The following is a 54,315-nucleotide window of genomic DNA, read 5'->3' on the forward strand; positions in this document are numbered from 1 at the left end:
CGGAACCTGGACCTGACCGCGGGCATGCGGCTGAAGTCCGAGCGCGAGCGGCTGAGCCGGCTCGACGACGACCGCCGCGACAGCCAGGCGGTCTACCTGGGCACCGCCTTCCGCTTCTGATCGCTCCAGCAGTCGATTCCCGCGTAACCGTCGAAGCCGCGCGCCTTGAGCCGGCGGAAGCGCGTCTCGTCCATCCCGCCCAGCGCGATCCGCGCGATCGGCATTCCCCGCGCGATCCGCGCGGCGCGGCGCGCGCCCAGCGACGGCGCGCCGGGGTGCGAGCGCGTCGGGAAGACCGGCGAGACGAAAACGGCGTACGCCCCCGCGACCAGCGCGCGCCGCGCCTCGCGCCGGTCGTGCGCGGGCCAGGTGACGATCCCACCGCCGCGGCGGCCGTGCACCCCCTGCTCGCCCGGCAACCGGTCCGGTCCGGCGCGTAGCAGCACCAGATCGCGCACGCGGGTGATCTGCCGCACCCGCGCGAATAGCCGCCGGCGCTCCGCTGCGGCGGTGGCATGGTGGCGGAAGATCACCCCGCCGCCGCGCGGCAGGCGTCGGATCGCCCGCCATAGCCCCTCGCCCATTCGCTCGTCGGTCATCAGCCAGCGCGTGGGAACGGGAGGGTGGCGGGTCGGCATCCGCCTGCCTATAGCGCCGCGCATGACGCCTGCCGACCGCCTGTCCGCCGTTCGCGACCGCATCACGCGCGCCGCCAAAGTCGCGCGGCGCGACTTGGCGGGCGTGACGCTGATCGCGGTGTCGAAGACGCAGTCCGCCGACGCGATCCGGCCGCTGCTCGACCTCGGCCACCGCGACTTCGGCGAGAACCGGGTGCAGGAGGCGCAGGAGAAATGGCCTGCGCTGCGCGAGGCGTTTCCGGACGCGCGCCTGCACCTGATCGGCCAGTTGCAGTCGAACAAGGCGGCGGATGCGGTGGCGCTGGCGGATGCGGTGCACAGCGTCGACCGCCCGTCGCTGGTCGCGGCGCTGGCGCGGGCGATGGACGCGAGCGGGCGCCGCCCGGCCTGCTTCGTGCAGGTGAATATCGGCGACGAGCCGCAGAAGGGCGGCTGCCGGATCGGCGATGTGCCCGCGCTGCTGGCACAGGCGCGCGACGCCGCGCTGCCGGTGGCCGGGCTGATGTGCCTGCCGCCGCACGGGCTGGAACCCGCGCCCTATTTCGCGCTGCTGGCGAAGATCGCGCGCGAGGAAGGGGTGGCGGGGCTGAGCATGGGCATGTCGGACGACGTGGAGACCGCAGTGACGCTGGGCGCCACCCACGTGCGCGTCGGCTCCGCTTTGTTCGGTGCGCGCACATGAAGTTCGAGGCGATCCTGTTCGACTTCGACGGCGTGCTGATCGAGAGCGAGGAGAGCGGCAACCGCCACATCGCGGATTATCTGTCGCGCATCGGCCACCCGACCACAGCCGAGCAGAGCATGGCGAACTTCATGGGGCTGGCCGGTGCCGACTTCCTCGCCGCGGTCGAGCGATGGATCGGCCGCCCGCTTCCCGACGACTTCGCCGAGGAGCGCCGGATCGAGAACGATCGCTGCATCGCCGAGGGGATCGCCGAGGTGGCGGGCGCGGTCGCCTTCGTCCGCGCGCTGCCCGCCGCGCTGCCGCGCGCAGTGGTCTCGTCCAGTCGCCCGCCGTGGCTGCACGCGCATTTAGCCCACCTGGGCCTGACCGACGCGTTCGGCGCGCACGTCTATTCCGGGGCGGTCGACGTCGCGCGTGGGAAGCCCGCGCCCGACCTCTACCTCCACGCCGCAGAGCGGCTGGTCGTGCCGATCGGGCGCTGCGCCATCATCGAGGATTCACCCGTTGGCGCGACCGGGGCGGTGGCGAGCGGCGGGCACGTGATCGGGCTGGTCGCCGGCACGCATTGCGGACCCGACCACGCCGACCGGTTGCGCGCGATCGGCGTCCACGCGGTGGCGCGCGACTTCGCCGAGGTCGCGCGCGAGCTGGGGTTGTAGCCCGGGTCTCCAGCCCCGGTTTTCCGGCCCCGGCCTCCAGCCCCGGCCTCCAGCATTGCCACCGCGGGCCTCACCGCCTAGCGGAGAGGGGCCCCGCAATGGACCCTGACACGATGACCGACCCCGCCGACATTTCGAAGCACTTGCTCGCCGCGACCGAGGCGGCCGCCTCGCTCGACGCGCTGGAGGTCGTGCGTGTCGAGGCGCTGGGCAAGCAGGGCCGGGTGACCCAGCTGCTGAAGACGCTGGGCGGGATGTCGCCGGAGGAGCGGCTGGCGAACGGCCCCGCGATCCACGCGCTGCGGGAAGCGGTGACGGCGGCCATCGCCGCACGCAAGGCGCATCTCGAACAGGTCGCGCTGGACGCGCAGCTGGCGAGCGAGGCGCTGGACATGACGCTGCCCGTCGACGCGGTGGCGCCCGGCACGATCCATCCCGTCAGCCAGGTGATGGACGAGATGGCGGAGATCTTCGCCGATCTGGGCTTCGCCGTCGCGACCGGGCCGGAGATCGAGGACGACTGGCACAATTTCAGCGCGCTCAACATTCCGGAAACGCACCCCGCGCGCGCAATGCAGGACACGTTCTACCTCGAGCCGAAGGCGAAAGCGGCCGGCGACGGGCAAGGCCCGTCGTCCGACGGCGGCGGCTTCGCCGCCGACGCGGACCGGGCGAAGCCGGAGCCGCCGATGGTGCTGCGCACGCATACCAGCCCGGTACAGATCCGCACGATGCTGGCGCAGAAGCCGCCGATCCGCATCATCGCGCCGGGCCGCGTCTACCGGTCCGACTGGGACGCGACGCATACGCCGATGTTCCACCAGATCGAGGGGCTGGTCATCGACAAGGGCATCACGCTCGGCCACCTGAAATGGACGCTGGAGACGTTCCTGAAGGCGTTCTTCGAGCGCGACGACATCGTGCTGCGGCTGCGGCCCAGCTACTTCCCGTTCACCGAGCCGTCGGCGGAGGTCGACGTCGGCTGGACGATGGTGGACGGGCGCAAGCGGCTGGGCGGGAGCGAGGGATGGATGGAGCTGCTCGGCTCCGGCATGGTTCATCCCCGGGTGATCGCGGCCTGCGGGCTCGATCCCGCGGAGTGGCAGGGGTTCGCTTTCGGCGTCGGCGTGGACCGGCTGGCGATGCTGAAATACGGCATGGACGACCTGCGCCCGTTCTTCGAGGCGGATGTCCGCTGGCTGAAACACCATGGCTTCTCCGCGCTGGACGTGCCGACCCTGTCGGGCGGCGTCGGCGCATCGGCCTGACGGAACGACACTCATGAAGTTCACCCTCTCCTGGCTGAAGGACCACCTCGACACCGAGGCGTCGCTCGATGCGATCGTCGACGCGCTCACCCGCGCCGGGCTGGAAGTGGAAGGCGTCGAGGATCCCGGCGCGCGGCTGGCGGGTTTCCGCGTCGCGCGCGTGCTGAGCGCGGAGCGGCATCCGCAGGCGGACAAGTTGCAGGTGCTGTCCGTCGACGCGGGCGCCGATGTGAATGGTGGCGGCCCGGTGCAGGTCGTCTGCGGCGCGCCCAACGCGCGTGCGGGGCTGGTGGGCGTGTTCGGCCTGCCCGGCGCGACGGTGCCGGCGAACGGCATGGTCCTGCGCGTCGCGGCGATCCGCGGGGTCGAATCGAACGGCATGATGTGCTCCACGCGCGAGCTGGAGCTGGGCGACGATCACGACGGCATCATCGAGCTGGCGGCGGACGCGCCGGTGGGCGCCGCCTTCGCCGATCATGCCGGGCTGACCGACGCGGTGATCGACGTGTCGGTCCTGCCCAACCGGCCCGACTGCATGGGCGTGCGCGGCATCGCGCGCGATCTCGCCGCGCTGGGCCTCGGCACGCTGAAGCCGCTGGCGGCCGAGCCGGTCGCGGGCGAGGGCGCGGGGCCGGACGTGCGCACCGACGATCCCGCCGGCTGCCCCGCCTTCTACGCGCAGGGTGTCACGGGCGTATCCAATGGCGCCGCGCCGGACTGGATGGCGCGGCGGCTGCGCGCGATCGGACAGAAGCCGATCAGTGCGCTGGTCGACATCACCAACTATCTCACGATCGACCTCGGCCGCCCGCTGCACGTCTACGACAAGGCGAAGCTGACCGGCGGGCTGGTCGCGCGCAAGGCGACGGCGGGCGAGCAGGTGCTGGCACTGAACGGCCGCACCTATGCGCTGGCGGAGACGATGACCGTCATCGCGGACGACGCGCAGGTGCACGACATCGGCGGCATCATGGGCGGCGAGCATTCGGGCGTGTCGGACGCGACCACCGACGTCGTCATCGAATGCGCCTATTTCGATCCCGATTCGATCGCGCGCACCGGGCAGAAGCTGCAACTGACCAGCGACGCGCGCTCCCGCTTCGAGCGGGGCGTGGACCCTGCGTTCCTGGACGCGGGGCTGGCCATCGCGACGCGGATGGTGATCGAGGCGTGCGGTGGCGCCGCTACCGGCGTGACCCGCGCGGGCAAGCCCCCGCTGGCCATGCGGAGCCACGCCTACGATCCCGCGCTGGCCGAGACGCTGGGCGGGCTCGCCATTCCGGCGGCGCGGCAGCGCGCTATTCTCGAGTCGCTCGGCTTCGCGGTCGCCGACGACTGGCGCGTGACGCCGCCGACCTGGCGTCCCGACGTGGACGGACCCGCCGACCTGGTGGAGGAGGTGATCCGCATCGAGGGGATCGAGAAGGTCGCGCCGGTGCCGCTGCCGCGCGACCCCGGCGTCGCGCGGCCGACCGCCACGCCCTTGCAGAAGCTGGAGCGCCGCGCCCGCCGCGCCGCCGCCGCCCGCGGGCTGGACGAGGCGGTGACGTGGAGCTTCATCAACGCGCGCGATGCGGCGCTGATGGGCGGGGCGGCGTGGACGGTGGCGAACCCGATCAGCGAGGAGCTGAAGGTGATGCGTCCCTCGCTGCTGCCCGGCCTCCTCTCCGCCGCCGCGCGCAACCTGCGGCAGGGTGCGGACGGCGTGCGGCTGTTCGAGCTGGGCCGCCGCTACCTGGCCGAGGGCGAGCGCGTGACGCTGGGCGTGGTGCTGGCGGGCGATCGCCGGCCGCGCGACTGGCGGGAGGGCAAGTCGGCGGGCTTCGACGCCTATGACGCCAAGGCGGAGGCGCTGGCGCTGCTGGCCGCGGCAGGCGCGCCGGTGGAGAACCTGGCGGTGATGGGCGAGGCAGGCGCGGCCTTCCACCCCGGCCGCTCGGGCACGCTGCGGCTGGGACCGAAGACGGTGCTGGCCGCGTTCGGCGCGCTCCACCCCGGCATCGCCAGGGCGTTCGACCTGCCCGCGGGCGTCGCAGCGGCGGAGGTGTACCTGGACGCGATCCCCGCCCGGCGCGGGAAGGACGGCTTCGCCCGCGCGCCCTACGCGCCGCCGGCGCTGCAGCCGGTCCGGCGCGACTTCGCCTTCGTCGTGCCCACGGACGTGACCGCGGAGGCGCTGACCCGCGCGGTGAAGGGCGCGGACAAGGCCGCGATCGTGCGCGCGCGGGTGTTCGACGTGTTCACCGGCGCGGGGGTGGAAGAGGGCCGCAAGTCCGTGGCGGTGGAGGTCGTGCTCCAGCCCGGCGAGAAGAGCTTCACCGAGGCGGAGCTGAAGGCGATCGCCGACAAGGTGATCGCCGCCGCGGCGAAGCAGGGGGCGGTGCTGCGGGGGTAGGCGGAAGCTCCTTCCGTTCGTGCTGACGAGAGGCTGAGCTTTGTCGAAGCCTCGTCTCAAAGGAGCGTTGCTTCGAAACGGCGCTTCGACAGGCTCAGCGCCTCCTCAGCACGAACAGGAAGGAAAATCAGTTCGGCCCCGTCGCCGGCCCCGCCGCCGCCGATACGCTCGGCGCCACGGGGGGCGTGCCCGACCGCGCCACCGACACCGCGCGGTCGTACCAGTCGGCGAGGTCGCGCTTCATCGTCACCAGCGCGTCGGGATTGAGGTACGTCATGTGCCCGGCGGGATAATAGGTGAAGCGCAGGTTCGGGCGCTGCGCCGGCTCCAGCATCATGTGCGCCAGGTCGTTCTCCGCGCCGAAGAAGGGCGTGGCCATGTCGTACCAGCCGTTCATCGACAGCACGTGCAGATAGGGGTTCGCGCGCATCGCCGCGCCCAGGTCCACCGCGGTGTTCGGGTTGTTCTGCTGCCCGCCCATGCCGCTGCCGGGCGCGCGGTGCTTCCAGTTCCAGGTCCAGCCCTCCGCGTCGCGGGCGGACAGGCGATAGGGCATGTCCGTCTTGTAGCCGAGCGTGTGCGTCACATAATCGTGGAAGGTCGCGATGAACGCGCCCGAGATCGCGTCGGACGAGGCGTCGGTCTCCGGCCGCTCCCCCGCCGCGTCCGCGTCGACCCCGGTGTAGCGCGAATCAAAGCGGCCGATGGTGCGGCGGCTGTCGCGCAGCAGCTCCTTCTGGAAGCGCGGCAGGTCGATTCGCAGGTTCGCGCGCCGGATGAAGTCGGGCGAGACGCCGATCAGCTGCGACAGCTGCTGCGCCACCTGGTCCGCCTCCGCCGGGCTGATGTCCTGTCCCTTGGCCAGCGCCGCCATGTACGGGCCGCGCGCGTAGTCGCGCGCCTGCTGCACCACCGTCGCCACGTCCGCCGGGCGGTTGGGCAGGCGGTTGTGGTACCAGGCGGTGGCGGCGTAGCTGGGCAGATAGTTCAGATAGACCTGGTCCAGCCCCGGCTGGCGATAGCCGTAGTTCATGATCGAGCTGAGCAGCACCACGCCGTTCAGCGCCATGCCGCGGTCCTGCAACTGATAGGCGAGCGCGCCGGAGCGCAGCGTCCCGTAGCTCTCGCCGAAGATGAACTTGGGGCTGTTCCAGCGGCCGTATTTCGTGGCGTAGCGGATGATCGCCTTGGCGAAGGCGTCGGCATCCTCGTCCGTCCCGTAGAAGCTGGACGGCTTGGCATCACCCAGCGGCCGCGAGTAGCCCGCGCCGATCGCGTCGAGGAAGACCATGTCGGTCTTGTCGAGCAACGTGTGCGGGTTGGGACCGAAATCGTAGGGCGCGGGTCGGATCGTCTCCGGATTGCCCGTCTTCAACCGCACCGGCGCGAACGATCCCATGTGCAACCAGAACGTCGGGCTGCCCGGCCCGCCGTTGAAGAAGAAGGTGACGGGGCGTTTCGTCCCCGGCTTCGTGCCGTCGAGCGTATAGGCGGTGTAGAACATCGACGCCTGCGGTTTCCCCTCCAGGTCGCGGATCGTCAGCGTGCCGGCGGTGGCGGTGTAGGCGAGACGCCGGCCGTCGACGATCACCTGGCCCTTCGACCGCTCCTCGCGCTCTTCGACCGGGGCATTGGCATAGGCGGCCTCCACCGCCTCCTTCTGCGCCTCGGCATTGCTCTTCACCGGTTTCCTGTCCTGCGCGGCGGCGGCGGAGAGGGGAAGAGCGGCGATCAGGCAGGCCGCGAGGCGTGATGACATTTCCAGTCCTTGCAAGGATGTAGGGCGCAGGACCTTAGCCCGGGGCGGACCACGCGCAAGCCGCTCGCCCGCGCTGCGTTAACGGGTAAGCAGGCGATCGGCGCTAGGACGGGCGCCATGGACGGCAACTTCACCTTCGCGGTCGAGCCCGACCGCGATCTCATCCGCACCCGCATGGCGGGCTTCTTCGACGACGACGCCTTCGTGCGCTACGTCGCGGCGCGGGCGGCGGCGTTCCGGCAGCTGCGATGCGGCGCGAACCAGCACCTGTGGCTGGTCGACCTGCGCGAGATGAAGATCCAGTCGCAGGAGATGGTCACCGCCTTCTCGACGATCCTGTCCGATCCGGCCTATCGGTCGAAGCGGCTGGGGTTCGTCGTGGCGACGTCGCTGGCGCGGATGCAGCTGCGGCGGGCGCTGGGCGACCGGTGCGGCAACGGCGTGCAGCTGTTCGTCGACGCGAACGAGGCGGAGGCCTGGGTGCTGACGGGTTCGCTGCGCGCCGCGGCCTGACGCGACGTCAGTCGTCCTCGTCCTCGAACCCCGCCAGCGCCAGCGCGCGCGCCTTGATCTGGTGCGTCATGCACCAGTGGACCAGCGCGTCGTCGCGCCCATGCGTCACCCACACCTCGCGCGGCGCGATCTCGCGCAGCGTGTCGGTCAGCTCGTCCCAGTCGGCATGGTCGGACAGGATCAGCGGCAGCTCCACGTTCTTCTGCCGCGCGCGCTGGCGCACCCGCATCCATCCCGACGCCATGGCAGTGATCGGATCGGGCAGCCGCCGCGCCCAGCGGTCGTTGAGCGCGGACGGCGGGCACATCACGACATGCCCGGCCATGTCCGCCTTGGCCGCGCCGGTGGCGGGGCGCAGCTCGCCCAGCTCGACGCCGAGCTCCGCGTAGAGGTCGCACAGCCGTTGCAGCGCGCCGTGGATGTAGATCGGCGCGGCGTGGCCGCGCGCGCGCAGCTCGGCGATGACGCGCTGCGCCTTGCCCAGCGCATAGGCGCCGACGACGACGCAGCGCGCCGGATTGGCGTGGAGCGCGGCGAGCAGCTTGTCGATCTCGTCCCCCGTGTCGGGATGGCGGAAGACGGGCAGGCCGAATGTCGCCTCGGTGATGAAGACGTCGCAGGCGACCGGCTCGAACGGGGCGCAGGTGGGATCGGCGCGCCGCTTGTAGTCGCCCGAGACGACGACCCGCTCGCCGCGATGCTCCAGCACGATCTGCGCCGAGCCGAGGACGTGACCGGCGGGAACGAAGCGCACGTCCACCTCGCCCAGTCGCACGCCGCCGCCATAGGAGACCGGCTTGCCCGTCTGGGTGCCGTAGCGGCAGTCCATGATCGCCAGCGTTTCCGGCGTTGCCCACACCCGGCCGTGGCCGCCGCGCGCGTGATCGGCATGGCCGTGGGTGACGAGGGCGCGCGCCTGCGGCGTGGACGGATCGACCCAGGCGTCGGCGGGGCGGACGTACAGCCCGTGCGGATAGGGTTCCAGCCAGTCGCCGAGCGTCGCCATCGCCGCGTCAACCCGCACCCCGCCGTGCGCGTTCCCGGATCGAACCGGCCGCCCCCTCGTTCACGGGCGGTATCGCAGAGGAGAACGAGATGCTGGGTGACAGTCTGTGGGCGATCGTGGTCGTGCTCGGGTTCGTGATCCTGGCCGGCGCGCTGCTCTTCGCCAAGCTGGGCAACAAGCGCTCGCCGCAGGAAGAGGCCCGCACCGAGGCCGCCACGCGGGACCTGTATCGCGACGGCGCGGCGGAGGATCCCGCCAACCGGCATTGACGCGGACCGGCGCCGGTCTGATCTAGCCGGGGTGCTGCCCGACAAGCTGGAGACGTGGTTCGACGCACGCGGCTGGCGGCCGCGACGGCACCAGCTGGACATGCTGGCCGCCGCGCGCGCGGGCGAGCACGCGCTGCTGGTCGCCGCGACGGGCGCGGGCAAGACGCTGGCGGGCTTCCTGCCGACGCTGGCGGAGCTGATCGAGTCGCCCACGGAAGGGCTCCACACGCTCTACGTGTCGCCGCTGAAGGCGCTGGCAGTGGATATCCAGCGCAACCTCGTCACGCCGGTGGACGAAATGGGCGTCGACATTCGCGTCGAAACCCGCACCGGCGACACGCCGTCGGACCGCAAGGCACGCCAGCGCGCCAGGCCGCCGCAGATCCTGCTGACGACGCCCGAATCGCTGTCGCTGCTGCTGAGCTATCCCGACAGCCTGACGATGTTCGCCGGGCTGCGCGCGATCGTGATCGATGAGGTCCACGCCTTCGCCACGGGAAAGCGCGGCGACCTTCTCTCGCTGTGCATGGCGCGGTTGCAGGCGATCGCGCCCGGGATGCGCCGCGTGGCGCTGTCTGCCACCGTCGCCGACGCGGACGGCTATCGCGCGTGGCTGGCGCCCGACGGCGACATCGACACGGTGACGCTGGTCACGGGCGAGCCCGGCGCCGATCCCGACATCGCCATCCTGTTGCCCGAGGACCGCGTCCCCTGGGCGGGCCATTCCGGCCGCTACGCCGCGGCGCAGGTGATGGCGGAGATCGAGACGCACCGCACCTCCATCGTCTTCTGCAATACGCGCAGCCTGGCCGAGCTGATCTTCCAGGACCTGTGGAAAGCCAATGCCATGCAGCTGCCGATCGGCATCCACCATGGCAGCCTGGAGAAGGAGGCGCGGCGCAAGGTGGAGGGGGCGATGGCGGCGGGGAAGCTGCGCGCTTTGGTCGCCACCGCCAGCCTGGACCTGGGCGTGGACTGGGGCGACGTCGACTGCGTCATCCAGATGGGCGCGCCGAAGGGGTCGTCGCGGCTGCTCCAGCGGATCGGGCGATCGAACCATCGGCTGGACGAGGTGTCGGAGGCGATCCTCGTGCCCGGCAACCGCTTCGAATATCTCGAGGCGCGCGCCGCGCTGGATGCGGTGGAGGCGGGCGAGCTGGACGCCGACGTGTTTCGCATGGGCGCGCTCGACGTGCTGGCGCAGCACCTCGTCGCCTGCGCCTGCGCCGCGCCGTTCGACCAGGCGGCGATGCTGGACGAGGTGCGATCCGCGCTCCCCTATTCCGCGTTGACCGGCGAGCTGTTCGAGCAGGTGCTCGGCTTCATTAGGGACGGCGGCTACGCGCTGAAGGCGTACGACCGGTTCAAGCGGCTGACGCAGGACGCCGATGGCAAGTGGCGCGTCAGCCACCCGCGCTTCGTCGCGCAGCATCGGCTCAACGCCGGGATCATCGTCGAGGCAACGATGCTGAAGGTCCGCTTCCGCAACGGCCGCGCGCTGGGCAAGGTGGAGGAGGGATTCGCCGCCACGCTGAGCCACGGCGACACCTTCTTCTTCGCTGGCATGAGCCTGGAGGTGGAGAAGATCGACACCGAGGACCTGATCGTGCGCGCGACCAGCCGGCCGGCACGCATCCCGACCTATGGCGGCAGCCGAATGCCGCTGTCCACCAACCTGGCCGACCGCGTCCGCGGCTTTCTGGCGACGCCGTCCGAGTGGCACCGCTTTCCCGACGACGTGCGCGAGTGGCTGGAGATCCAGCAGCGCCGCTCCACGCTGCCCCGACCAGAGCAACTGCTGGTCGAGACCTTCCCGCGGGAGGGGCGGCACTACATGGTCGCCTACAGCTTCGAGGGGTGGAACGCGCACCAGTCGCTGGGCATGCTGGTGACGAAGCGCATGGAGACGCAGGGGCTGAAGCCGCTCGGCTTCGTGGCCAACGACTATGCCATCGCCTGCTACGGGCTGGAGCCGGTGCGCGACCCCGCCTCGCTCTTCTCCGCCGACATCCTGGAGCACGAGTTCGTCGAGTGGGTCGAGCGCTCGCACCTGCTGAAGCGCGCGTTCCGCGAGGTGGCGGTGATCGGTGGGCTGGTCGAGCGGCAGGTCCCCGGCAAGCGCAAGACCGGGCGGCAGGTCACCTTCTCCACCGACCTCATCTACGACGTGCTGCGCGAGTACGAGCCGGGGCACGTCCTGCTCCAGGCCGCCTGGGCCGATGCGCGCGCGCGCATGACCGACGTCGGACGCCTCGCCGGGCTGCTCGACCGCGCGGCGGACACGATGGTCCACGTCGACCTGCCGCGCGTGTCGCCGCTGGCCGTGCCCGTTCTGGTGCTGATCGGGCGCGAGAAGGTGGCGACGGGCAGCGCGGACGACGCGCTGCTGGTGGAGGCGGAGGCGCTGGCGCGCGAGGCGATGGCACCGGACTGATCCGGCGCGCAAAATCGCTTGGGAAAAGACCGGAACGGGCGTAGCTTCGCGGCATGGAGAGATGGGCCGTCCTCGCCGTGGCGCTGGGGCTGGCCGCGGCACCCGTCGCGGCGCAAGTGACGCCCGCGCCCTTCGGCACCTCCGACGCGGCGGCGACGGACGAGGCGGGAGAGGACCTCGCCTTCCTCGACGCGGAACAGCGCATGACGGTGCCGGTCGCGATCGCCGGGGCCGGGCCCTATCCCTTCGTGGTCGATACCGGGGCGCAGCGCAGCGTGATCTCGCGCCAGCTGGCGCGGCGGCTGGGCCTGCCCGCGGGGCGGCGGCTGCGTCTGACCGCCATGTCGGGCATCAGCGACGTGGAATCTGTGCTGATCCCGTCGCTTTCCGTCAGTACGCTGGGCGCGGCACGGATCGAGGCGCCCGCGCTGGAAGCGCGCCACCTGGGCGCACCGGGCATGCTGGGCATCGACACATTGCAGGGCCACGCGCTGTCGATCGACTTCGACCGGCAGACGATGACGGTGATCCCGTCGGCGAAGCGCGACCGCCGCGCGCGGCGCAGCGGCGACGAGATCGTGATCCAGGCGCGCAGCCTGTTCGGCCAGCTGGTCGTCACCGACGCGAAGGTGATGGGCAAGCGCGTGCGTGTCGTGCTCGACACCGGCACTTCGGTCAGCGTCGGCAATCTGGCGCTGAAGCGGCTCATCACGCGGCGCACGAAGGGACTGGCGCAGGCCACCTTCACCAGCGTGACGGGCGGCGAGCTGGCCGCGGACTATGTGGTGGTGCCGGCGATGGAGATCGGCAGCGCGGGGATCAACAACCTGCCCATCGCCTTCGCCGACGCCGCGCCGTTCCGCGCCTTCGGCCTGGAGGACCGGCCGGCGATGCTGCTGGGCATGGACGCGCTGAAGCTGTTCCGCCGCGTCAACATCGACTTCGCCAACCGCGAGCTGCGCCTGCTGCTGCCGCGCGACGTGCAGCGCCGCGACCTCTTGAAGACCGGGGTGTAGAGACGACGGATCGTCCCGTGCGCCGGGCTGAACGGAAAGCGCCGCCGGCGCCCCCGTCACATCACTGGTGCGGTCGAGAAGACTCGAACTTCCACGTCCTTTCGGACACAACGACCTCAACGTTGCGCGTCTACCAATTCCGCCACGACCGCACGTGATGTCCACCGGGCGAGGCCGGCGGTTGGCAGGGACGCGCCGGTAGCAAAGCGGATCGCGGCTGGCAACCGGCAAGTCGCCCACGCAACAGCGTCAGCCCGCCGTGTCGCGGTCCTCGCCGACGAAGCTCAGGTCCAGCCGCTTCGAGGTGGCGGGCACGTCCACCTGCGCCGAGTTGAAGTCGATCGCGGCATTGGGCGCCAGCGAGCGCTGCGGCGGCGTGATCGTCCAGCTGAACACGATCTTGCCCTGCGCGTCGCGCAGGTCGGCACGGATGTCGGGGACGCGCTGGCGCTGCGAGGAGGGGTTGGTCACCTGCCCGCTGACGGCGAACAGCTCCGACCCGTTCGCCATCTTGCGCCGCTCGATCGGGTTGTCGACGATGCGCAGCGGCAGCTCCGCCGGGCCGATCGACAGGCCGATCTTCTCCGCCAGCCCCGGCGCCGTCGTCCACAGGATCACCGCCACCGCCGCCAGCATCAGCAGCCCCGCCGCGATCGAGGCGATGGTGCGGATGCGGTTGGTGTTGCGCGTCGGGCGGAAGGGCGCGCGATGCGCGAAGGCGTCGTAGGGGGCTGGATCCGGCTCCTCGATCACCATGGCGGGGTGAGGCGACGGTGACGGCGGGGGCGGAGCAGGGGCGGGGGGAGGAGCTGGGGGCGGAGCGCCCGCAATGGCCTCCTCCGGCGTATCGACCGACGGCGATGTGACCTCGGCGGGCGGCGTCCGCTCCGGCAGGGGGGGCGCATCCTGGTACCAGCTGTGGCGGCAGTTGGCGCAGCGCACGGTCCGCCCCGTGGTGCCGATCGCGCTGTCGGGAACGAGGTAGCGGGCGCGGCATTCCGGGCATTCGAGGATCATGGAAAGACGCGCCCACCCCTGGTTGATTCCGCAAGCTAAACACCGCCCTTGCCGCCGTGGCAAGCGGCCCCATGCGTCAAATATGGCCGCGGCGGCTTGAAGCCACCGTCGCGGGCGTGCCATGGCTGCCGCGGGGGCGCCGGTATCGGAGCGGCACGGGATAAAGAAGCGCGCGCGTGGGCACCATCGTCCAGTTCGAGAACGTCGGCCTGCGCTACGGCCATGGCGACGAGGTGCTGACCGACCTCAGCTTCTCGCTGACAGCGGGCGAGTTCTACTTCCTCACCGGGGCCAGTGGCGCGGGCAAGACGTCGCTGCTGAAGCTGCTGTACCTGGCGCAGCGCCCCAGCCGCGGCGTCATCCGCCTGTTCGGCACCGACGTGGTGACGATGCCGCGCCAGCGGATGCCCGGCTTCCGCCGCCGCATCGGCGTCGTCTACCAGGATTTCCGGCTGGTGCCGCACCTGTCGATCGCCGACAATGTCGCGCTGCCGCTGCGCATCGCCGGCGTGCACGAGGAGGAGGTGCAGGACGCGGTGGCGGAGATGCTGGCGTGGGTGGGCCTGGCGCACCGCGCCGGCGCGCGCCCGCCGACGCTGTCGGGCGGCGAGCAGCAGCGCGTCGCCATCGCGCGCGCGGTGATCGGACGGCCCGAGCTGCTGGTGGCGGACGAGCCCACCGGCAACGTCGACGAGGCCATGGCCGATCGGCTGATGCAGCTGTTCGCCTCGCTCAACGGGCTGGGCACCACCATGGTCATCGCCACGCACGACATGCACGTCATCGCCCGCATCCGCGCTGCGCACCTGCTGCGGATCGAGGGCGGCCGGCTGTCCGACCCCACCGGCGCGCTGCGCTTCCCGCCCCGGCGCGAGCCGGCATGAGCGCGGATCCCACCCGCATCCTGGACGCCGCGCGCGGCGGGCGCGCGATGGCCTGGGTGCTCGCGATCATGCTGTTCCTGACCGTTCTGGCGGCCGCCGCGGGCATCGGCACGGCGCGCGCCGCGGGCGCGCTCGCCTCCTCGCTGGAGGGCCGCGCCACCATCGTCGTGGCCACCGCCGACCCGCTCCGCCGCGACCGCGAGGCCGCGGCGGCGCTGGCGGCGGTGGCGGCACTGCCGGGCGTCGCGCGCGCCGCGCCGGTACCGCGCGCGGAGCTGGCGCGGCTGCTCGGCCCTTGGCTGGGCGCGGAGGCGGGGAACGCCGACCTGCCGATCCCGGCGCTGATCGACGTCGACCTTGCCGACGATGCCGCGGCGGCGCGGGTGGCGGCGGCGGTGCGGCGGGCGGCGCCCGGCGCCAGGATCGACCGCCACGGCGACGCGCTGGCGGGGGTGGCGACGCTGCTGACCAGCCTGACGGTGGTGGCGGCGGCGGTGGTGGCGCTGATGCTGGCCGCCACCTCGGCCGTCGTGCTGCTGTCGGCCCGCGCGGGGCTGGACGCGCATCGCGCCACGATCGACGTCATGCATGGCCTGGGCGCCACCGACGTGCAGGTGGCGCGGCTGTTCCAGCGGCGGCTGGCGCGCGACGCCATCCTGGGCGCGGTGATCGGCGCCTTTCCGGCACTGGCCGTGGTGGCGCTGCTGGGCGCGCAGGTCGGCGGCATGGGCTCGGCGCTGCTGGAGCAGGTGACGCTGGGATCGGCGGGCTGGGTGGCGATCACCGCGCTGCCCTTCGTCTTCGTCGCGCTGGCGGCGTGGGTGGCGCGGCGCGCGATCGTGACCATGCTGGGCGGCACCTTGTGAGCATCATCCCGTGATCGGCCGCTTCGTCGCGCTGGTGCTGCTCGGCTGGGCGCTGGGCTTCGCCGCCTTCATGCTGACGCTGCCGGGGCCGGCGGGCGACGCGCGCACCGACGCCATCGTCGTGCCCACCGGCGCGCCGGGGCGGATCGACCGCGGGCTGGCGCTGCTGGAGGCGGGGCGGGCGCGGCGGATGCTCGTCACCGGCACCGCGCCGGGAGTGCGGCGCGTCGACCTGGCGCGGGTCTACGGCTACGCGGGCACCATCGCCTGCTGCGTCGACCTGGGCGGGGAGGCGGTGGACACGCGCGGCAACGGGGCGGAGACCGCCGCCTGGGCGCGCGACCGCGGCTACCGCAGCATCCGCCTGGTCACGTCCGACTGGCATGCCCGCCGCGCGCGGCTGGAGCTGGCGGAGGCGACCGGGCCGGGCGTCGCCATCCTGGTCGACGGCGTCGCGGGCAAGCCGACGCTGCGCCAGGCGCTGAACGAATATCACAAGCTGCTGCTGCGGCGGATGGTGCTGCTATGGGAGCGGTGGACGTGAACTGGGTGCGCACGATCGTGTTCCGCACGATCTTCTATCTCTTGTCCGTCCCGATCGTGGCGACGGTGCCGGTCAGCGCGCTGTTCGGCCAGCGCGCGGTGATCGCGCATTCGGACAGCTGGTCGCGGCTGCACCGCGTGCTGCTGCGCTGGATCCTGGGCATCACCCCGCGCGTGGAAGGGCAGGTGCCGCGCGGCCAGTATCTGTACGTCGCCAAGCACGAGGCGATGTACGAGACGCTGGAGCTGCAGCTGATCCTCGGCTCCCCCGCCATGGTGCTGAAGCGCGAGCTGATGAAGATCCCCGTCTGGGGGTGGGCGACGACGAAATACGGCGCGCTGGTGGTCGATCGCGACGCCTCGGCCAAGGCGCTGAAGCAGCTGATGCGCGAAGGCCGGGCGATGCGCGAATCGGGCCGTTCGGTGATCGTCTATGCCGAGGGCACGCGCGTGCCGCACGGCGAGCGCCCGCCGCTGCGCTCGGGCTTCGCCGGGCTGTACAAGGCGCTGGACCTGCCGGTGGTGCCGATCGCGCTCGACAGCGGGCGGCTGTTGCCGAAGAAGGGCGCCAAGCGTCCCGGCGTCGTGACGATCCGCATCGGCGAGGCGATCCCCCCCGGCCTGCCCCGCAGGGAGGCGGAGGCGCGGGTGCACGCGGCGATCAACGCGTTGAACTGATTCGTCCGGCTCACGCCGGATGGTGCCGGGAGGCGCGAAGATCAGTCGTGGCGACGGCCGAAATCGGCGGCGGCATCGTCCTGGCCCTGGTCGACGATCGAGCGGCGGATCGCGCGGGTGCGGGTGAAGCGGTCGAACAAGGCGTCGCCGTCGCCGTAGCGGATCGCGCGCTGCAGTTGCGACAGGTCCTCGCTGAAGCGGCCGAGCATCTCCAGCACCGCGTCGCGGTTCGACAGGAACACGTCGCGCCACATCGTCGGATCGGACGCGGCGATGCGGGTGAAGTCGCGGAAGCCGCCGGCGGAGAATTTGATGACCTCCGACTGCGTCACCTGTTCCAGGTCGTCCGCCGTGCCCACGATCGTATAGGCGATCAGGTGGGGCAGGTGGCTGGTGACGGCTAGGACCAGGTCGTGATGGTCGGGATCCATCGTCTCGACGTCGGCGCCCAGCCGTCGCCAGAAGTCGGCCACTCGTGTCGCCGCCACCGGATCGCCGCCCTCCAGCGGGGTGACGATGCACCAGCGGCCGCGGAAGAGCGTGGCGAAGCCCGCCTCCGGCCCGCTCTTCTCGGTGCCCGCGACGGGGTGGGCGGGGACGATCGTCGCGCCGGGCAAGGCGGCGCGCAGCGCGGCGGCGACCGACGCCTTGCAGCTGCCGACGTCACTGACCACCGCGTCGGCGGGCAGGTCCGCCGCCATGTCCGCCGCGACCGCGCCCATCGCGCCGACGGGTACGCACAGCACGACGAGGTCCGCGTCGATCACCGCCGCGCCCGGCGTGTCCGCGACGTCGTCGACGAGGTCGAGCGCGCGCACCGTCTCGCGCACGTCGGCGCTGGCATCATAGCCGGTCAGTCGCACCGTCGGCATCGCCGCCCGCACCGCGCGCGCCAGCGAGGAGCCGATCAGCCCCAGGCCGACGATCGTCACGCGCGCGAACGGCAGCATCAGCCCTGCCCGGCCAGGGCGCGCAGTGCCGCCATGACGCCGCGCGTCTCCTCCTCCGTGCCGATCGTGATGCGCAAACCCTGCGAAAGGCCCTGGCCCGGCAGCCAGCGCACGATGTAGCCCGCCGCCATCAGGCCCTTGTACGCCTCCTCGGCGGTCAGCGCGCCTTCGAAGACGACGAGGACGAAGTTCGCCTCGCTCGGCACCGCGCGCATCCCGGCGTTGCCGAGCTTGCCGATCTCGTCCGCGAACCACGCCCGCCAGCGCGCATTGTGCTCGCGCGTGTGCGCCACGAAGTCCCGGTCGCCCAGCGCGGCGATGGCGGCGCGCTGCCCGCCGATGGTGACGTTGAAGGGCAGGCGGATGCGGTGCATCGCCGCGATCACGTCGGCATGGGCATAGCCCCAGCCGATCCGCTCGCTGGCCAGGCCGTGGATCTTCGAGAAGGTGCGCGTCACCAGCACGTTCGCGGCGGTCTTCGCGAGGTCCAGCCCGCCGTCGTCGTCCGCGGCGTCGAGATATTCGGCATAGGCCTGGTCCAGCACCAGCAGGATGTCGGGCCGCAGCCCGGCGTGCAGCCGTGCGATCTCCTCGCGCGGGGCGAAGGTACCGGTCGGGTTGTTCGGATTGGCGACGTAGACGATGCGCGTGCGGTCGGTGACGCAGGCGAGGATGGCATCGACATCGGTCGCATAGTCGCGGTCGGGCGCCACCACCGGCACCGCGCCGACGCGCCGCGCCGCGATCTCGTACACGGCGAAGCCGTAGCGCACGAAGATCACCTCGTCGCCCTGGCCGGCGAAGGCGCCGGCGGCGAGGTGCAGCACCTCGTCGGACCCGTTGCCCTGGATGACGCGCGCGGCGTCCAGGCCGAAGCGCGCCGCGATCGCTTCGCGCAATTCGGGCGCGCCGGCGTCGGGATAGCGTTCCAGCACCGTCGCCGCCGCGGCATAGGCGGCGCGCGCCGCGGGGCTGGTGCCGAGCGGATTCTCGTTGGACGACAGCTTCACCGCCTTGCCGCCGTCGTCGGTGGTGGACCGACCGGGGACATAGGGGTGGATCGCCATGATCCAGGGCTTGGGCTGCGGAGCGTGGGTCATGGCCGCGCGCTTACGCATTGTGCGGGTCGCAGGGAAGTGGGGCGCAGGCCAGCGGCGAGTTGCTGGCACCCGGCACGCGCGCTAACGCCGCGGGATGATCGACGACCAGCGCTTCGGCCTCGCGCGCCGCGTGACGTTGCCGGGGCCGCTGCGGCTCGACAGCGGGGCCGCCTTCGCGCCGGTCGAGATCGCCTACGAGACCTACGGCACGCTGGCGGCCGACCGCGGCAATGCGGTGCTCGTCTGCCACGCGCTCACCGGGGACCAGCACCTCGCCAGCGCGCACCCGCGCACCGGCAAGCCCGGCTGGTGGACGCGCATGGTGGGGCCGGGACGGCCGATCGACACCGGGCGCGATTTCGTCGTGTGCGCCAACGTGCTGGGCAGCTGCATGGGATCGTCGGGGCCCGCCAGCGTCGATCCCGCGACGGGGCGGCCCTATGCCATGGCGTTCCCGGTCATCACCATCCGCGACATGGTGCGCGCGCAGGCGATGCTGCTGGACCATCTGGGCGTCGGCACCTTGCGCGCGGTGGTCGGCGGATCGATGGGCGGGATGCAGGCGCTCAGCTGGGCCGCGACCTTTCCCGATCGCGTCCGCGCCGCGGTGGTGATCGCCTCCACCGCGCGACACACCGCGCAGAACATCGCCTTCCACGAGGTCGGGCGGCAGGCGGTGATGGCCGATCCCAACTGGCGCGAAGGCGACTATTACGCCGCCTCGGCCCCCGCGGCGGGGCTGGCGGTGGCGCGGATGGCGGCGCACATCACCTATCTGTCCGAAGCGGGGCTGACCGAGAAGTTCGGCCGCCGGTTGCAGGGCCGTGATGCCAAATCGTTCGGCTTCGACGCGGATTTCCAGGTGGAAAGCTACCTGCGCCACCAGGGCATGGCCTTCACCGACCGGTTCGACGCCAACAGCTACCTCTACATCACCCGGGCGATGGACTATTTCGACCTGGCCGAGGAGCATGGCGGGCTGCTGGCCAACGCGTTCCGCGGCACGCGCACGCGCTTCGCGATCGTCAGCTTCGACACCGACTGGCTCTATCCCACCGCCGAGTCGCGCGCGGTGGTGCAGGCGCTCCACGCCGCGGGTGCGCCGGCGAGCTTCGTCGAGCTGTCCAGTCCCTTCGGCCACGACGCCTTCCTGCTCGACGTGCCGGCGCTGGACCGGATCGTGGCGGGGTTCATGGAGGCGGGGCGATGACGATCGAGCTGGACGACGACAAGGCGCGGCTGGACGTGGCGCGGGTGCACGGCTGGCTGGCGGGCAGCTACTGGGCACGCGGCATCGCGCGCGAGCAGCTGCAGCGGCAGATCGCGCACTCCCACTGTATCGGCGCTTATGATGCGGACGGACAGGTCGGCTTCGCCCGCGCGATCACCGACTACGCCTCCTTCGCGTGGATCGACGACGTGTGGGTGGCGGAGGCGGCACGGCGGCAGGGGATCGCGCGTCGCATGGTGCGCTGGTTCTTCGATCATCCCGAGTTCACCGCCGTGCGTCGCTACGCTCTGGTGACTGCCGACGCCCACGGCGTCTACGAGGACATCGGCTTCCACGCGCCGCTGCGGCCGGCGCGCTGGATGGAACGGCTGACGCCCGAGTTCGAGGCGCGCGTGAGAGCCTCGACGTGACGCAGCTGCGACCCGACCTCGCGCTGATCGCCGCCCACGTCGCGCCGGGATCGCGCGTGCTGGACGTGGGCTGTGGCGACGGGGCGCTGATGGCGGCGCTGCGCGACGACCGCGGGTGCGATGCGCGGGGGCTGGAGATCGACGGCGGCAACGTCGCCGCGGCGATGGCGCGCGGGCTGTCGGTGGCGCAGGGTGACGCCGACGTCGACCTCGCCGGCTATCCCGACGCCAGCTTCGACTACGCCATCCTGTCGCAGACGTTGCAGACCGCGCGCGCGCCGCACGTGGTGTTGGACGAGCTGCTGCGGATCGGCCGCCGCGCCTTCGTCAGCTTCCCCAATTTCGCGCACTGGCGCGTGCGGCTGTCGCTGCTGCTGGGCGGGCGGATGCCGGTGACGCGGCTGCTGCCGGAACGTTGGTACGACACGCCGAACATCCACCACGTCACCGTTGACGATTTCCGCGCGCACGTGGCGGAACGCGGCCTGGCGGTGGAGCGGGCGTGGTTCCTGCGCGGCGACCGGCAGACCGGCGGAGGCGCCGCGAACCTGCTGGCCGAGCACGCCGTGTTCCTGCTGGCGCGGAACCATCATCACTAATTGGTGTTAGCCCGTTCCATAACGGATTCACGAGCCCCATGAGCAAGACCGCACTCATCGTCGAGGACGAGATCTTCGTCGCGCTGGACCTGGAGCGCATCCTGACGGATGCGGGCTACCAGGTCGTGGCGATCGCGGCCGACAGCGACACCGCGCTGGAGGCGGCGCCCGGCTGCGCGGTCGCCTTCGTCGACGTGAACCTGCGCGACGGCGCCACGGGGCCGCAGATCGCGCAGCGCATCGCACGCGACCACGGCGTGAAGGTGGTGTTCGTCACCGCCAACCCGGGGCAGATCGGCCATGTGCGCGACGCCCTGGGCTATATCAGGAAACCGTTCAGCGAGGCGGCGATCCTGGCGGCGGCGGCGGTCGCCACCGACGGGGCGGAGGCGGGCGACGTCGAGTTCGTCAGGCTGGCCGCGAACGACTGAACGCCGCGACCGGCGTCTCGCACACCAGGGTCAGCCCCGCGGGATCCCAGCGCCGCTCCACCGTGCCGCCCAGCTGGCGCACCGCGCTCATCTCCACCAGCTGCGTGCCGAAACCGGTGCGGTCGTGCGCCCCGGACACCGGCGGCCCGCCGCGCTCCTGCCAGGTGAGCGTCACCACGTCGCCGTGCGGCGCGACCGTCAGCGCCACGTGGCCGCCATCCGCCGACAGCGCGCCGTACTTGCTCGCGTTGGTCGCCAGCTCGTGGAACAGCAGCGCCAGCGGGGTGGCGGCGCGATCGTCGATCGGCACGTCGGGACCGGACACGGTGATCCGTTCCCCCGGCGTGGACTGATATGGCGCGAACAGCTCCTCCAGCAGGCCGTGCAGGCTGTCCTGCCGCGCGTGCGGGCGGGAGTTGGGGCTGTGGGGACGGACGAAATCGTGCGCGCGGCCCAGCGCCATGATGCGCTGGCGCAGGTCGGTGGCGATGGGCGCGAAGGGGGGATGCGAGCGCGCGGCGAACTGGATCAGTCCGGCCACCACGGAGAAGATGTTCTTGATGCGGTGCGACAGCTCCTGGCTGATGACCTCGCGCTCCTCCATCGCCAGCTTCTGCTCGTGGATATCGGTGCAGGTGCCGAACCAGCGCGTGATCCGCCCCGCCGCGTCGCGCATCGGCAGCGCGCGTCCCAGCACCCAGCGGTACGTGCCGTCGGCGTGGCGCAGGCGATACTCGATCTCATAGGGTGCGCCCGTCTCCAGGCTGCGCCGCCACACCGTCCAGGCGCGGTCCTGGTCGTCGGCGTGGAACATGCCGGCCCAGCCCTCCCCATCGGTGGAACCCGCCGGAACGCCGGTGAACTCGTACCAGCGCGCGTTGTAATAGTCATGGTAGCCGTCGGGCAGCGTCGACCACACCATCTGCGGCATGGAATCGGCGAGCACGCGGAAGCGCGCCTCGCTGTCGTGCGCCGCGCGCCGCGCATCGTGTTCCGCCGCGCGCCGCGCCGCGCCCTCGCGCGAGTCGCGCAGTCGCGCCATCACGTTGGCGGCCAGCACCTCCAGCCCCTGGCGCTGGAGCGCCGTCAGGCCCGCGCGCGGCGCCGTGTCGATGACGCACAGCGCGCCCAGCGGAATGCCGTCGTCGGAGACGAGCGGCGCGCCGGCGTAGAAGCGGACGTGCGTCTCGCCCAGCACCAGCGGATTGTCGGCGAAGCGCGGGTCCTGCGTCGCATCCGGCACGACGGTGATGTCGTGCTCCATCATGGCGTGCGCGCAGAAGCTGTCGCAGCGCGCCGTATCCTCGCGCGGAAAGTTGGTGCGCGCGAGGAAGGACTGGCGCGTCTCCTCCACCAGCGAGATCAGCGCGGTGGGCGCCTCGCACAGGGCGGCGGCGAAGTCGGTCATCTGGCGCAGCGCGGCCGAATCGCGCAGCGCATCCAGTTCGTAGGCGTCGATCGTCGCGCGGCGGCGCGCGGCCGTCGCCTCGGCTCGCGCCTCTGTCCGTGCCTCTGTCCGTGCCTCTGTCCGTGCCGCTGGGGGCGCGCCGTCCGCCACCTAGAAGGGCACGTCGTCGTCGAGATCGTCGGCGAAGCCGCCGCCGTAGCCGCCACCGCCGCGGTTGCCGCCACCGGACGCTCCGCCGCGGCCACCGCCGCCGCCGCCCCCGCTGCCGCCGCCGCCGAAATCGCCGCCGCCGCCACCCCAGTCGTCACGGCCGCCCCCGCCCCCGCCGCCGGCACCGCCGCCACCACCGGGCGCGCCGTCCAGCATCGTCAGGACCGAGTTGAAGCCCTGCAGCACGATCTCCGTCGAATATTTGTCGTTGCCCTGCTGGTCCTGCCACTTCCGCGTCTGCAGCTGGCCCTCGATATAGACCTTGGACCCCTTGCGCAGGTACCGCTCGGCCACGTTGGCCAGCCCTTCGTTGAAGATCGCGACCGAATGCCACTCGGTCTTCTCCTTGCGCTCTCCGCTGTTGCGGTCCTTCCAGCTCTCCGACGTGGCGATGCGCAGGTTCACCACCTTGCCGCCGTTCTGGAAGGAGCGCGATTCGGGGTCGCGACCCAGGTTGCCGACGAGTATGACCTTGTTGACGCTGCCTGCCATCTTCCAGCCTCTAGAGCCCCGCGGCGACCGCGAGCCAGTAAGTGATACCGGCCATCACGTACGCGGTGGCGAACAGATAGCCAACCATGAACAGCGGCCATCTCCACCCGTTCGTCTCCCGCCGGGTAACCGCGATGGTACTGATGCATTGCGGGGCGAAGACGAACCACATCAGGAAGGCGAGCGCGGTGGGCAGCGTCCAGCGGCGTTGCAGGTTCTCCACGATCGTGCGCTCGCCCTGTTCCGGATCGTCGACGGCGTAGACGGTGCCGATCGCCGCCACCGCCACCTCGCGCGCGGCCATGGCGGGGATCAGCGCCAGCGCGATGTCGCGGTTGAACCCGATCGGCGCCACGACCACCTCGATCCCGCCGGCGATCCGGCCGGCGACTGAGTGGTCGACCTGGCTCTGCCCCGCGGGCGCGCGCGGGAAGCTGAGCAGCAGCCACAGCACCACCGTCGTCAGCGCGATGATCGTACCCGCCCGTTTCAGGAAGATCTCCGTGCGCGACCAGAGGCCCAGGCCGACATCGCGCAGCCGCGGCATCTGGTACTTCGGCATCTCCATCATGAAGCCCGACGATTCGCCCTTCGTCACCGTGCGCCGCAGCGCCAGCGCGGCGACGAAGGCGCCGGCGATACCCATCAGATAAAGGCCGAGCAGCACCAGCCCCTGCAAGCCCACGCCGGGCAGCACCTGCCGCGCCGGAATGAAGGCGCCGATGATGATCGTATAGACCGGCAGCCGTGCCGAGCAGGTCATCAGCGGCGCGATCAGGATCGTGGTCAGCCGGTCCTTCTCGTCGTCGATCGTGCGCGTCGCCATGATGCCGGGCACCGCGCAGGCGAAGGAGGAGAGCAACGGGATGAAGGCGCGTCCCGACAGGCCCACGCCCGCCATCATCCGGTCCATCAGGAAGGCGGCGCGGACCATGTAGCCCGACGCCTCAAGCACCAGGATGAAGAGGAACAGGATCAGGATCTGCGGCAGGAAGACGATGACCGCGCCCACGCCGGCGATGACGCCGTCGGTGATGGCCGAGCGCAGGATCGAATCGGGCATCACGGCGCGAACGCCATCGTCGATCCAGGCGATGCCGCCCTCGATCCAGCCAATCGGCGCCTCCGACCAGCTGAACACCGCCTGGAACATGACGAACAGCAGCGCGACCAGCAGCACCGGGCCGAACACCGGGTGCAGCGCCACCGCGTCCAGCGCGTGGTTCCAGCGGCGCACCGGCGTCTCGCTGACGGTCGCGGCGGCGGAGATCTGCCGCGCGCGCCGCTGCAAGGTGACGATATCGTCCTCGATGCTGCCGTCGGAGGTCGTCAGCCGCCGCACCTTCTCGCCCGTGACGGTACGGGTCAGCCGCTCGCGCAGTTCATCCAGCCCGCGACGGCGCACCGCCACGGTGGCGACGACCGGCACGCCCAGCTCGCGCTCCAGCGCGGCGGGATCGAGCACCAGGCCGTCGCGCTCCGCCAGGTCGACCATGTTGAGCGCCACAACCACGGGCAGGCCGAGCGCGATCAGCTGAAGCGCGAAGCGCAGGTGGTTGTCGAGATTGGAGGCGTCCACCACGACGACCAGCGCGTCGGGCAGCCGCTCCCCCGCCTGCGCCCCCGTCACCACGTCGCGCGTGACGCGCTCATCGGGCGAGGAGGGATCGAGGCTGTAGGCGCCGGGCAGGTCGACCAGCTCCACCGGGCGCCCGTCGTCCAGCGCGATGCGGCCGGAATGGCGCTCCACGGTGACGCCGGGATAGTTGCCCACCTTCTGCCGGGCGCCGGTCAGCGCGTTGAACAGCGCGCTCTTGCCGGCGTTGGGATTGCCGACCATCGCGACCAGCGGGGGCAGTTCCACGATTACTCGGCGGGTTCGGGCAGGGCGGAAGATTGCGGATCGAGCGAGACGGCGATCGCGACGGCGACCGCGCGGCGCAGCGCCACCGTCATGCGGCCGACCCGGCACGCGATCGGCCCGCCGCCCAGGCGAGCGCGGTGCAGCACCTCTACCGCGACCCCGCGGTCGAAGCCGAGTTCGCGCAGCCGACGCGCTTCCGGCGTGGCGAGCCGCGCCCAGTCGATCGCCTCGACCGTCGCGCGCCGGTGGCGGGGCAGGGTGCCCAGGTGAAGCGGGGAAGTCACGCCGCTCTCTGTAGAGAGGTTGCGAGCGATTATCAATAACGGATCAGACGACGGGATAGCGCAGCCGGCCGACGAAGCGCGTCAGGCTCGGCCGGTGGCGGGTGCGCGCGATCGCCCCGGCCTTGGCCTTCTCGATCCGCATGACGTCGTCGATGCGACGGCCCAGGAAGGCGCGGGTCTCCGCCTGTCCCTCGCTGTCGTCGTCGAGGAACACCGTGATCGTCGTTCCGTACACGCCCAGCAGCATCGCCCGCTTCGTGTAGTGGTTGTAGTCGGTCGCCGTGTCGCCGGCGAGCCGCCACATCGCGTCGACGCTGCGCCATCCGAGCCGGGCGGCGCGCGGCAGGTTCTGCGGCTGGGCGAGCACGGCCAGCGCGCGGCGCAGCGCCTCGCGGTCGGGTGCCAGCACCGCCAGCCGTGCCTCCACCAGCGCGGCGATGCGGGCGCGGATCTTCAGCGCGGCGAGCCGGTCGGGCGGGCAGGCCGCGGCCATCGCGCGGTCGACGTGCGCGAACCAGGCGTCGATCATCGCCACCGCTCCGCCCTCAAAGGCGAGTGCGGCAACGTCGCGGTCGATCCCCTCCGCCTCCGCCGCCATGTCGCGCGCGGCGTCGCCCCAGCCGTCGAACGCGGCATTGGCGGCGATGGCGGGCGCCAGCGCGGCGCGGATCTCGTCCAGGGTCAGGTCGGCAGGGTCGGTCATCGCGCCGTTCTAGCAGGATCGGGATCGCGACGCACCAGCACCAGCGCCGCCGCCACCATCGCCACGCCGACGAGATCCGCCGCCGCCAGCCGCTCGCCGAACACCGACCAGCCGATCGCGGCGGCCACCACCGGCTGGATCAGCAGCGCGAGCCCGATCACCAGCGGCGACAGCTTGCCCAGCGCGTAGATCATGCATCCCTGGCCGATCACCTGGCTGGCCAGCGCCAGCGCGACCAGCGGGGTCCAGTCGCCCGGCACGATCCGCTCGCCCAGCCACCACGCGAACAGCAGCAGCGGCGCCAGCCCGGCGGCGGATGACAGCGCCAGCGCGGGCAGCGGTGCGGTGGCGCGGCGTACGTCCGCCATCAGCGCGAAGTAGACCGCGTACAACACGCCCGCCAGCAGGCAGAGGAGGTCGCCCACCAGATGCCCGGGGTCGAGCTGGTACGACCGCCCCAACAGCAGTCCCGCCCCCGCCGCCGCCAGCGCCAGCGCGGCGCCCTGCGTCCGCGACGGCCAGCGCCGCGCGACGAGGAAGCCGTAGAGCGGGAAGATGAACGTCGCCGAATTGCCGAACAGCGTGGCGTTGGCGAGCGTGGTGCCCAGGATGCCGACGTGCCAGGCGCCGAGATCGCCGGCGAAGGCGACGCCCGCCGCGGCGAGCAGCCACCACGTCCGCGCGGGCAGCGCGGGCATCGTCCGCCCGCGCGTTGCCGCCACGGCCAGCAGCGCGATCAGCGGCACCGCCAGCGCCAGCCGCCAGAACGCCGCCGCCACCGGTCCCACGTCCGACAGCCGCACGAACAGCGGGCCGAAGGCGAGCGCGACGTTCGCGACCAGCAGCGCGGCGAGCGCGAGCGGCGGCGCGCTTGCGGGGCGCGAAGATTTCCTATCGGCGGCAGCGGCGTGCATGCCGCCCCGTAGCGTCCTATGTCCGCCGCGTCACATCTTCCGCCGCATCCCAATCACTGGAGGTCCGATGCCCAGTCTGTTCGATCCGATCACGATCGGCGCGATCGAAGCGCCCAACCGCATCTTCATGGCACCGCTGACGCGCACCCGCGCCACGCCGGCGCACGTGCCGACCGACCTGATGATCGAATACTACCGCCAGCGCGCGGGCGCCGGCCTCATCATTTCCGAGGCGACCGGGATCAGCCGGCAGGGCCTGGGATGGCCGAGCGCGCCCGGCCTGTGGACCGACGAGCAGGTGGAGGCGTGGAAGCCGGTGACCGAGGCGGTGCATACCGCCGGCGGCCGCATCGTCGCGCAATTGTGGCACATGGGCCGGCTGGCGCGTCCCGACGTCACGGGCTTGCAGTCGCTGTCGTCCTCCGCGACGCGCGCGCCCTATCACGATCCGGACAAGAACCCCTACGACACCGCGCGTCCGGCGACGCTGGACGACATCCGCCAGACGCTGGACGATTACGCCGCCGCCTCGCGCAACGCGATCCGCGCCGGGTTCGACGGGGTGCAGGTGCACGGCGCCAATGGTTATCTGATCGACCAGTTCCTGCGCGACGGCACCAACCTGCGCGACGACGATTACGGCGGCTCGCCGGAGAACCGCATCCGCCTGATGCGCGAGGCGGTGGAGCGCGTGATCGCCGAGGTGGGCGCGGACCGCACCTCGATCCGCCTGTCGCCCAACGGCGAGACGCAAGGGGCGGACGACAGCGACCCCGCGTCGGTCTTCATTCCCGCGGCGAAGGTGCTGAACGACCTGGGCATCGCCTTCCTGGAACTGCGCGAGCAGGCACCCGACGGCACCTTCGGCAAGACCGACGTGCCCAAGCTGAGCCCGCAGATCCGCCAGGTGTTCAAGGGCCCGCTGGTGCTGAACCAGGACTATTCGAAGGAGGCGGGGCAGGCCGACCTCGATTCGGGCGTGGCGGATGCCATCGCCTGGGGCCGGCTCTTCATCGCCAATCCGGACCTTCCCGAGCGCTTCCGTCGCGACGCGGCGCTGAACCCACCCAATCCGAAGACCTTCTACGCACCGGGACCGGAGGGATACACCGACTATCCCGCGCTCGACGGCCTGGAAGCGGCGCGGGTGTAACGCGACCGCCGTTCGTGCTGAGCGAAGTCGAAGCACATGCGCCGGCTGGAGCCTGTGCCCTTCGACGTCGCTCAGGGCGAACGGGATCTAGGACATCGGCACCAGCTTCAGCGGCAGGCCGTCCTTGGGCCGCGGGATCGGGAAGATCGCCCAGTCGGCGCCCGATCCCTCGTCCAGCTCGATGCGATAGCGGCGCAGCACGTGCGCGATCAGCAGGCGGATCTGCATGGTGGCGAAGTGCAGCCCGATGCACATGTGCGCGCCGCCGCCGAACGGCACCCAGGCGAAGCGATGGCGGCCCCTCGCGTTCTCCGGCGCGAACCGCATGGGATCGAACCGGTCGGGATCGGGCCAGTGTTCGGCCATGTGGTGCGTGTAGGCGACGTTGACGCCGACGAACGTGCCCGCCGGGATGTCGTACCCGCCAAAGGAGAAGTCGCGCATCGCCCGCCGCGGGATCGACGGCACCGGCGGCATCACGCGCAGCGCCTCCTTGAAGGCATATTCGGTCAGCACCAGCCGGTCGAGGTCGTCGTAGCCGACATGGTCGTCGTTGCGGCCGAGCGACAGCACCTCGGCGCGCAGCCGCTCCTGCCACTCGGCGTGGCGGCCGAGCAGCATGACGAGGCTGGTCGCCGACGACGTGATCGTGTCGTGCGCCGCCATCATCAGGAAGTTCATGTGGTCGATGATGGCGTCGTCGGACAGCGGCTGCCCCGCCTCGTCGGTGGCGCGGCAGAATTGCGAGAAGAAGTCGTGGCCGGTCCCGGTCCGGCGCGCAGGGATCTCGCGCCGGAAATAATCGACCAGATAGGCGCGCGCCTCCACGCCCCTGCGCATCATCGTGCCCGGCAGCGGCGAGCGAACAACCGCGACCGAGGCGCGCACCTCGTCGGTGAAGGCCTGGTTGATGCGGTCCGCCTCCTCGCCCAGCGGCACGCCCAGGAAGCTCTCCGCGGCGAGGTCCAGGCTCAGCTTCTTGATCGCGTCGTAGAAGCGGATCGGGCGGTTCTCCCACCCCGCCACCGCGGCGGCGATGCCGCGGTCCAGTTCCGCGGCATAATGGCGCATCGGCTCGGGCTTGAAGGCGACGGACAGCGCCTTGCGGTCCTGACGGTGCTTCTCAAAGTCCATCAGCATCAGGCCGCGCGGGAACAGCAGGTTCAGCACCGGGCCCCAGCCCTGCTCGCTGCTGAAGTTCTTGTCCTTGTCGAACAGCACCAGCTCGTTGGCGTCCGCGCCCAGCAGCACGACCGAGTCGCCGCCGAAGGAGTTGCTGCGATAGACCGGGCCGTAGCGCGCCACCATCTTGCGCTGGAACGCCAGCGGGTCCTTCAGCACCTCGAACGTGTTGCCGACCACCGGCCAGCCGCGCTGCCCCGGGATATGGCCGAGGGACCGGCGCGGGTTGAGCGGCAGCCAGTGCGGATTGGCCTCGATCGTGTGCGCGTGGGGCATGGCGGCGCTCTCTCCCGGTATCTTATTGACATCGGTATAAGTAAGCGCGGCGCAGGAAGCTAGCCCCGCGGTCGGCTGTGGACCAGCATCACCCCAATCGCTGCGCCAGCTCCAGCATCGCGAGCGCCGCCTTCGCCGCGCCGCCGCCCTTGTCGAGCTGCGCGGGATCGGCGCGGGCGATCGCCTGCGCCTCGTTCTCGGTCGTCAGGATGCCGTTGCCGATCGCCACGCCGTCCATCGTCAGCGCCATGATGCCGCGCGCGCTCTCGTTCGCGACGATCTCGAAATGATAGGTCTCGCCGCGGATGACCACGCCGATCGCGACATAGGCGTCGTACCGTCCGCTCTCCACCGCCAGCGCGATCGCGCCGGGCACCTCCAGCGCGCCGGGGACGGTGACGACATCGACGTCATGCCCCGCCAGCGCCGCGCGCGCGCCGGCGACGAGCATGTCGTTGAGGTGGTCGTAGAAGCGGGCTTCGACGATGAGGATGCGGGCCATGTTGATCTCCTGAGGACCACCGACCTTCGTTCGCCTGAGCGAAGTCGAAGGGTACGCGCCCGTTACCGGGCATGGGCTTCGACTACGCTCAGCCCGAAAGGATGTTGATGAGGCGGAGCGATCAATCCACCGCGCGCTCGCTGACGATCGACAGGCCGTAGCCGTCGAGACCCACCAGCGTGTGGTGCGTGTTGGTCAGCAGCACCATGTCGTGGACGCCCAGTTCCGCGAGGATCATCGCGCCGACGCCATAGTCGCGCAGTTCCTCCATCTCGACCTCCACCGGCTGCCCCGCCTTGCGCTTCACCGCGGTGGTGAAGGCATCGGCGCGCTGGCGATTGATGACGACGACGACGCCCGCGCCTTCTTCCGCGATCAGCTCCATCGATCGCGACAGCATCCGGCTGCGCTCGCCGTCCTCGCCGAAGATGTCGGCGAAGGGGGACAGCGCGTGCATCCGCACCAGCGTCGGCCGCGACGGATCGACGCGGCCCTTCACCAGCGCGATCTGCTCCGTTCCCGTCGCCTTGTTGCGATAGGCGCGCACGGTCCAGTCGCCGCCCCAGCGGCTGGTGAACGGCGCCTCGCTGACCAGCTGCACCAGATGGTCGTGGCGGCGGCGATAGGCGATGAGGTCGCGGATCGTGCCGATCTTGAGGCTGTGCAACTGCGCGAAGGAGACGAGGTCGTCGAGCCGCGCCATCGTCCCGTCCTCGTTCATGATCTCGCAGATCACGCCCGAGGGATTGAGCCCGGCGAGTCGCGACACGTCCACCGCTGCCTCGGTGTGGCCCGCGCGCACCAGCACGCCGCCGTCGCGCGCCACCAGCGGGAAGACGTGACCGGGCGTGACGATGTCCGCGCGCCCCTTGGTGGCGTCGATCGCCACCGCCACGGTGCGCGCGCGGTCCGCCGCGGAGATGCCGGTCGTCACGCCCTCCCGCGCCTCGATCGAGACGGTGAAGGCGGTCTCGTGCCGGGTGCCGTTGTTGCGGCTCATCAGCTCGAGGCCGAGCGTGTCGACGCGATCCTTCGTCATCGCCAGGCAGATGAGGCCGCGGCCGTGGCGCGCCATGAAGTTGATCTTCTCCGGCGTGGCCATCTGCGCGGGGATGACGAGGTCTCCCTCGTTCTCGCGATCCTCGTCGTCGACCAGGATGAACATCCGCCCGTTGCGCGCCTCGTCGATGATCTCCTCGGGCGAGGAGAGATAGCCGTGGCGCAGGCGCGCCAGCTCTGCGGACTTAACGGCCACGATAATGCTCCATGCGTTGGAGGTAGCGGGCGAGAACGTCGATCTCGACGTTCACCGCCTGCCCTTGCGACAGGTCGCCCAGCGTGGTGACCGACTGCGTGTGCGGGATCAGGTTGATCGTGAACGCCGTGCCCCCGTCGTCGTCGCGCACGTCGTTGACGGTCAGCGACACGCCGTCGATCGTCACCGACCCCTTGGGCGCGAGGAAGGGGGCGAGATCGCTGCTGACGCGGAAGGCGATACGTCGCGAATCGCCGTCGGCGCGCACCTCCGTCACCTCGGCCACGCCGTCGACGTGCCCGGTGACGATATGCCCGCCCAGCTCGTCGCCCAGCTTCATCGCGCGTTCCAGGTTCAGGCGGCGACCGTCGGTCCACTGGCCCTGCGCGGTGCGTGCCTGCGTCTCGCCCGACACGTCCACGGCGAACCAGCCCGCCCCCTTGTCCACCACGGTCAGGCAGACGCCCGAGCAGGCGATGGACGCCCCCATCTCCACGCCGGCGGTGTCGTAGGCGGTGTCGATGACGACGCGCAGGTCCCCGCGCGGCTCCACGGCGCGGATGGCGCCGACGTCGGTGACGATCCCGGTAAACATCACCCGCGCTCGTACACCTCGACCCGGTCCGCGCCAAGCGCGGCCGAATCGACCAGCCGCCAGCGCCCGTGCGCGTCGGCAAGATCGGCGAGGCCGATGTCGGGGAGCGTCCGCCCGCCGCCCACGATGACGGGAGCGCGATAGAGGAGGAGGCGGTCGACGAGATCGGCGGCGAGGAAGGCAGCCGCCGCCTTCGCGCCGCCCTCGACGAGGAGGTGGTCGCCGGGAAGGGTGGCGATGTCGTGGGGCGACGCGATCGCGAGCCACTCACCCTCACCCTTCCGCGGCGCAGCCGGGTGGGAAGGGTGAGGGCGAGTAGAGAGCAACACCCGCACCGGCGAGCGCGCCTCCAACCCCGACAGCCGCACGTCCAGAGACGGCGAATCGGCCTCGCCCGTCCCCCGTCCGACCAGGATCGTCTCGTGCCGGCTGCGCTCCAGATGCGCATGCGCGCGCGCCTCCGCCCCGGTCAGCCATTGCGAGCGGCCGTCCGCCAACGCCACCGCCCCGTCGAGCGACAGCGCCAGCTTCAACGTCACGTGCGGACGCCCGAGCCGACGTCGCGTCAGGAACCCGGCCATGCTGCGCGCCGCCTCCGCCGCGCGGACGCCGACCGTGGTGGCGATCCCCGCCGCCTCCAGCCGCGCCATCCCGATGCCGTTGGTGCGCGGGTCGACGTCGCGCTGCGCCGCGACCACGCGCGCGACGCCGGCGGCCACCAGCAGGTCGGCACAGGCGGGGCCGCGCTCGCTGCAATGCGCGCACGGCTCCAGCGTGACATAGGCAGTTGCGCCGGGCGACTTCTCGCCGGCCTGGCCCAGCGCCATCGCCTCGGCATGGGGACGGCCGCCCGGCCGGGTCCCACCGCGCCCGACCACGATGCCGTCGCGCACGATCACGCAGCCGACGCTGGGATTGGGGGCGGTGCGCCCGCGCCCGCGCTCCGCCAGCGCCAGCGCCGCGCCCATCCAGCGCGAGTCGCTCTCGTCGGTCAGAGGCCCATCCGCGTCAGCTGGTCGTCCAGCTTCTTGAACTGCGCCTGCGTTGCCGCCTGCCGCTTCTTCAGCTCGGCCAGGTCCTTGTCCTTCTGCACCTGGTCGACCTTCTGCTGCGCGACGATCTGCGCGTCGGTACGGTCCAGCTTCCACTGCTGCACGTAGATGATGTCGGGCTTGTACGCCTTCACCGCGTGCGAATCCTTCACGAAGGCGTAGATGAAGAACATCGTGATCGCGATCGCGGCGCCGAGGAACCAGAATTCCTGCGGCCCGCGCCCGACCATGAAGTCGCGCAGGTCGCGATAGGCACGCAGCGGGTTCATGCGGGAGAAGAAGCCGGTCATGACGTCTAGATAGGCGTTCGCGCGGCGGCATTCGAGTCCAGCCGTGCCAGTGCCCTCGCCCGGCCGATCAGCGGCAACAGCGCCGCCATGTCGGGCCCGTGGTCGCGCCCGGTCAGGGCGCGCCGCAGCGGGAGGAACAGCGCCTTGCCCTTGCGTCCGGTCTCCGCCTTCAGCCGGTCGGTCAGCGCGTGCCAGGGATCGTGCGCCCAGTCGATCGCGCGCGCCGTCGCGGCGGCCCGGGCGAGGTACTCGCGCTCTTCGCCGTCCGGCACCACCTCGCCCGCGATGACGGCCCACCAGTCCGCCGCCTCCGCCACGGTCGACAGGTTCGGGCGCACCGCCTCCCACGCGGCGGCGTCCATGCCCGCGGGCAGGCGATCCGCCACCGTCTCGAACGGCAGCTGGTGAACGATGCGCGCGTTGACCTGTGCCAGTTCCTGCGGATCGAAGCGGGCGGGCGCGCGGCCGAAGCGGGCGAGGTCGAACGCCTCGATCAGCGGGGCCGGCTCGGCGCTGGGCACCACCGGGTCGCTGGTGCCCAGCCGCGCCAGCAGCGAGACGAGGGCGGCGGGCTCGATCCCCTGGCCACGCAGCTCGGCCACGCCGATCGAGCCCTGGCGCTTCGACAACTTGCCCTCCGCGCCGGTCAGCAGCGCCTCATGCGCGAAGTCGGGGGCGCGGGCGCCGAGCGCGGCGAACATCTGCAGCTGCACCGCGGTGTTCGTCACATGGTCCTCGCCGCGCACGACGTGCGTGACCCCCATGTCCACGTCGTCGATGACGGAGGGGAGCAGGTACAGCCACGACCCATCGGCGCGACGCACCACGGGATCGCTCATCGCGCGCGGATCGAACGCCTGCGGCCCGCGGATCCGGTCCTCCCATGCCAGCGGCGTGTCGTCGTCGAGCCGGAAGCGCCAGTGCGGGCGCACCCCGTCCGCCTCCAGCCGCGCGCGGTCCGCGTCGCTCAGCGCCAGCGCGGCGCGATCGTAGATCGGCGGCAGCCCGCGCCCCAGCAGCACCTTGCGCCGGAGGTCCAGCTCCTGCTGCGTCTCATAGGCGGGGTAGAGCCGGCCGGCGTCGCGCAGCCGCGCGAACACTGCCTCGTAGCGGTCGGACCGTGCGGACTGCCGCTCCTCCCCGTCGCGGTCGAACCCGAGCCAGTCGAGGTCCGCGCGGATCGCGTCCACGAACCGCTCCTCGCTGCGCGCCGCGTCGGTATCGTCGATGCGGAGCAGGAAGCGCCCGCCGCGCTGGCGCGCCAGCATCCAGTTGTGCAGCGCGGCGCGCACGTTGCCGACGTGGAGCAGCCCGGTGGGCGAGGGGGCGAAGCGGGTGACGACCGTCATGACGAGCGGCTTAGGGCCCGGGGCTTCCGCTCGCCACCCTTTCGGTTCTAAGGCGGCGCGCGAAAGGGCCCGTTCCATGAAACTGATGACCGGCAATTCCAACCTGCCGCTGGCAAGAGCGATCTCCGACTATCTGGAGACGCCGCTGACGGAGGCGCTGGTGCGCCGCTTCGCCGACGAGGAGATCTTCGTCGAGATCATGGAGAACGTGCGCGGCGAGGACGTCTTCCTGATCCAGTCGACCAGCTACCCGGTCAACGACAATCTGATGGAGCTGCTGATCTGCATCGACGCGCTGAAGCGCGCGTCCGCGCGGCGGATCACCGCGGTGGTGCCTTATTTCGGCTATGCGCGGCAGGACCGCAAACCCGGGCCGCGCACGCCGATCTCGGCGAAGCTGGTCGCCGACCTCATCACCACCGCCGGCGCGGATCGCGTCCTGTCCGTCGATCTCCACGCCGGGCAGATCCAGGGATTCTTCGATATTCCCACCGACAATCTGTTCGGTGCGCCGGTGATGTCGGCGGACATCCGTGCGCGGTTCGGCACGCAGAACCTGACGGTGGTGTCGCCCGACGTCGGCGGCGTGGTGCGCGCCCGCGCGCTGTCGAAGCGGCTCGACAACGCCCCCCTCGCCATCGTCGACAAGCGGCGCGAGCGCGCCGGCGAATCGGAGGTGATGAACATCATCGGCGAGGTGGAAGGCCGCTTCTGCATCCTGATCGACGACATCGTCGACTCGGCCGGCACCCTGTGCAACGCCGCCGCGGCACTGCGCGAGGCGGGGGCGCAGGACGTCGTCGCCTATGTCAGCCACGGCGTGCTGTCCGGCGGCGCGGTGGCACGGGTGGAGGGATCGGTGCTGCGCGAACTGGTCGTCACCGATTCGATCGAGAACGCCGAGGCGACCGGCGGCGCGAAGAAGCTGCGCCACCTGACCATCGCGCCGCTGCTGGCGGAAGCGATCCGGCGCATCGCGGACGAGACGAGCGTGTCGTCGCTGTTCGATTGACGGGCGAAACGCTGCGGCTGTGCTCCGGCTTCGCCCAGTACGAACGGACGTGGAACCTGCCGCCGACCTCCGTTCGGCCCGATCGCAACCGTCGTTATGCCCGGGCACGACCTTCATTCGGCCTGAGCCCAACCTCCGTTCGGCCTGAGCCCAACCTCCGTTCGGTCTGAGCCCAACCTCCGTTCGGCCTGAGCCCAACCTCCGTTCGGTCTGAGCCCAACCTCCGTTCGGCCTGAGCCCAACTTCCGTTCGGCCTGAGCCCAACTTCCGTTCGGCCTGAGCATAGTCGAAGGCTACGCGCAAACATCCGAGACAAGCATGTCGCGACCGCGCCTAACGCTCGCTCAAGGCGACGATATGCTCCAGCACCGCGGGGTGGAGCGGGCGGGCGAAGGCGCAGCCGTAGCGGCTCTTGTCGCGCCATGCGACCACCGCCTCCAGCGCGGCGAGGCCGGGCAGCGTCAGCCACACCGTCGTGCCGGGCCACAGCGAGAAGCCGGTCTGCGCACGGAATCCGGTGACGGACAGGTCGACCACCTCGATCTCGAACCGGGTCGTGCCGCGGTCGCGCAACTGCGCGCGCATCGTCACCGCCTTGCGCAGCGCGTGCCGGCTGTCGTCGTGCGCGGACGGGTGCGGAAGCGGGATGGCCTTGTCCATGGCGCATCGTCATGCGCGTGGAAGGTTAATCTTCGGCAAACGCCCCGGTCTTCGCCGCGCGCGGCTCGCGCATCCCGGCGCGGCCGCGCCGCTTCAGTTCCGCCTTCAGCGCGTCGGGCCGCGGCGCGACGAGGAAGCCGAAGCTGACCGTCCCCTCCTTCGTGCCGACCGCATGGTGCAGCCGGTGCGCCTGCACGATCCGCTTCATGTAGCGGGATTTGGGCAGATATCGCGTCCGCACCCGCTCGTGCACGATCACGTCGTGAAAGCCGAAGTAGATCGCGCCATAGGCGGCGATCCCGGCGCCGATCCACGCGAACCCCGGCCACCAGCCCAGCTGCACGCCGCCGAGCAACAGCACGATGGAGGGGATCGCGAAGATCACGCCGTACAGGTCGTTCCACTCGAACCGCGCGCCGACCCCCTTTTCCGGCCGCTCGCGATGGTGGCTCTCGTGCAGGAACCAGCCGGGGCCGTGCATCACCCAGCGGTGCATGACGTACGCGAACCCCTCCATGAAGGCGACGGTCGCGAGGAACAGCAGGATGCCGGCGGGCCAGGACATGCGCTCGATATAGCCATCGCCCGGCGCCTTCGCTACGCCGCACCGCATCATGACCGACGACGCACGCCGTTCCGCCGCCCTAGAATCCAAGGCCTGGCCCTACGAGGAGGCGCGCAAGCTCATCAAGCGCTGGCCGGACGGCAAGCCTCATGACGCGCCGATGCTGTTCGAGACGGGCTACGGCCCCTCGGGCCTGCCGCATATCGGCACGTTCCAGGAAGTGCTGCGCACCACCATGGTCCGCCGCGCCTACGAGGAGATGACGGGGCGGCCGACGCGGCTGATCGCGTTCAGCGACGACATGGACGGCCTGCGCAAGGTGCCCGACAACGTGCCGCAGCGGGAGATGCTGGCGCAGCATCTGGGCAAGCCGCTGAGCCGCATTCCCGATCCGTTTGGAAAGTTCGACAGCTTCGCCGCGCACAACAACGCGATGCTGCGCGACTTCCTCGACCGGTTCGGCTTCGAGTATGAGTTCGCCTCGTCGACCGACTATTACACCTCCGGCCGGTTCGACGCGACGCTGCGCGACGTGCTGCGCCGCTACGACGACATCATGAAGGTGATGCTGCCGACGCTGCGCGCGGAGCGGCAGGCGACCTATTCGCCGGTACTGCCGGTCAGCGCGAAGACGGGCGTCGTGCTGCAGGTGCCGATCGAGGTGGTCAATGCCGAGGCCGGGATCGTGCGCTTCGTGGATGAAGGCGAAACCGTCGAACAGTCGATCTTCGGCGGGCAGGCGAAGCTGCAATGGAAGCCGGACTGGGGGATGCGCTGGGCCGCGCTGGGCGTCGACTACGAGATGTACGGCAAGGACCTGATCGATTCGGCCATCCTCAGCGGCAAGATCGCGCAGATCCTGGGCGGGCGCCGGCCGGAGGGGCTGATCGCCGAGCTGTTCCTCGACGCGCAGGGCGAGAAGATCAGCAAGTCCAAGGGCAACGGCCTCAGCATCGAGGAGTGGCTGACCTACGGACCGGACGAGAGCCTGGCCTTCTACATCTATCGGGAGCCGAAGAAGGCGAAGTCGCTGCACCTGGGCCTGGTCCCGCGCGCGGTGGATGATTACTGGCAGTTCCTCGGCAATTACGAAGGCCAGGGGTGGAAGGAGCGATTGGGCAACCCCGTCCACCACGTGCACGGCGGCGAACCGCCCGCGGCGACGCTGCCGGTCACGTTCGGCCTGCTGCTGAACCTGGTCGGCGTGATGGGCGAGGCGTCGCGCGAGCAGGTGTGGGGCTATCTCGCCAACTACCTGCCCGGTGCCACCGCGGCGGACCATCCCGAGCTCGACCGCCTGATCGGCTATGCGCTCGCCTATCACCGCGATTTCGTGGCGCCGACGCTGCACCGCCGCGCACCCGACGCGACCGAGCGCGCCGCGCTGGAGCGGCTGGACGCCGCACTCGCCGCGCTGCCGGCGGATGCCAGCGCGGAGGACGTGCAGAACGAGGTGTACGAGATCGGCAAGACGGGTGGCTTCGCCGAGCTGCGCGACTGGTTCAAGGCGCTGTACGAGACGCTGCTGGGGACCAGCCAGGGGCCGCGGATGGGCAGCTTCATCCGCCTGTACGGCATCGACAATTCGCGCCGTCTGATCGCGGAGGCACTGGCGCGGTGAGGCCGGGGCTGTTCGTGGGCAAGCAGGCACGTGTGCTGGGCGGCATCGCGCTTGCCGCATGGACGGGGGGCACCCGGCCGCCCGCCGACCTCGCCGTTCCCGGCCACCCGGCGCTGATCGACAAGGTGAGGCCGGGGGTGCCGGCGTATCGATCGCGTCCGTCCCGGCGGGGACGGCGGTGCCGGCGCGGCCGGGTGGGATGAGATGAGGAGCTTTTTTCACCCCGCGCAGGCGCATCACGCCCCAGCACGGGAGCTGCACAACGGCGGCTTCGCGGATTATGCCGAGGTGCCCGCGCGCGCCGCGGCGATCCGCGCGGCGATCGGGGCGACCCAGGTGCCGACCGATCGCGGCGAGGCGCCGATCGCGGCGGTGCACGACCCGGCCTATCTCGCCTTCCTGCGCGACGCGCCGCGGCTGTGGCGCGAGGCGGGGCGGCCGGGCGACGCCATCCCCTACGCCTTCCCGATCGTCGGCCGCCGCCCGCTGGCACCGGCGCGGATCGACGCGCTGATAGGGCTCCACAGCTTCGACGCGACGACGCCGATCACGCCCGAGGCCTGGGCGGCGAGCTACGGCAGCGCGCAGTCGGCGCTGGCGGCGACGCACGCGGTGCTGGCGGGCGAGCGCGCCGCCTTCGCGCTGTGCCGCCCGCCCGGCCACCACGCGGGGCGCGACTATTGCGGCGGCTATTGCCACCTCAACACCGCCGCCATCGCCGCGCAGGCGGCGCGCGACGCCGGGAACGCGCGGGTCGCCATCCTCGACATCGACTATCACCACGGCAACGGCACGCAGGACATCTTCTACGCGCGCGGCGACGTGTTCTACGCCTCCGTCCACGCCGATCCGGTGAGCGACTATCCGTTCTTCTGGGGCCATGCGGACGAGCGCGGCAAGGGCGCGGGAGAGGGGACGACGCTGAACCTGCCGCTGCCCCACGGCACCCGGCTGCACGCGTTCCGCCGCGCGCAGGCGACCGCGCTCGACGCCATCGCGCGGTTCGGCGCCGGGCTGCTGGTGGTCAGCTTCGGCGCCGACACGTGGGAGGGCGACCCGATCAGCCACTTCGCGCTGACGACTGCGGATTACGCGGTGCTGGCGCGCGACATCGCCGCGCTGGCGCTGCCGACCGTGGTGGTGATGGAGGGCGGCTATGCGGTGGAGGCGCTGGGCGCGAACGTGGCGAGTTTCCTGTCCGGCCTCTAGCCAGAGCTAGGACGGCGGCGGATCGCCGCCGTCGCGCGCGCGCACATCCAGCGCCAGCAGCGCCTCCACCTTCGCCTCCAGCCGCAGCACCGCGTCCTTCAGCTGCTCCTGCTCGTCGTGGGTGAAGGCGTCGCTGTCGACGATCAGCTTCGCCGCGATCTCCGCGGTCAGCAGCGGCATGACGAGGAGGGTGGTGAGGTGCATCAGCGCCACCGCCACGCCGCGCCCGACCGCGGTGGTGGGCGACAGGTCGCCGTATCCGACCGTGGTCGCGGTGACGACCGCCCACCACAGCGAGTTCCAGATATCGCGCCCCTCCGCCAGGTCGAACACCGTCGCCGCGACGATCAGCGCGGCGAGGTACAGGGCGGCGAGGGTGGCGAGGCGGCGCGTCATGATCGACAGTCTGTCGCGGCCACCGCGCGGGTCAAGCGGGGCTCGCGCGATCAGCGCAGCGCGATCTCGTACAGCGTGGGCCAGTTCTTGCCGGTGACGAACAGGCGCCGCCGCTGCGCGTCCCAGGCGATGCCGTTCGCCACCGCTTCCGGATCGGAGAGGCCCAGTTCGGCGACCAGCGCGGAAAGGTCGATCAGCGCGGTGACGCGGCCCGAGGCGAGGTCGATGCGCAGCAGGTATGGCGTGTGCCAGACGTTGGCCAGGATCGCGCCGTCGACCACCTCCAGCTCGTTGATCTGCGTGACGGGGCGGCCGTTCAGCGTCACGCGCAGCCGCCGGGTCTCCGCCAGCGTGCGCGGATCGTGGAAGGTGAGCGTGTCGCTGCCGTCCGAGCGGACGAAGCCGCGCGAGTCGCTCGCCAGGCCCCAGCCCTCGCCGCGATAGCGCAGGGTGCCGAGCGGCTTCAGCGCCCCGGTCCAGCGGTGCGCGATGCCGTCGTGCCAGGTGAGGCTGACGAGCGTGCCCTTCCACGCCGCCAGTCCCTCACCGAACTGTGTCGCGGGGATCGCCGCACGGGCGAGGACGCGACCGGTGGCGAGCTCGACGCGGCGGACGTCGGATCGCCCGGTCTGGCCGACGCTCTCGTAGAGGTGGCCATCGTGCCAGATCAGCCCCTCGGTAAAGGCGGCGCGATCGTGCGGGAAGCGGGCGACGACGCGCGGGACGATGACGGGCGCACGGGCCGTCCCGGCTCCGGCCGGTGCCGCGGCCGGCGCCTGGGCGCGAATCGGCAGCGCGGCGACGAGCGGCGCGCAGAGCGCCAGCGCGGCGAGGAGAAGACGCAGCATCGGCGTTCGACGTCCTTCGAGAACGAAGCGGCCCGCCGGGCAGGTGCCGGGCGGGCCGCTCGTTACCGGAACGACGCGAGGATCAGGCCTCGCCGGACAGGTTCACCGCGGCGTACTTGCCGCGACGATCGACCTCGATCTCGAACGACAGGCGGTCGCCCTCGTTCAGCGTCGGCATGCCGGCGCGCTCGACGGCGGAGATGTGCACGAACGCGTCGGGCTGCCCGTCGTCGCGCTGGATGAAGCCGAAGCCCTTCATCGCGTTGAAGAACTTGACCGTGCCCGTCGCCTTCTCGCCGGTCAGCTGGCGCTGCGGAGCGCCGCCGAAGCCGCCGCCCGCACCGCCACGCGGACCGCGGTCGCCGCCGCCGAAGCCGCCCTCACGCGGGGCCCGCTCCTGCACCGGCATCGGCTCGCCGTCGATCTTCAGGTCGGTGGCGGAGATGCGGCCACCGCGATCGACCAGCGTGAAGCCCAGCGGCTGGCCATCGGCCAGGCCCGACAGGCCGGCCTGCTCCACCGCGGAGATGTGAACAAACACGTCCTCACCGCCGTCGTCGCGAACCACGAAGCCGAAGCCCTTCTGCGCGTTGAAGAACTTCACCACGCCGGTGCCTTCGCCGACCACCTGCGGAGGCATCCGGTTGCCGCCGCCGAAGCCGCCGCCACCACCGCCGCCGCGGAACCCGCCGCCGCCGCCGCCGCCGAAGCCGCCACCGCCGCCACGGAACCCGCCGCCGCCGCCGAAGCCGCCGCGATCACCGCCGCCAAAGCCGCCGCCGCCGAAACCGCCGCCACCGAAGCCGCCGCCGCCGAAGCCACCCTGGTCGAAGCCGCCGCTCTCACCGCCGAAATCGTCGCGCTTGTCGCGTCCGCGCCCGCCGCGATGTCCGCGGCCGCCCTTGTCGTAACTCATACCCTGTTCGTCTTCCCGGTCCGCCCGAACGTCAATCGCAGGAGCCCGCGCGCAGGACGGCGTACGCGGTTCCCGAGACGCGATCGCACGCGCCTACCCCAGACCATAGACCATCGCGCGCGGCATCGCGACTCGTTTTCGTCACCAAGCGGCTGCTTTCGATCGACCTTGTTGCCATTCGGTCGTGCCCGCGCCACAGCTGGTCGCATGGAGGACGCCGCATGAACCTCGCCGCGCTTGCCGCCGATCCGTCGGTGTGGGCCGCGCTCGTCACGCTGATCGTGATGGAGGTGGTGCTTGGCATCGACAATCTGATCTTCATCTCCATCCTGTCGAACAAGCTGCCGGAAGCGCAGCGGCAGAAGGCGCGGCGGATCGGCATCGGCCTGGCGCTGGTGATGCGGCTGGTGCTGCTGACCGCGATCGCGTGGATCGTCGGGCTGACGCAGCCCGTGCTGGACCTCGGCATCACCGGCCCGCTCGACCGTCACGGCGCGCCGACGTTCGAGACCGCCTTCTCCTGGCGCGACCTGATCCTGATCGGCGGCGGACTGTTCCTCGTCTACAAGGCGACGAAGGAGATCCACCATTCCGTCGACGGGGAGGAGGACGCGGGCGAGAACGGCGGGGCGGCCGCCGGCGGCATCGGCTTCGGCGCGGCGATCGCGCAGATCCTGGCGCTAGACGTCGTCTTCTCGATCGATTCGATCCTGACCGCGGTGGGCATGACCGAGCATGTCGAGGTGATGTACGTCGCCGTCGTGGTCGCCGTGATCGCGATGCTGGTCGCGGCCGACCCGCTGGCGAACTTCGTCAACCGCAACCCCTCGGTGGTGATGCTGGCGCTGGGCTTCCTGCTGATGATCGGCATGGTGCTGATCGCGGAGGGGTTCGGCGCGCACGTGCCCAAGGGCTACATCTATACGGCGATGGCCTTTTCGGCCGGGGTGGAGGCGCTGAACCTGTGGTCGCGCCGCGCGCGCGCGAAGAAGGGTGCAGGCCATTGAGCGATCGGCGCGCGGCGGCTATCGCGCGGCGATGACCGTTCATTTCCACGAGGAAGACCTGCCCGCGGGCGTCTTCGCGCCCGGCGCCTCGATCGCCGTCGACACGGAGACGATGGGCCTCGTCACCCCGCGCGACCGGCTGTGCGTGGTGCAGCTGTCCGACGGCGGCGGCGACGAGCACCTCGTCCGCTTCAACCCCGGCAGCGACTATGCCGCGCCGGAACTGCGCCGCGTGCTGGGCGACCCGTCGCGGCTGAAGCTTTATCATTTCGCGCGCTTCGACCTCGCCGCGATCCGCCACTATCTCGGCACGGTCGCGGCGCCCGTGTACTGCACGAAGACGGCGTCGCGGCTGGTGCGCACCTACACCGACCGCCACGGGCTGAAGGAGCTGGTGCGCGAGCTGTTGCAGCAGGACATCTCGAAGCAGCAGCAATCGTCCGACTGGGGCGGGCCGGAGCTGTCCGAGGCGCAGCGCGACTATGCCGCCTCCGACGTGCGGTTCCTCCACCGGCTGAAGGAGGAGCTGGACCGCCGCCTGGCGCGCGAGGGGCGCACCGCGCTGGCGCAGGCGTGCTTCGACTTCCTGCCCGCGCGCGCGGATCTGGACCTCGCCGGCTGGCCCGAGGTCGACATCTTCGCGCATGTCTGACGCCGCCGTCCGCGTCCGCTCGGAGCGGCAGCGCTGGGCGCTTCCCGGCGGGCGGCACGACCGTGTCATCGCCACCGCGAACGGCCTGCTGCCGCTCTCGATCGGCGTGCTGGCCGCCTTCCTCGTCATGGCGCCGCTGACGATGGGCGGCGACGCCTCGTTCGTGCTCGACAAGGACAAGGTGGACGTCGCGCGCGAGCGACTGAAGGTGCAGAAGGCGCAGTATCGCGGCACCGACGACAAGGGACAGGCGTTCCGGCTGGACGCGGGCTCGGCGATCCAGCGCAGCTCGGCCGAGCCGGTCGTGCGCTTGCAGGACCTCGCCGCCGCGCTCCAGCTGTCCGACGGCCCGGCGCGGCTGACCGCGCCCGGCGGCCGCTACGACATGGACCGGGAGCAGGTGAACGTGGACGGGCCGATCGCGCTGCGCGCGCCCGACAATTACTCGCTCGACACCAGCGACGCGACCGTGGACCTGAAGACCAACCGGCTCCAGTCCAACGGCGACGTGCGCGGCACGGTGCGGCAGGGGCGGTTCCGTGCCGACCGGCTGGACGCCGACCTGGATGACCGCACCGTCACGCTGCGCGGCAATGCCCGCTTGCGGATCGATCCCGCTGCGACGAAATAGCGAGCCCATGCCGCGCCTTGCTCTTCTTCCGGCCCTGCTGCTGGTCTCGCTGCCCGCCGCCGCGCAAACGCGGCACGACACCAAGGCTCCGATCGATTTCGGTGCCGACCAGATCCAGTTGCAGGATCGCGCCAACCGCGCGGTGCTGAGCGGGAACGTGAGCGTGAAGCAGGCGGAGATGACGCTGGACGCCGCGCGCATGACGGTCAGCTACACCGGGCAGGTGGTCGGCGGGAATCCGCAGGTGTCGCGGCTCGACGCCGCCGGCGGCGTGACCGTGCGCCGGCCGTCGCAGACCGCGCGCGGGCAATATGCGGTGTACGATCTCAACCGCCGGGTGATCACCATGGCGGGCGACGTGCGGCTGACGCAGGGGGCGGGCAACACCGTCAACGGCGGGCGGCTGACGATCGACCTCGATTCGGGACGCGCGACGATCGACGGCTCCGCGGTGGCGGGCGGGGCGGCGCCGGGCAACGTGGTGCAGAGCCCGCGCGGGCGCGTGACCGGCACCTTCTCCGTGCCCGACCGCCGCTGACGCCACTGGGGGCTTTCCCTTCGCCGCAAGCTGATGCAGGAATCCTGCCAAGTCCGTCCGCGTTAAGGCGGCGGTAACGATGATTTGCGAGGCGCCGCGACGATGACGCAGGATACGATCGACCGCAGCGTGCTGGACCGGGCCGAGCCGATCCAGGAGGCTCCCACCGCCGACGGCCTCCAGGTCGTCTCGATCGCGAAGAGCTACGACAAGCGCGTGGTGCTGACCGACGTGTCGGTGTCGGTCGGCCACGGCGAGGTGATCGGGCTGCTCGGCCCCAACGGCGCCGGCAAGACGACCTGCTTCTACTCCGTCATGGGGCTGGTGAAGCCGGACGCGGGCCGCATCATGCTGGACGGCGACGACATCACCGGCCTGCCGATGTACCGCCGGGCGATCCTGGGGCTCGGCTATCTGCCGCAGGAGACGTCGATCTTCCGCGGGCTGACCATCGAGAAGAACATCCTCACCGTGCTGGAGCTGGCGGAGCCGGACAAGGCGGCGCGCGCGGCGAAGCTGGAGAAGCTGCTCGACGAGTTCGGCCTGACGCGGCTGCGAGACGCCCCCGCCATGGCGCTGTCGGGCGGCGAGCGACGGCGGGCGGAAATCGCGCGCGCGCTGGCGGCGGATCCCTCGATCATGCTGCTGGACGAGCCGTTCGCGGGTATCGATCCGATCTCGATCGCGGACATCCGCGACCTCGTCTGCCAGCTGAAGGAGCGCGGCATCGGCGTGCTCATCACCGACCACAACGTGCGCGAGACGCTGGACATCGTCGACCGCGCCTACATCATCTACGACGGCAAGGTGCTGTTCACCGGCAGCCCGGCGGAGCTGGTCGCGAACGAGGAGGTGCGGCGCCTGTACCTGGGCGAGAACTTCGAGCTGTAGGTCGTGGAAGCCGCCGCTTTCATGACCGTCATCCCAGGGACAGCTGGAATCTCGTGCCGCGCAAGCGCGCGGGCGCAGGAGGACGCGAGCGTTCGCTGGGGTGACGCGTCGCCATGAGCCTCGCCCCGCGCCTCGACCTGCGCCAGTCGCAGTCGCTCGTCATGACGCCGCAGCTCCAGCAGGCGATCAAGCTGCTGGCGCTCTCCAATCTCGAGATCGAGGCGGTGATCGCCGAGGAGGTGGAGAAGAACCCCTTGCTGGAGACGAGCGCCCCCGTCGAGGATGCGCCCGTCGCCGCGGCCGCGGCGGCGGAGGCGCCGCGCGAGGAACCGGCGGGCGCGGACGAGCTGGTGATGGCGGGCGAGGCGGCGGGCGAGGCGCTGGACGTCGACATCGCGACGGAGCGGTTCGACGACGGACCGTCCGACTTCGCCGGCGCGGGCGCGGGTGCGAGCGGCGAGGCGATCGACTTCGATTCGTTCGCCGACACCAGCGAGAGCCTGGCCGACGTGCTGCTGGCGCAGGCGGGAACGCTGCTGGCCGACGCCGACCTCTTCATCGCGCAGCACCTGATCGACCAGATTGACGAGGCGGGATACCTGCGCGCGGACCTGATCGACGTGGCGATGCGGCTGGGCGTGCCGCTGGCGCGGGTGGAGCGCGTGCTGGCGGTGATCCACACGTTCGAGCCGAGCGGGGTGGGCGCGCGCGATCTGGCCGAGTGCCTGGCCATCCAGGCGAAGGAGGCGGACCGCTACGACCCGTGCATGGCGCGGCTGCTCGACCACCTCGACCTCGTCGCGCGCGGCGAGCTGGCTCGGTTGAAGCGCATCTGCGGCGTGGACGACGAGGACATGGCGGACATGATCCGCGAATTGCGCCACTACGATCCCAAGCCCGGCTGCCGCTACGGCGGGGAGGCGAGCATCGCCGTCACGCCCGACCTGTACGTCACGCGAGCCGCGGCGGGCTGGAACATCGAGATCAACGGCGCGACGCTGCCCCGCGTGCTGGTGAACCGGCGCTACTACAACGAGCTGAGCCACGGTCCGCAGGACCGGTCGTCCAAGGCGTGGCTGTCCGATCGCCTGGCCAGCGCCAACTGGCTGGTGAAGGCGCTGGACCAGCGGCAGCGCACGATCGTGAAGGTCGCGACGGAGATCGTGAAGCAGCAGGAGGCGTTCTTCCTCCACGGCGTCGCGCACCTGAAGCCGCTGACGCTGGCGAAGGTGGCCGAGGCGATCGAGATGCACGAATCGACCGTCAGCCGCGTGACGAGCAACAAGTACCTCAGCTGCGCGCGCGGGCTGTTCGAGCTGAAATATTTCTTCACCTCCGCGATCCAGGCGGCGGACGGCGGCGATGCGGTGTCGGCGGAGGCGGTGAAGAGCGCGATCCGCGCGCTGATCCAGGCGGAGGGCGACCAGATCCTGTCCGACGACACGCTGGTCGAGATGCTGAACGCGAAGGGCTTCGGCATCGCGCGGCGGACCGTCGCCAAGTATCGCGAGGCGATGGGGATCGGCAGCTCGGTCCAGCGTCGTCGCGCGCGTGCGCTGGCGGGCGGGTGAACCGCGCACGTCCGTTCGCCTTGGGCCTGCCGACGGGCCGTCCTCCTGCCGCGAAGACAGGGCAGTGCTTCGACACGCTCAGCACGAACGGTGCGAGAGGCTGGCCGTCCGCATCCATCCCCGGCTAGATAGCGTGCCATGATCCACCTCCGCTCCGACGCCCTCGCCGCCACGATCGATCCGCACGGGGCGGAGCTGCACTCGCTGACCGACGCCGCGGGGTGCGAGCTGATGACCGACGCGGACCCGCGCTTCTGGTCGGGCCGCGCGCCGCTGCTGTTCCCCATCGTCGGGCGGCTGGCGGGCGACACGCTGCGCGTCGACGGCCGCGCCTATACGATGAAGCAGCACGGCTTCGCCCGCCGCCGCGACTTCGCCGTGACCGCGGCGGCGGAGGACCGCGCGGTCTTCACGCTGAGCGACGATGCGGAGACCCGCGCGGCCTTTCCCTTCGCCTTCCGGCTCGACGTCGCCTTCGCGCTGGCAGGGGCGACGCTGTCGATCGACGTGGCGGTGCACAATCCGGACGCGGCCCGCGACCTGCCGGCCAGCTTCGGCTTCCACCCCGCCTTCGCCTGGCCGCTGCCCTACGGCGAGGCGCGCGAGGATCACCGCATCGTCTTCGCGGCGGACGAGCCGGGCGCGCTCCACCCGCTGGCGGCGGACGGCACGCTGCTGTCCGGCGAGAGGCCGAGCCCGCTGGACGGGCGCACGCTGCCGCTGGCCGACGCGCTGTTCGAGGAGGATGCGCTGATCTGGTCGCCGGTCGCGTCGCAGGCGGTGCGCTACGGCGCCGGACGCGGCCCGCAGCTGGAGGTCGCCTTCGCCGACACGCCCTCGCTCGGCATCTGGACGAAGCCGGGCGCGCGCTTCGTCTGCATCGAGCCGTGGCACGGCCACGCCGATCCCCATGGCTACGACGGCGAGTTCCGCGACAAGCCCGGCGTGTTCATCGTGCCGCCGGGGGGCACGAAGCGGATCGCGATGCGGGTGACGCTCTTGGCGTAGTGCTCCTGCGCACGCGGGCGAACGCCGGTCAGTGATCGTGGTCGTGAACGGTCGCGCGCAGCGCCTCCAGCACGTCGTCCACCCGCGCCGGATCGCCGATCGCCAGCACGTGCCCTGCGCTGTCGGCGGTCAGCGGGTCGCCGTTCCAGTCGCACATCCGGCCGCTCGCGCCCTCCACCACCGGGACCAGCGCGGCGAAATCGTGCAGCATCAGTCCGCTCTCGCAGACGATGTCGAGGTGCCCGCTCGCCAGCAGCCCGTAATTGTAGCAGTCGCCGCCGTAGACCGGCCCCTGCCGCGGGTTGCCCCCGCTGGCCGCCGCGACCAGCGCCAGGAAGTGCGGCACGTCGCCTTCCGCGAACAGGTGCGGGCTGGTGGTGGCGACGATCGCGCCGTCCAGCGCGGCGCAGGCGCGGGTCCGCGCCGGCGCGCCGTTCAGCAGCGTCGGCTGCCCGGCGACGCCGATCCATCGCTCCTTCTGCACCGGCTGGTCGATGATCCCCAGCACCGGCCACCCGTCCTCGACCAGCGCGATCAGCGTGCCGAAGATCGCGCGCCCCGCGGTGAAGCTGCGCGTGCCGTCGATGGGGTCGAGCACCCAGCGGCGGCCGGTGACGCCCGCCTTCTCGCCGTGCTCCTCGCCAAGCACGCCGTCGCCGGGGCATTCGGCGTCCAGCAGCCGCCGCATCGCCGCCTCCGCCTGACGATCGGCGATGGTGACGGGCGAGCGGTCCTCCTTCAGCTCCACGTCGAAGCCGCGGCGGAAATGCTGGCGGATCACCTCGCCCGCGGCGTCGGCGAGGCGGTGGGCGAGGGCGATGTCGGCGGGGCGGACGGGCATGCGCCCCGCCTATCGCCTCGCGTGGCCCTGCGCTAGGAAGCGAATGTCCTATCGGGAGCCTTTCGATGCGCCGCACCCTTCTCGCCGTCTCCGCCCTGCTCGCCGCCGTCCCCGCGCAGGCCGCGCTGCCCGTGGGCGCGAAGGCGCCCGATTTCGCGACTCGCGGCGCGGTGGCGGGCAAGGTGGTGAACGTGCGGCTGGCGCAGGTGCTGAAGAAGGGGCCGGTCGTGCTCTACTTCTTCCCCGCCGCCTTCACCGACGGCTGCAACGCGGAGGCGCGCGCCTTCGCCGAGAAGGTGGACGCGTTCCGCGCCGCGGGGGCGACGGTGATCGGCATGTCGGCCGATTCGGTCGCCGACCTGCAGCGCTTCTCCGCCAGCGAGTGCGCGGGCCGATTCGCGGTGGCGAGCGCGGGGCCGCGGGTGATCGCCGGCTACGACGCGAAGCTGGGCGTGCAGGTGAAGGGTCGCGACGTCAGTGCGCGGGTCAGCTACGTCATCGGGCGCGACGGTCGCATCGTGCTGGCCCATGCCGGGCGCGATCCGGTGGAGCACGTGTCGGCCACTCTGGCCTCGGTGCAGCGGCTATCGCGTTGAATTCGCTAAAGGTCGTATCCTAGTCACCATATCTTAGCGCTTCCTCGCTAGCCTTTCGGCCATTCCCGCGTGGCGCGTCCACGCGACTTGAAGGGGCCGGGGATGGGGACCAGGACGATCGAGCGCGGTAGCGCGCAGGGGGCGGCGACGCCGCAGGGGCAGGAGCTGTTCGGACAGATCGGCAACTTTCTGCTGGCGCATCGTTTGACGCCCGATCCTCGCAACTACCAGATCGCGTACGAGGCGATCGCCAACCCGTCCGGCGTGGTCGGGCGGGAGGTGGCGGCGCTGACCGACGGCGGCGTGCGGCTGGCCGCGGAGGACGTGGCGCGGCTGGGCGGCGTCGCGACGAAGGGCGACGGCAAGGCGCAGGAACAGGCGCTGCTGAACCGCGCGCTGAGCCAGGTGGAGGGCTTCGCCCACACCGTGGAGATCGCAGCGGCGGAGGCGAACAATTTCGGCCGCGACCTGATGAAGAGCGCCGAGACGATGCGCGACGTCGGCCCGCACGCCGGCGTGGCGGAGATCGAGCGGCTGACCGGCGCGATGATCGAGCGGGTGCAGCGCGCCGAGCAGAAGCTGGAACATGCCCGCCGCGAGACCGACGAGCTGCGCAGCGCGCTGGAGGAGGCGCGCGGCTCCGCGCGCACCGATCCGCTGACCGAGCTGGGCAACCGCCGCGCCTTCGACGACGCCTTCTCCGCGCTGTCGCCCGACGACCGCGTCACGGTGGTGATCTGCGACGTCGACCATTTCAAGCGCGTCAACGACCATTACGGCCACGCCGTGGGCGACCGCGTGCTGCGCACCGTCGCGCGCACGCTGGAGGAGGAGTGCAAGGGCCTGGCCACGCGCTACGGCGGCGAGGAGTTCGCCGTCCTCTACACCGACACGGACGACGCGCTGGCCAAGGAGCGCATCGACGCGGTGCGCGAGAACCTGGCGAGCCGTCGATTCCGCGTGCGCGAGACGGACCAGCCGCTCGGCGTCATCAGCTTCTCCGCCGGCCTCGTCACCGGGCTGGTGGGCGAGGGCCGCGCGTCGCTGATGGCGCGGGCTGACGCGGCGCTCTACCGCGCCAAGGGCGAGGGCCGCGGGCGGACGATCATCGCCCCCTGACGGCAGGATCTCCACTTCCCCCTGCCGTTGCGCCGGGCCTGTCCCGGCATCCACCAAGCCGCACGGGCCCACCTCGCGGTGTGAGCGGCTCGGTGGACCCCTTCACGAGGCCGGGTGACGACAGTCGCCGCAATCTGGCGCGACGCGCCAGCCACGCGTGGCGGATTTCGCCAAGCGCCAACGCGCCGCTTGGTAAGAAGGGCGGAAAACCGTGGGTTCGCGCACTTGGCACGCGCCGTGCAACGTCCCTGGCATCGGTCGGATGATCCGGCCGCAAGCTAGGGAGAAACACCATGACGATCCGTTTCGAGGAACTCCGCCGCGCCGCCCTCTCGATGGTCGCCGCCTTCGCCGTCGCCGCCGTGATGGTCGCCGCCGCCGTGCCCGTCACGCCGATCGCCTGATCCGCCGCATCCATCCTCTCTCCTCAAGGAACCTCATCATGATCCGCAGCCTCTTCCTCGGCGTCGCCGGCTTCGCCACCACCGCCCTGCTGCTCTACGTCGACGCCGTCGCCGCGATCGCCTGATCGCGGCGGCACCGTCCCGCCTCGTGGGTCGTTGGGGCGCGATGCAGGATGACCTCGACCGCTTCGTCCGCGCCCAGGCGGACAGCTACGACAACGCGCTGGCCGAGCTTCGCGCCGGGACCAAGCGCTCCCACTGGATGTGGTACGTCTTTCCGCAGATCGTCGGCCTCGGGCAGAGCGCCATGGCGCGGCGATACGAGATCCGCGACCTGGACCAGGCGCGCGCCTATCTCGCGCACCCGCTCCTCGGCCCCCGCTACGCCGCCGCCGCGGAGGCGCTGCTGCCGCATCGCGACCGTTCGGCGACGTCAATCATGGGGACGATCGACGCGATGAAGCTGCGCTCCTCGCTCACCCTGTTCGACCGCGCCGGCGCGCCGCCGGTCGTCGCCGAGGCGCTGGCCGCCTTCTTCGGCACGCCCGATGCGGAGACGCTGCGGCGGCTCTAGCGGCGCACGTCCAGCCCGCCCTTGAGGAAGGCGTCGATGTCCGCCTGGCGGAAGAGCGACGCGTCGCCGGGCAGCGAGTGCTTCAGTGCCGCGAGCGCGAGGCCGGTGCGCGCCGCCGCATCGATGCCACCGCCCGATTGCAGCCCGTGCAGTACGCCGGCGGCAAAGGCGTCGCCCCCGCCGATGCGGTCGACGATCCCGGCCAGCACCGTCTCCTCGGTCTGTGCCTGATCGTCGCGCGTGTCGATCCGCACCGACAGACGGTTCAAATCGACGTGGTCGACGTGGCGCGCGGTGGAGGCGATCGTGCGTAGCCGCGGGAACCTGGCGAAGGCGGCCTCGGCGGCGGCACGGCGGCGATCCTCGCCATCGCCGCCGAAATCGTCGCGGCCGAGCAGCAGCGCGATGTCGCGATGGTTGCCGAACAGCAGGTCGGCGCAGGCGACGATCCGCGACAGGATGGCGCGCGGGTCGCCGTCCCACCGCTGCCACAGCTTGCCCCGCCAGTTGCCGTCGAAGGAGACGGCGATACCGCGCGCCGCCGCCGCCTCCGCCGCGGCGATCGCGCTCTGCGCCGGCACGGGACCGAGCGCGGGGGTGATGCCCGACAGGTGGAGCCGGTCGACCCCGGCGAGGATCGCGTCCCAGTCCCATGCCGACGCCGGCGCCTCCGCGAAGGAGGACCAGGCCCGGTCGTAGATCACCTCGGTCGCGCGCATCCCCGCGCCCGAGGTGACGAAGTAGAGCCCCATCCGCTCGCCGCCGAGCGCGATGTGCCGCACGTCGACGCCATGCCCGCGCAGCGTCGCGATCGCGGCGCGGCCCAGGTCGTTGTCGGGCACGCGGCTGGCGAAGCCCACGTCGTGGCCGAGCCGCGCGAGCTGCGTCGCGACGTTCGCCTCCGCACCGGCGACCCAGACATCGAGCTTCGGCGTCTGCATCAGCAGCTCGCGCCCGGGCGGCGACAGCCGCAGCATGATCTCGCCGAACGCCAGCAGCCGCGTCATGACCGTCCCTCCTCGTCCACCGCCGCGCGCGGGTCCGCCAGCCTGTCGTACGCCCGCGCCACCGCCTCGCGGAAGCGCGGGTCGGCGGCCAGGGCGGGGGGAAAGACCTGCTCCACGCCCAGCAGCGCGAGCGGATCGTCCCCTCTCGCCAGCGGCAGCAACCGGTCGCGCAGCGGATCGACGAGCGGATCGTCTGCCGCTCGGGACCGGCGCAGGAACCGCATCCACGCCGCGACCGGCCACGCCAGCCGCGCCACGTCCGCCCGCGCCGCCAGCCGGTCGGCCATCGTGCCCAGCAGGCGGATCGGCAGCTTCTGCGACCCGTCCCACGCGATCTGCGCCAGCAGGTGGCGCATCGCCGGGTTGCGGAAGCGCGCGAGGATCGCGGTAACGTAATCGTCGAGCGACTGCCCCTCCAGCGGGTGCAGCGTCGGCGCGATGTCCGCGCGCATCAGCCGCTCGACCAGCGCGGCGAGCGGGGCGTCGGCCATCGCGTCGGCGACCGTCTCGTGCCCGAGCAGGATTCCGAGATAGGCGAGCGTCGAGTGCGCACCGTTCAGCAGCCGCAGTTTCGCCTCCTCGAACGGCGCCACGTCCTGCACGAACTGCACCCCTGCGATACCCAGCGGCGGCCGCTCTCCGGCGAATTCGTCCTCCACCACCCATTGCGCGAACGGCTCGCGCTGGATCGGCCAGGCGTCGATCACGCCGGTCGCCTCCCGCACCGCCGCGCGCAGGCGATCGTCGGTGGCGGGGGTGATCGAATCGACCATGGAGGAGGGGAAGCGCACCTCGCGTTCGATCCAGTCGGCGAGGGCGGGATCGCGCAGGCGGGCGAAGTCGCGCACCGCGCCGCCCAGCAGCCGCCCGTTGCCGGGCAGATTGTCGCAGGAGAGGATCGTCAGCCCGCCCACGTCCGCGTCGCGCCGCGCGGAAAGGCCCGCGACCAGCCAGCCGATCAGCGTCGTCGGTCGTTCCGGCTGCGCCAGGTCCTGCACGATGCCGGGATGCTCGCGGTCCAGCGCGCCGTTCGGATCGAGGCAATAGCCCTTCTCCGTCACCGTGACGGTGACCAGCAGCGTCGTCGGGGCGGCCAGCCGGGCGAGGATCGCCGCGCCGTCGCGCTTCGCGGTCAGCAGCTCGCCCAGCGCGCCGATCACGCGGTGGCGCGGGGGCGAGGCGATCTCCGCCAGCACGTACAGCCCGTCCTGCGGCGCGAGCGCGTCCGCCACCGAGGTGGAGTGCAGCGCCACCGCCGCGATCGACCAGCGGGGATCGCGCGGCAGGATCGCGTCCACGTACGCCGCCTGGTGCGCGCGATGGAAGGCGCCGGGACCGAAATGGACGATGCCGGGGGGCCGCTCGGCGA

Annotated in this window: 59 protein-coding genes and 1 tRNA gene (2 of these 60 cut by a window edge); 32 read left to right on the forward strand and 28 right to left on the reverse strand. The window is 71.4% G+C overall.

Annotated features, from left to right (window positions below; all coding sequences use genetic code 11):
• Positions 1 to 120: the 3' portion of a hypothetical protein gene (locus HBH26_RS03245; RefSeq protein ID WP_168133171.1), read on the forward strand. 603 nt of this gene lie to the left of the window's left edge; only the last 120 of its 723 coding nucleotides appear in the window; the start codon falls outside the window, past its left edge; the stop codon is at positions 118 to 120.
• On the opposite strand, the gene HBH26_RS03250 is transcribed toward HBH26_RS03245, so the two are convergent.
• Positions 93 to 638 carry a thiamine phosphate synthase gene (locus HBH26_RS03250; protein ID WP_168133172.1) on the reverse strand — a complete coding sequence of 182 codons (546 nt, stop codon included), beginning with the start codon at positions 636 to 638 and terminating at the stop codon, positions 93 to 95. The two genes, HBH26_RS03245 and HBH26_RS03250, sit on opposite strands and share 28 nt — an antisense overlap.
• A gap of 22 nt (positions 639 to 660) precedes the next feature.
• Here HBH26_RS03250 and HBH26_RS03255 point away from each other — a divergent pair, with 22 nt between their 5' ends.
• The 4 genes from HBH26_RS03255 to pheT all read left to right on the forward strand — a co-directional run bounded on the left by HBH26_RS03255 (position 661) and on the right by pheT (position 5,645).
• A complete protein-coding gene (locus HBH26_RS03255) occupies positions 661 to 1,320 on the forward strand; it encodes a YggS family pyridoxal phosphate-dependent enzyme (RefSeq protein WP_168133173.1) in 660 nt (219 codons plus the stop codon).
• Positions 1,317 to 1,982 (forward strand): HAD family hydrolase, encoded by a 666-nt coding sequence (locus tag HBH26_RS03260; RefSeq protein WP_168133174.1) that lies wholly within the window; start codon positions 1,317 to 1,319, stop codon positions 1,980 to 1,982. The genes HBH26_RS03255 and HBH26_RS03260 overlap by 4 nt, the downstream gene beginning before the upstream one ends.
• A gap of 113 nt (positions 1,983 to 2,095) precedes the next feature.
• Complete coding sequence (gene pheS, locus HBH26_RS03265; protein ID WP_168133175.1) at positions 2,096 to 3,250, forward strand: phenylalanine--tRNA ligase subunit alpha; 1,155 nt, start codon at positions 2,096 to 2,098, stop codon at positions 3,248 to 3,250.
• Between the two features lie 13 nt (positions 3,251 to 3,263).
• Positions 3,264 to 5,645 (forward strand): phenylalanine--tRNA ligase subunit beta, encoded by a 2,382-nt coding sequence (gene pheT, locus HBH26_RS03270; RefSeq protein ID WP_168133176.1) that lies wholly within the window; start codon positions 3,264 to 3,266, stop codon positions 5,643 to 5,645.
• Between the two features lie 127 nt (positions 5,646 to 5,772).
• On the opposite strand, the gene HBH26_RS03275 is transcribed toward pheT, so the two are convergent.
• On the reverse strand, positions 5,773 to 7,404 hold the full coding sequence (locus HBH26_RS03275) for a S10 family peptidase (RefSeq protein WP_168133177.1): 1,632 nt from the start codon (positions 7,402 to 7,404) through the stop codon (positions 5,773 to 5,775).
• A gap of 117 nt (positions 7,405 to 7,521) precedes the next feature.
• Here HBH26_RS03275 and HBH26_RS03280 point away from each other — a divergent pair, with 117 nt between their 5' ends.
• On the forward strand, positions 7,522 to 7,917 hold the full coding sequence (locus tag HBH26_RS03280; protein WP_168133178.1) for a hypothetical protein: 396 nt from the start codon (positions 7,522 to 7,524) through the stop codon (positions 7,915 to 7,917).
• A 7-nt stretch (positions 7,918 to 7,924) separates the two neighbouring features.
• On the opposite strand, the gene HBH26_RS03285 is transcribed toward HBH26_RS03280, so the two are convergent.
• Entirely contained in the window at positions 7,925 to 8,923 is a 999-nt protein-coding gene (locus tag HBH26_RS03285) for a ligase-associated DNA damage response exonuclease (RefSeq protein ID WP_168133179.1), read from the reverse strand.
• 89 nt (positions 8,924 to 9,012) lie between these two features.
• On the opposite strand from HBH26_RS03285, the gene HBH26_RS03290 reads away from it, so the two are divergent.
• The 3 genes from HBH26_RS03290 to HBH26_RS03300 are packed head-to-tail and all read left to right on the forward strand — an operon-like array spanning position 9,013 to position 12,642.
• Entirely contained in the window at positions 9,013 to 9,192 is a 180-nt protein-coding gene (locus HBH26_RS03290) for a hypothetical protein (RefSeq protein WP_168133180.1), read from the forward strand.
• A 46-nt stretch (positions 9,193 to 9,238) separates the two neighbouring features.
• Complete coding sequence (locus HBH26_RS03295) at positions 9,239 to 11,626, forward strand: ligase-associated DNA damage response DEXH box helicase (RefSeq protein WP_168133485.1); 2,388 nt, start codon at positions 9,239 to 9,241, stop codon at positions 11,624 to 11,626.
• A gap of 53 nt (positions 11,627 to 11,679) precedes the next feature.
• Positions 11,680 to 12,642, forward strand: a complete 963-nt coding sequence (locus HBH26_RS03300; protein WP_168133181.1) for a retroviral-like aspartic protease family protein — start codon at positions 11,680 to 11,682, stop codon at positions 12,640 to 12,642.
• A gap of 65 nt (positions 12,643 to 12,707) precedes the next feature.
• Here the strand turns inward: HBH26_RS03300 and HBH26_RS03305 are convergent.
• Together HBH26_RS03305 and HBH26_RS03310 are read right to left on the reverse strand one after the other, a co-directional pair.
• Positions 12,708 to 12,794, reverse strand: a tRNA-Leu gene (locus HBH26_RS03305).
• A 97-nt stretch (positions 12,795 to 12,891) separates the two neighbouring features.
• A complete protein-coding gene (locus HBH26_RS03310; RefSeq protein WP_168133182.1) occupies positions 12,892 to 13,659 on the reverse strand; it encodes a zinc-ribbon domain-containing protein in 768 nt (255 codons plus the stop codon).
• A 176-nt stretch (positions 13,660 to 13,835) separates the two neighbouring features.
• Between HBH26_RS03310 and ftsE the strand changes: the two genes are divergently transcribed.
• From ftsE to HBH26_RS03330, 4 genes are read left to right on the forward strand one after another with little or no spacing between them, the layout of a single operon-like run.
• The gene (ftsE, locus tag HBH26_RS03315) at positions 13,836 to 14,543 is read left to right on the forward strand and encodes a cell division ATP-binding protein FtsE (RefSeq protein ID WP_168133183.1); all 708 of its coding nucleotides are present in this window, start codon (positions 13,836 to 13,838) and stop codon (positions 14,541 to 14,543) included.
• Positions 14,540 to 15,409 (forward strand): cell division protein FtsX, encoded by an 870-nt coding sequence (locus tag HBH26_RS03320; RefSeq protein ID WP_168133184.1) that lies wholly within the window; start codon positions 14,540 to 14,542, stop codon positions 15,407 to 15,409. The genes ftsE and HBH26_RS03320 overlap by 4 nt, the downstream gene beginning before the upstream one ends.
• Before the next feature lie 10 nt (positions 15,410 to 15,419).
• A complete protein-coding gene (locus tag HBH26_RS03325; protein WP_338057222.1) occupies positions 15,420 to 15,953 on the forward strand; it encodes a YdcF family protein in 534 nt (177 codons plus the stop codon).
• Positions 15,935 to 16,630 (forward strand): lysophospholipid acyltransferase family protein, encoded by a 696-nt coding sequence (locus HBH26_RS03330; RefSeq protein ID WP_209308304.1) that lies wholly within the window; start codon positions 15,935 to 15,937, stop codon positions 16,628 to 16,630. The genes HBH26_RS03325 and HBH26_RS03330 overlap by 19 nt, the downstream gene beginning before the upstream one ends.
• Before the next feature lie 41 nt (positions 16,631 to 16,671).
• Here HBH26_RS03330 and HBH26_RS03335 read toward each other — a convergent pair whose 3' ends face one another.
• A complete protein-coding gene (locus HBH26_RS03335) occupies positions 16,672 to 17,580 on the reverse strand; it encodes a prephenate/arogenate dehydrogenase family protein (RefSeq protein ID WP_168133185.1) in 909 nt (302 codons plus the stop codon).
• Positions 17,580 to 18,680, reverse strand: a complete 1,101-nt coding sequence (hisC, locus tag HBH26_RS03340) for a histidinol-phosphate transaminase (RefSeq protein WP_168133186.1) — start codon at positions 18,678 to 18,680, stop codon at positions 17,580 to 17,582. The genes HBH26_RS03335 and hisC overlap by 1 nt, the downstream gene beginning before the upstream one ends.
• A gap of 94 nt (positions 18,681 to 18,774) precedes the next feature.
• Here hisC and metX point away from each other — a divergent pair, with 94 nt between their 5' ends.
• From metX to HBH26_RS03360, 4 genes are read left to right on the forward strand one after another with little or no spacing between them, the layout of a single operon-like run.
• Positions 18,775 to 19,890 carry a homoserine O-acetyltransferase MetX gene (metX, locus tag HBH26_RS03345; protein ID WP_168133187.1) on the forward strand — a complete coding sequence of 372 codons (1,116 nt, stop codon included), beginning with the start codon at positions 18,775 to 18,777 and terminating at the stop codon, positions 19,888 to 19,890.
• A complete protein-coding gene (locus HBH26_RS03350) occupies positions 19,887 to 20,321 on the forward strand; it encodes a GNAT family N-acetyltransferase (RefSeq protein WP_168133188.1) in 435 nt (144 codons plus the stop codon). Before metX ends, HBH26_RS03350 begins: the two co-directional genes overlap by 4 nt.
• A complete protein-coding gene (gene metW / locus HBH26_RS03355; protein WP_168133189.1) occupies positions 20,318 to 20,920 on the forward strand; it encodes a methionine biosynthesis protein MetW in 603 nt (200 codons plus the stop codon). Before HBH26_RS03350 ends, metW begins: the two co-directional genes overlap by 4 nt.
• Before the next feature lie 38 nt (positions 20,921 to 20,958).
• On the forward strand, positions 20,959 to 21,351 hold the full coding sequence (locus HBH26_RS03360; RefSeq protein WP_168133190.1) for a response regulator: 393 nt from the start codon (positions 20,959 to 20,961) through the stop codon (positions 21,349 to 21,351).
• Here the strand turns inward: HBH26_RS03360 and HBH26_RS03365 are convergent.
• From HBH26_RS03365 to HBH26_RS03390, 6 genes are all read right to left on the reverse strand, one after another.
• A complete protein-coding gene (locus HBH26_RS03365; RefSeq protein ID WP_168133488.1) occupies positions 21,329 to 22,759 on the reverse strand; it encodes a sensor histidine kinase in 1,431 nt (476 codons plus the stop codon). The genes HBH26_RS03360 and HBH26_RS03365 overlap by 23 nt on opposite strands.
• A 150-nt stretch (positions 22,760 to 22,909) precedes the next feature.
• Entirely contained in the window at positions 22,910 to 23,461 is a 552-nt protein-coding gene (gene ssb, locus HBH26_RS03370) for a single-stranded DNA-binding protein (RefSeq protein WP_168133191.1), read from the reverse strand.
• A 10-nt stretch (positions 23,462 to 23,471) separates the two neighbouring features.
• Positions 23,472 to 25,325: a ferrous iron transporter B gene (feoB, locus tag HBH26_RS03375; RefSeq protein WP_338057224.1), complete on the reverse strand. Its 1,854-nt coding sequence runs from the start codon at positions 25,323 to 25,325 to the stop codon at positions 23,472 to 23,474.
• Between the two features lie 2 nt (positions 25,326 to 25,327).
• Positions 25,328 to 25,609 carry a FeoA domain-containing protein gene (locus HBH26_RS03380; RefSeq protein ID WP_168133192.1) on the reverse strand — a complete coding sequence of 94 codons (282 nt, stop codon included), beginning with the start codon at positions 25,607 to 25,609 and terminating at the stop codon, positions 25,328 to 25,330.
• 43 nt (positions 25,610 to 25,652) lie between these two features.
• Entirely contained in the window at positions 25,653 to 26,312 is a 660-nt protein-coding gene (locus HBH26_RS03385) for a COQ9 family protein (protein WP_168133193.1), read from the reverse strand.
• On the reverse strand, positions 26,309 to 27,226 hold the full coding sequence (locus HBH26_RS03390) for a DMT family transporter (RefSeq protein ID WP_168133194.1): 918 nt from the start codon (positions 27,224 to 27,226) through the stop codon (positions 26,309 to 26,311). The genes HBH26_RS03385 and HBH26_RS03390 overlap by 4 nt, the downstream gene beginning before the upstream one ends.
• Positions 27,227 to 27,293: 67 nt before the next feature.
• On the opposite strand from HBH26_RS03390, the gene HBH26_RS03395 reads away from it, so the two are divergent.
• Positions 27,294 to 28,379, forward strand: coding sequence for an alkene reductase (locus HBH26_RS03395; protein WP_168133195.1), 1,086 nt, complete (start codon positions 27,294 to 27,296; stop codon positions 28,377 to 28,379).
• An 87-nt stretch (positions 28,380 to 28,466) separates the two neighbouring features.
• Here the strand turns inward: HBH26_RS03395 and HBH26_RS03400 are convergent, their stop codons facing one another.
• The 7 genes from HBH26_RS03400 to HBH26_RS03430 form a co-directional block, all read right to left on the reverse strand.
• On the reverse strand, positions 28,467 to 29,837 hold the full coding sequence (locus HBH26_RS03400; RefSeq protein ID WP_168133196.1) for a cytochrome P450: 1,371 nt from the start codon (positions 29,835 to 29,837) through the stop codon (positions 28,467 to 28,469).
• 88 nt (positions 29,838 to 29,925) lie between these two features.
• A complete protein-coding gene (gene ribH / locus HBH26_RS03405; RefSeq protein WP_168133197.1) occupies positions 29,926 to 30,339 on the reverse strand; it encodes a 6,7-dimethyl-8-ribityllumazine synthase in 414 nt (137 codons plus the stop codon).
• A 121-nt stretch (positions 30,340 to 30,460) separates the two neighbouring features.
• Entirely contained in the window at positions 30,461 to 31,594 is a 1,134-nt protein-coding gene (gene ribB, locus HBH26_RS03410) for a 3,4-dihydroxy-2-butanone-4-phosphate synthase (protein WP_168133198.1), read from the reverse strand.
• Complete coding sequence (locus tag HBH26_RS03415; protein WP_168133199.1) at positions 31,584 to 32,189, reverse strand: riboflavin synthase; 606 nt, start codon at positions 32,187 to 32,189, stop codon at positions 31,584 to 31,586. Before HBH26_RS03415 ends, ribB begins: the two co-directional genes overlap by 11 nt.
• Complete coding sequence (gene ribD / locus HBH26_RS03420; RefSeq protein WP_275402936.1) at positions 32,189 to 33,184, reverse strand: bifunctional diaminohydroxyphosphoribosylaminopyrimidine deaminase/5-amino-6-(5-phosphoribosylamino)uracil reductase RibD; 996 nt, start codon at positions 33,182 to 33,184, stop codon at positions 32,189 to 32,191. Before ribD ends, HBH26_RS03415 begins: the two co-directional genes overlap by 1 nt.
• Positions 33,181 to 33,531: a hypothetical protein gene (locus HBH26_RS03425; RefSeq protein WP_168133201.1), complete on the reverse strand. Its 351-nt coding sequence runs from the start codon at positions 33,529 to 33,531 to the stop codon at positions 33,181 to 33,183. Before HBH26_RS03425 ends, ribD begins: the two co-directional genes overlap by 4 nt.
• A gap of 5 nt (positions 33,532 to 33,536) precedes the next feature.
• Positions 33,537 to 34,880, reverse strand: a complete 1,344-nt coding sequence (locus tag HBH26_RS03430; RefSeq protein WP_168133202.1) for a glutamate--tRNA ligase — start codon at positions 34,878 to 34,880, stop codon at positions 33,537 to 33,539.
• 76 nt (positions 34,881 to 34,956) lie between these two features.
• On the opposite strand from HBH26_RS03430, the gene HBH26_RS03435 reads away from it, so the two are divergent.
• The gene (locus HBH26_RS03435) at positions 34,957 to 35,892 is read left to right on the forward strand and encodes a ribose-phosphate pyrophosphokinase (RefSeq protein WP_168133203.1); all 936 of its coding nucleotides are present in this window, start codon (positions 34,957 to 34,959) and stop codon (positions 35,890 to 35,892) included.
• A gap of 333 nt (positions 35,893 to 36,225) precedes the next feature.
• Here HBH26_RS03435 and HBH26_RS03440 read toward each other — a convergent pair whose 3' ends face one another.
• Together HBH26_RS03440 and HBH26_RS03445 are read right to left on the reverse strand one after the other, a co-directional pair.
• Complete coding sequence (locus HBH26_RS03440; RefSeq protein ID WP_168133204.1) at positions 36,226 to 36,552, reverse strand: pilus assembly protein PilZ; 327 nt, start codon at positions 36,550 to 36,552, stop codon at positions 36,226 to 36,228.
• Between the two features lie 25 nt (positions 36,553 to 36,577).
• Entirely contained in the window at positions 36,578 to 37,117 is a 540-nt protein-coding gene (locus HBH26_RS03445; protein ID WP_168133205.1) for a sterol desaturase family protein, read from the reverse strand.
• A gap of 49 nt (positions 37,118 to 37,166) precedes the next feature.
• Here HBH26_RS03445 and HBH26_RS03450 point away from each other — a divergent pair, with 49 nt between their 5' ends.
• From HBH26_RS03450 to HBH26_RS03460, 3 genes are read left to right on the forward strand one after another with little or no spacing between them, the layout of a single operon-like run.
• Positions 37,167 to 38,738 (forward strand): lysine--tRNA ligase, encoded by a 1,572-nt coding sequence (locus tag HBH26_RS03450; protein ID WP_168133206.1) that lies wholly within the window; start codon positions 37,167 to 37,169, stop codon positions 38,736 to 38,738.
• Positions 38,735 to 38,941, forward strand: coding sequence for a hypothetical protein (locus HBH26_RS03455; RefSeq protein WP_168133207.1), 207 nt, complete (start codon positions 38,735 to 38,737; stop codon positions 38,939 to 38,941). Before HBH26_RS03450 ends, HBH26_RS03455 begins: the two co-directional genes overlap by 4 nt.
• 1 nt (position 38,942) lies before the next feature.
• Positions 38,943 to 39,947, forward strand: coding sequence for a histone deacetylase family protein (locus HBH26_RS03460; protein ID WP_168133208.1), 1,005 nt, complete (start codon positions 38,943 to 38,945; stop codon positions 39,945 to 39,947).
• A 6-nt stretch (positions 39,948 to 39,953) separates the two neighbouring features.
• Here HBH26_RS03460 and HBH26_RS03465 read toward each other — a convergent pair whose 3' ends face one another.
• The 3 genes from HBH26_RS03465 to HBH26_RS20995 all read right to left on the reverse strand — a co-directional run bounded on the left by HBH26_RS03465 (position 39,954) and on the right by HBH26_RS20995 (position 42,107).
• Complete coding sequence (locus HBH26_RS03465; RefSeq protein WP_168133209.1) at positions 39,954 to 40,343, reverse strand: potassium channel family protein; 390 nt, start codon at positions 40,341 to 40,343, stop codon at positions 39,954 to 39,956.
• Between the two features lie 50 nt (positions 40,344 to 40,393).
• Entirely contained in the window at positions 40,394 to 41,191 is a 798-nt protein-coding gene (locus HBH26_RS03470; RefSeq protein ID WP_168133210.1) for a glutaminyl-peptide cyclotransferase, read from the reverse strand.
• 82 nt (positions 41,192 to 41,273) lie between these two features.
• A complete protein-coding gene (locus tag HBH26_RS20995; protein WP_168133211.1) occupies positions 41,274 to 42,107 on the reverse strand; it encodes a cold-shock protein in 834 nt (277 codons plus the stop codon).
• A gap of 221 nt (positions 42,108 to 42,328) precedes the next feature.
• Between HBH26_RS20995 and HBH26_RS03480 the strand changes: the two genes are divergently transcribed.
• From HBH26_RS03480 to HBH26_RS03510, 7 genes are all read left to right on the forward strand, one after another.
• Positions 42,329 to 43,114, forward strand: coding sequence for a TerC family protein (locus HBH26_RS03480; protein WP_168133212.1), 786 nt, complete (start codon positions 42,329 to 42,331; stop codon positions 43,112 to 43,114).
• A 31-nt stretch (positions 43,115 to 43,145) separates the two neighbouring features.
• A complete protein-coding gene (locus tag HBH26_RS03485) occupies positions 43,146 to 43,766 on the forward strand; it encodes a ribonuclease D (protein ID WP_168133213.1) in 621 nt (206 codons plus the stop codon).
• Positions 43,759 to 44,397: an LPS export ABC transporter periplasmic protein LptC gene (gene lptC / locus HBH26_RS03490; RefSeq protein WP_168133214.1), complete on the forward strand. Its 639-nt coding sequence runs from the start codon at positions 43,759 to 43,761 to the stop codon at positions 44,395 to 44,397. Before HBH26_RS03485 ends, lptC begins: the two co-directional genes overlap by 8 nt.
• 7 nt (positions 44,398 to 44,404) lie before the next feature.
• Positions 44,405 to 44,935, forward strand: coding sequence for an LptA/OstA family protein (locus HBH26_RS03495; RefSeq protein WP_168133215.1), 531 nt, complete (start codon positions 44,405 to 44,407; stop codon positions 44,933 to 44,935).
• Positions 44,936 to 45,037: 102 nt separating this feature from the next.
• Complete coding sequence (gene lptB / locus HBH26_RS03500) at positions 45,038 to 45,826, forward strand: LPS export ABC transporter ATP-binding protein (protein WP_168133216.1); 789 nt, start codon at positions 45,038 to 45,040, stop codon at positions 45,824 to 45,826.
• Positions 45,827 to 45,939: 113 nt separating this feature from the next.
• Positions 45,940 to 47,397 carry an RNA polymerase factor sigma-54 gene (gene rpoN, locus HBH26_RS03505; RefSeq protein WP_168133217.1) on the forward strand — a complete coding sequence of 486 codons (1,458 nt, stop codon included), beginning with the start codon at positions 45,940 to 45,942 and terminating at the stop codon, positions 47,395 to 47,397.
• 138 nt (positions 47,398 to 47,535) lie between these two features.
• On the forward strand, positions 47,536 to 48,405 hold the full coding sequence (locus tag HBH26_RS03510) for an aldose 1-epimerase family protein (RefSeq protein ID WP_168133218.1): 870 nt from the start codon (positions 47,536 to 47,538) through the stop codon (positions 48,403 to 48,405).
• 28 nt (positions 48,406 to 48,433) lie between these two features.
• Here HBH26_RS03510 and HBH26_RS03515 read toward each other — a convergent pair whose 3' ends face one another.
• Positions 48,434 to 49,246, reverse strand: coding sequence for an inositol monophosphatase family protein (locus HBH26_RS03515; RefSeq protein WP_168133219.1), 813 nt, complete (start codon positions 49,244 to 49,246; stop codon positions 48,434 to 48,436).
• Between the two features lie 65 nt (positions 49,247 to 49,311).
• On the opposite strand from HBH26_RS03515, the gene HBH26_RS03520 reads away from it, so the two are divergent.
• From HBH26_RS03520 to HBH26_RS03530, 3 genes are all read left to right on the forward strand, one after another.
• Positions 49,312 to 49,842, forward strand: a complete 531-nt coding sequence (locus HBH26_RS03520; protein ID WP_168133220.1) for a peroxiredoxin — start codon at positions 49,312 to 49,314, stop codon at positions 49,840 to 49,842.
• Positions 49,843 to 49,944: 102 nt separating this feature from the next.
• On the forward strand, positions 49,945 to 50,961 hold the full coding sequence (locus HBH26_RS03525) for a GGDEF domain-containing protein (RefSeq protein WP_168133221.1): 1,017 nt from the start codon (positions 49,945 to 49,947) through the stop codon (positions 50,959 to 50,961).
• 570 nt (positions 50,962 to 51,531) lie between these two features.
• Positions 51,532 to 51,939: a DUF1810 domain-containing protein gene (locus HBH26_RS03530; RefSeq protein WP_168133222.1), complete on the forward strand. Its 408-nt coding sequence runs from the start codon at positions 51,532 to 51,534 to the stop codon at positions 51,937 to 51,939.
• Here HBH26_RS03530 and HBH26_RS03535 read toward each other — a convergent pair.
• Positions 51,936 to 52,946 (reverse strand): sugar kinase, encoded by a 1,011-nt coding sequence (locus HBH26_RS03535; RefSeq protein ID WP_168133223.1) that lies wholly within the window; start codon positions 52,944 to 52,946, stop codon positions 51,936 to 51,938. The genes HBH26_RS03530 and HBH26_RS03535 overlap by 4 nt on opposite strands.
• On the reverse strand, positions 52,943 to 54,315 hold the 3' portion of the coding sequence (locus HBH26_RS03540; RefSeq protein ID WP_239024542.1) for a mannitol dehydrogenase family protein. It continues 127 nt past the right edge of the window; 1,373 of the gene's 1,500 nt are visible here — the last part of the coding sequence; its start codon lies off the right edge, out of view — the gene reads right to left on this strand; the stop codon is at positions 52,943 to 52,945. Before HBH26_RS03540 ends, HBH26_RS03535 begins: the two co-directional genes overlap by 4 nt.

Source organism: Sphingomonas corticis, assembly GCF_012035195.1.
In the GTDB taxonomy this organism is placed as follows: domain Bacteria; phylum Pseudomonadota; class Alphaproteobacteria; order Sphingomonadales; family Sphingomonadaceae; genus Sphingomonas; species Sphingomonas corticis.

Coding starts and splice junctions, on each gene's coding strand:
- HBH26_RS03495 (WP_168133215.1), top strand. CDS start 44,405: ATGCCGCGCCTTGCTCTTCTTCCGGCCCTGCTGCTGGTCTCGCTGCCC.
- HBH26_RS03415 (WP_168133199.1), bottom strand. CDS start 32,189: ATGTTTACCGGGATCGTCACCGACGTCGGCGCCATCCGCGCCGTGGAG.
- HBH26_RS03385 (WP_168133193.1), bottom strand. CDS start 26,312: ATGACCGACCCTGCCGACCTGACCCTGGACGAGATCCGCGCCGCGCTG.
- HBH26_RS03350 (WP_168133188.1), top strand. CDS start 19,887: ATGACGATCGAGCTGGACGACGACAAGGCGCGGCTGGACGTGGCGCGG.
- HBH26_RS03280 (WP_168133178.1), top strand. CDS start 7,522: ATGGACGGCAACTTCACCTTCGCGGTCGAGCCCGACCGCGATCTCATC.
- HBH26_RS03390 (WP_168133194.1), bottom strand. CDS start 27,226: ATGCACGCCGCTGCCGCCGATAGGAAATCTTCGCGCCCCGCAAGCGCG.
- HBH26_RS03275 (WP_168133177.1), bottom strand. CDS start 7,404: ATGTCATCACGCCTCGCGGCCTGCCTGATCGCCGCTCTTCCCCTCTCC.
- HBH26_RS03535 (WP_168133223.1), bottom strand. CDS start 52,946: ATGACGCGGCTGCTGGCGTTCGGCGAGATCATGCTGCGGCTGTCGCCG.
- HBH26_RS03515 (WP_168133219.1), bottom strand. CDS start 49,246: ATGCCCGTCCGCCCCGCCGACATCGCCCTCGCCCACCGCCTCGCCGAC.
- lptC (WP_168133214.1), top strand. CDS start 43,759: ATGTCTGACGCCGCCGTCCGCGTCCGCTCGGAGCGGCAGCGCTGGGCG.
- HBH26_RS03450 (WP_168133206.1), top strand. CDS start 37,167: ATGACCGACGACGCACGCCGTTCCGCCGCCCTAGAATCCAAGGCCTGG.
- hisC (WP_168133186.1), bottom strand. CDS start 18,680: ATGACCCACGCTCCGCAGCCCAAGCCCTGGATCATGGCGATCCACCCC.
- HBH26_RS03425 (WP_168133201.1), bottom strand. CDS start 33,531: ATGACCGGCTTCTTCTCCCGCATGAACCCGCTGCGTGCCTATCGCGAC.
- HBH26_RS03465 (WP_168133209.1), bottom strand. CDS start 40,343: ATGACGCGCCGCCTCGCCACCCTCGCCGCCCTGTACCTCGCCGCGCTG.
- HBH26_RS03320 (WP_168133184.1), top strand. CDS start 14,540: ATGAGCGCGGATCCCACCCGCATCCTGGACGCCGCGCGCGGCGGGCGC.
- HBH26_RS03310 (WP_168133182.1), bottom strand. CDS start 13,659: ATGATCCTCGAATGCCCGGAATGCCGCGCCCGCTACCTCGTTCCCGAC.
- rpoN (WP_168133217.1), top strand. CDS start 45,940: ATGAGCCTCGCCCCGCGCCTCGACCTGCGCCAGTCGCAGTCGCTCGTC.
- HBH26_RS03525 (WP_168133221.1), top strand. CDS start 49,945: ATGGGGACCAGGACGATCGAGCGCGGTAGCGCGCAGGGGGCGGCGACG.
- HBH26_RS03530 (WP_168133222.1), top strand. CDS start 51,532: ATGCAGGATGACCTCGACCGCTTCGTCCGCGCCCAGGCGGACAGCTAC.
- HBH26_RS03290 (WP_168133180.1), top strand. CDS start 9,013: ATGCTGGGTGACAGTCTGTGGGCGATCGTGGTCGTGCTCGGGTTCGTG.
- HBH26_RS03395 (WP_168133195.1), top strand. CDS start 27,294: ATGCCCAGTCTGTTCGATCCGATCACGATCGGCGCGATCGAAGCGCCC.
- HBH26_RS03435 (WP_168133203.1), top strand. CDS start 34,957: ATGAAACTGATGACCGGCAATTCCAACCTGCCGCTGGCAAGAGCGATC.
- HBH26_RS03445 (WP_168133205.1), bottom strand. CDS start 37,117: ATGTCCTGGCCCGCCGGCATCCTGCTGTTCCTCGCGACCGTCGCCTTC.
- HBH26_RS03485 (WP_168133213.1), top strand. CDS start 43,146: ATGACCGTTCATTTCCACGAGGAAGACCTGCCCGCGGGCGTCTTCGCG.
- ribH (WP_168133197.1), bottom strand. CDS start 30,339: ATGGCCCGCATCCTCATCGTCGAAGCCCGCTTCTACGACCACCTCAAC.
- metX (WP_168133187.1), top strand. CDS start 18,775: ATGATCGACGACCAGCGCTTCGGCCTCGCGCGCCGCGTGACGTTGCCG.
- HBH26_RS03520 (WP_168133220.1), top strand. CDS start 49,312: ATGCGCCGCACCCTTCTCGCCGTCTCCGCCCTGCTCGCCGCCGTCCCC.
- HBH26_RS03335 (WP_168133185.1), bottom strand. CDS start 17,580: ATGCTGCCGTTCGCGCGCGTGACGATCGTCGGCCTGGGGCTGATCGGC.
- HBH26_RS03330 (WP_209308304.1), top strand. CDS start 15,935: ATGGGAGCGGTGGACGTGAACTGGGTGCGCACGATCGTGTTCCGCACG.
- HBH26_RS03460 (WP_168133208.1), top strand. CDS start 38,943: ATGAGGAGCTTTTTTCACCCCGCGCAGGCGCATCACGCCCCAGCACGG.
- HBH26_RS03400 (WP_168133196.1), bottom strand. CDS start 29,837: ATGCCCCACGCGCACACGATCGAGGCCAATCCGCACTGGCTGCCGCTC.
- HBH26_RS03260 (WP_168133174.1), top strand. CDS start 1,317: ATGAAGTTCGAGGCGATCCTGTTCGACTTCGACGGCGTGCTGATCGAG.
- pheS (WP_168133175.1), top strand. CDS start 2,096: ATGACCGACCCCGCCGACATTTCGAAGCACTTGCTCGCCGCGACCGAG.
- HBH26_RS03255 (WP_168133173.1), top strand. CDS start 661: ATGACGCCTGCCGACCGCCTGTCCGCCGTTCGCGACCGCATCACGCGC.
- HBH26_RS03470 (WP_168133210.1), bottom strand. CDS start 41,191: ATGCTGCGTCTTCTCCTCGCCGCGCTGGCGCTCTGCGCGCCGCTCGTC.
- HBH26_RS03365 (WP_168133488.1), bottom strand. CDS start 22,759: ATGACCGACTTCGCCGCCGCCCTGTGCGAGGCGCCCACCGCGCTGATC.
- HBH26_RS03510 (WP_168133218.1), top strand. CDS start 47,536: ATGATCCACCTCCGCTCCGACGCCCTCGCCGCCACGATCGATCCGCAC.
- HBH26_RS03250 (WP_168133172.1), bottom strand. CDS start 638: ATGCCGACCCGCCACCCTCCCGTTCCCACGCGCTGGCTGATGACCGAC.
- HBH26_RS20995 (WP_168133211.1), bottom strand. CDS start 42,107: ATGAGTTACGACAAGGGCGGCCGCGGACATCGCGGCGGGCGCGGACGC.
- HBH26_RS03285 (WP_168133179.1), bottom strand. CDS start 8,923: ATGGCGACGCTCGGCGACTGGCTGGAACCCTATCCGCACGGGCTGTAC.
- pheT (WP_168133176.1), top strand. CDS start 3,264: ATGAAGTTCACCCTCTCCTGGCTGAAGGACCACCTCGACACCGAGGCG.
- ssb (WP_168133191.1), bottom strand. CDS start 23,461: ATGGCAGGCAGCGTCAACAAGGTCATACTCGTCGGCAACCTGGGTCGC.
- HBH26_RS03360 (WP_168133190.1), top strand. CDS start 20,959: ATGAGCAAGACCGCACTCATCGTCGAGGACGAGATCTTCGTCGCGCTG.
- lptB (WP_168133216.1), top strand. CDS start 45,038: ATGACGCAGGATACGATCGACCGCAGCGTGCTGGACCGGGCCGAGCCG.
- HBH26_RS03480 (WP_168133212.1), top strand. CDS start 42,329: ATGAACCTCGCCGCGCTTGCCGCCGATCCGTCGGTGTGGGCCGCGCTC.
- HBH26_RS03300 (WP_168133181.1), top strand. CDS start 11,680: ATGGAGAGATGGGCCGTCCTCGCCGTGGCGCTGGGGCTGGCCGCGGCA.
- HBH26_RS03440 (WP_168133204.1), bottom strand. CDS start 36,552: ATGGACAAGGCCATCCCGCTTCCGCACCCGTCCGCGCACGACGACAGC.
- HBH26_RS03430 (WP_168133202.1), bottom strand. CDS start 34,880: ATGACGGTCGTCACCCGCTTCGCCCCCTCGCCCACCGGGCTGCTCCAC.